Source organism: Thermovenabulum gondwanense (assembly GCF_001601575.1).
Taxonomy (GTDB): domain Bacteria; phylum Bacillota; class Thermosediminibacteria; order Thermosediminibacterales; family Thermosediminibacteraceae; genus Thermovenabulum; species Thermovenabulum gondwanense.
In genome coordinates this window covers 1-57,671 of record NZ_LOHZ01000030.1, presented here as the reverse complement: position 1 = coordinate 57,671, position 57,671 = coordinate 1, and the positions used below count along the sequence as shown (strand labels likewise).

Annotated in this window: 55 protein-coding genes, 6 tRNA genes, 1 other RNA gene, 1 pseudogene and 1 riboswitch (1 of these 64 running past the window's edge); of the genes and pseudogenes, 58 read left to right on the top strand and 5 right to left on the bottom strand. The window is 43.9% G+C overall.

Annotated elements, in window-relative coordinates; genetic code table 11:
* From ATZ99_RS06615 to ATZ99_RS06520, 20 genes are all read left to right on the top strand, one after another.
* Window positions 1-109, top strand: the 3' end of a protein-coding gene (locus ATZ99_RS06615) for a spore germination protein (RefSeq protein WP_068748447.1). Its footprint begins 1,502 nt before the window's first position; 109 of the gene's 1,611 nt are visible here — the last part of the coding sequence; its start codon lies beyond the left edge, outside the window; its stop codon occupies window positions 107-109.
* Window positions 96-1,187: a GerAB/ArcD/ProY family transporter gene (locus ATZ99_RS06610; RefSeq protein ID WP_068748446.1), complete on the top strand. Its 1,092-nt coding sequence runs from the start codon at window positions 96-98 to the stop codon at window positions 1,185-1,187. The genes ATZ99_RS06615 and ATZ99_RS06610 overlap by 14 nt, the downstream gene beginning before the upstream one ends.
* Window positions 1,184-2,305, top strand: coding sequence for a Ger(x)C family spore germination protein (locus ATZ99_RS06605; protein ID WP_068748445.1), 1,122 nt, complete (start codon window positions 1,184-1,186; stop codon window positions 2,303-2,305). The genes ATZ99_RS06610 and ATZ99_RS06605 overlap by 4 nt, the downstream gene beginning before the upstream one ends.
* A 62-nt stretch (window positions 2,306-2,367) precedes the next feature.
* A complete protein-coding gene (gene spoIIR / locus ATZ99_RS06600) occupies window positions 2,368-2,997 on the top strand; it encodes a stage II sporulation protein R (RefSeq protein WP_068748444.1) in 630 nt (209 codons plus the stop codon).
* Between the two features lie 307 nt (window positions 2,998-3,304).
* A complete protein-coding gene (locus ATZ99_RS06595) occupies window positions 3,305-4,819 on the top strand; it encodes an aminotransferase class I/II-fold pyridoxal phosphate-dependent enzyme (RefSeq protein ID WP_068748443.1) in 1,515 nt (504 codons plus the stop codon).
* A 67-nt stretch (window positions 4,820-4,886) separates the two neighbouring features.
* Entirely contained in the window at window positions 4,887-5,087 is a 201-nt protein-coding gene (locus ATZ99_RS06590) for a small, acid-soluble spore protein, alpha/beta type (protein ID WP_068748442.1), read from the top strand.
* A 130-nt stretch (window positions 5,088-5,217) separates the two neighbouring features.
* Entirely contained in the window at window positions 5,218-6,453 is a 1,236-nt protein-coding gene (locus ATZ99_RS06585) for an outer membrane protein assembly factor BamB family protein (protein WP_068748441.1), read from the top strand.
* A 12-nt stretch (window positions 6,454-6,465) separates the two neighbouring features.
* Window positions 6,466-7,269, top strand: a complete 804-nt coding sequence (murI, locus tag ATZ99_RS06580; RefSeq protein WP_068748440.1) for a glutamate racemase — start codon at window positions 6,466-6,468, stop codon at window positions 7,267-7,269.
* Window positions 7,270-7,404: 135 nt separating this feature from the next.
* The gene (locus ATZ99_RS06575; RefSeq protein ID WP_245641328.1) at window positions 7,405-7,797 is read left to right on the top strand and encodes a hypothetical protein; all 393 of its coding nucleotides are present in this window, start codon (window positions 7,405-7,407) and stop codon (window positions 7,795-7,797) included.
* A 38-nt stretch (window positions 7,798-7,835) separates the two neighbouring features.
* Window positions 7,836-9,587: an arginine--tRNA ligase gene (gene argS / locus ATZ99_RS06570; protein WP_068748493.1), complete on the top strand. Its 1,752-nt coding sequence runs from the start codon at window positions 7,836-7,838 to the stop codon at window positions 9,585-9,587.
* Between the two features lie 27 nt (window positions 9,588-9,614).
* Window positions 9,615-11,057, top strand: coding sequence for a sigma-54 interaction domain-containing protein (locus ATZ99_RS06565; protein ID WP_083947392.1), 1,443 nt, complete (start codon window positions 9,615-9,617; stop codon window positions 11,055-11,057).
* Window positions 11,058-11,191: 134 nt separating this feature from the next.
* Window positions 11,192-11,833: an MBL fold metallo-hydrolase gene (locus tag ATZ99_RS06560; protein WP_068748439.1), complete on the top strand. Its 642-nt coding sequence runs from the start codon at window positions 11,192-11,194 to the stop codon at window positions 11,831-11,833.
* A gap of 431 nt (window positions 11,834-12,264) precedes the next feature.
* On the top strand, window positions 12,265-12,501 hold the full coding sequence (locus ATZ99_RS06555; protein WP_068748438.1) for a hypothetical protein: 237 nt from the start codon (window positions 12,265-12,267) through the stop codon (window positions 12,499-12,501).
* On the top strand, window positions 12,488-12,859 hold the full coding sequence (locus tag ATZ99_RS06550; RefSeq protein WP_068748437.1) for a type II toxin-antitoxin system VapC family toxin: 372 nt from the start codon (window positions 12,488-12,490) through the stop codon (window positions 12,857-12,859). Before ATZ99_RS06555 ends, ATZ99_RS06550 begins: the two co-directional genes overlap by 14 nt.
* Window positions 12,860-13,168: 309 nt before the next feature.
* The gene (locus ATZ99_RS06545) at window positions 13,169-14,794 is read left to right on the top strand and encodes a CTP synthase (protein ID WP_068748436.1); all 1,626 of its coding nucleotides are present in this window, start codon (window positions 13,169-13,171) and stop codon (window positions 14,792-14,794) included.
* 108 nt (window positions 14,795-14,902) lie between these two features.
* Window positions 14,903-17,278, top strand: a complete 2,376-nt coding sequence (locus ATZ99_RS06540; RefSeq protein WP_068748435.1) for a Lon protease family protein — start codon at window positions 14,903-14,905, stop codon at window positions 17,276-17,278.
* Window positions 17,279-17,562: 284 nt separating this feature from the next.
* Window positions 17,563-19,899 (top strand): S-layer homology domain-containing protein, encoded by a 2,337-nt coding sequence (locus ATZ99_RS06535; protein WP_068748434.1) that lies wholly within the window; start codon window positions 17,563-17,565, stop codon window positions 19,897-19,899.
* 607 nt (window positions 19,900-20,506) lie between these two features.
* Window positions 20,507-21,187, top strand: coding sequence for an ABC transporter ATP-binding protein (locus ATZ99_RS06530; protein WP_068748433.1), 681 nt, complete (start codon window positions 20,507-20,509; stop codon window positions 21,185-21,187).
* A 67-nt stretch (window positions 21,188-21,254) separates the two neighbouring features.
* Complete coding sequence (locus ATZ99_RS06525; protein ID WP_068748432.1) at window positions 21,255-22,961, top strand: efflux RND transporter periplasmic adaptor subunit; 1,707 nt, start codon at window positions 21,255-21,257, stop codon at window positions 22,959-22,961.
* A 10-nt stretch (window positions 22,962-22,971) separates the two neighbouring features.
* Window positions 22,972-24,315, top strand: coding sequence for an ABC transporter permease (locus ATZ99_RS06520; protein WP_068748491.1), 1,344 nt, complete (start codon window positions 22,972-22,974; stop codon window positions 24,313-24,315).
* A gap of 27 nt (window positions 24,316-24,342) precedes the next feature.
* Here the strand turns inward: ATZ99_RS06520 and hepT are convergent, their stop codons facing one another.
* Both hepT and ATZ99_RS06510 read right to left on the bottom strand, forming a co-directional pair.
* Window positions 24,343-24,771 carry a type VII toxin-antitoxin system HepT family RNase toxin gene (gene hepT / locus ATZ99_RS06515; RefSeq protein WP_083947391.1) on the bottom strand — a complete coding sequence of 143 codons (429 nt, stop codon included), beginning with the start codon at window positions 24,769-24,771 and terminating at the stop codon, window positions 24,343-24,345.
* Window positions 24,771-25,193, bottom strand: coding sequence for a nucleotidyltransferase domain-containing protein (locus tag ATZ99_RS06510; protein WP_068748431.1), 423 nt, complete (start codon window positions 25,191-25,193; stop codon window positions 24,771-24,773). The genes hepT and ATZ99_RS06510 overlap by 1 nt, the downstream gene beginning before the upstream one ends.
* 237 nt (window positions 25,194-25,430) lie before the next feature.
* On the opposite strand from ATZ99_RS06510, the gene ATZ99_RS06505 reads away from it, so the two are divergent.
* A complete protein-coding gene (locus ATZ99_RS06505; RefSeq protein WP_068748430.1) occupies window positions 25,431-26,690 on the top strand; it encodes a glycerol-3-phosphate acyltransferase in 1,260 nt (419 codons plus the stop codon).
* Entirely contained in the window at window positions 26,656-27,267 is a 612-nt protein-coding gene (locus ATZ99_RS06500; protein WP_068748429.1) for a GNAT family N-acetyltransferase, read from the top strand. The genes ATZ99_RS06505 and ATZ99_RS06500 overlap by 35 nt, the downstream gene beginning before the upstream one ends.
* On the opposite strand, the gene ATZ99_RS06495 is transcribed toward ATZ99_RS06500, so the two are convergent.
* Window positions 27,264-27,551 (bottom strand): DUF503 domain-containing protein, encoded by a 288-nt coding sequence (locus tag ATZ99_RS06495; protein WP_068748428.1) that lies wholly within the window; start codon window positions 27,549-27,551, stop codon window positions 27,264-27,266. The genes ATZ99_RS06500 and ATZ99_RS06495 overlap by 4 nt on opposite strands.
* Window positions 27,552-27,605: 54 nt before the next feature.
* Here ATZ99_RS06495 and ATZ99_RS06490 point away from each other — a divergent pair, with 54 nt between their 5' ends.
* On the top strand, window positions 27,606-28,886 hold the full coding sequence (locus ATZ99_RS06490) for a DUF7305 domain-containing protein (protein ID WP_068748427.1): 1,281 nt from the start codon (window positions 27,606-27,608) through the stop codon (window positions 28,884-28,886).
* On the opposite strand, the gene ATZ99_RS06485 is transcribed toward ATZ99_RS06490, so the two are convergent.
* Window positions 28,883-30,073, bottom strand: coding sequence for an MFS transporter (locus tag ATZ99_RS06485; RefSeq protein WP_068748426.1), 1,191 nt, complete (start codon window positions 30,071-30,073; stop codon window positions 28,883-28,885). The two genes, ATZ99_RS06490 and ATZ99_RS06485, sit on opposite strands and share 4 nt — an antisense overlap.
* A gap of 303 nt (window positions 30,074-30,376) precedes the next feature.
* Here ATZ99_RS06485 and ATZ99_RS06480 point away from each other — a divergent pair.
* The 28 genes and pseudogenes from ATZ99_RS06480 to ATZ99_RS06350 all read left to right on the top strand — a co-directional run bounded on the left by ATZ99_RS06480 (window position 30,377) and on the right by ATZ99_RS06350 (window position 46,315).
* Window positions 30,377-30,463 (top strand) — tRNA-Ser (locus ATZ99_RS06480).
* A 10-nt stretch (window positions 30,464-30,473) separates the two neighbouring features.
* Window positions 30,474-30,569 (top strand) — tRNA-Ser (locus ATZ99_RS06475).
* Between the two features lie 7 nt (window positions 30,570-30,576).
* Window positions 30,577-30,653: transfer RNA gene (locus tag ATZ99_RS06470), tRNA-Arg, on the top strand.
* Window positions 30,654-30,669: 16 nt separating this feature from the next.
* Window positions 30,670-30,746 (top strand) — tRNA-Arg (locus ATZ99_RS06465).
* Between the two features lie 21 nt (window positions 30,747-30,767).
* Window positions 30,768-31,223: a tRNA adenosine(34) deaminase TadA gene (gene tadA / locus ATZ99_RS06460; RefSeq protein WP_068748425.1), complete on the top strand. Its 456-nt coding sequence runs from the start codon at window positions 30,768-30,770 to the stop codon at window positions 31,221-31,223.
* 11 nt (window positions 31,224-31,234) lie between these two features.
* A tRNA-Ser gene (locus ATZ99_RS06455) sits at window positions 31,235-31,328 on the top strand.
* 191 nt (window positions 31,329-31,519) lie between these two features.
* Window positions 31,520-31,613, top strand: a tRNA-Ser gene (locus tag ATZ99_RS06450).
* A 137-nt stretch (window positions 31,614-31,750) separates the two neighbouring features.
* Window positions 31,751-31,948 (top strand): hypothetical protein, encoded by a 198-nt coding sequence (locus tag ATZ99_RS06445; RefSeq protein ID WP_068748424.1) that lies wholly within the window; start codon window positions 31,751-31,753, stop codon window positions 31,946-31,948.
* Window positions 31,941-32,018 (top strand): annotated as a pseudogene (locus ATZ99_RS12305) (type II toxin-antitoxin system PemK/MazF family toxin); the annotation flags it as partial. The gene ATZ99_RS06445 and the pseudogene ATZ99_RS12305, both read left to right, overlap by 8 nt.
* A 133-nt stretch (window positions 32,019-32,151) precedes the next feature.
* Window positions 32,152-32,416, top strand: an RNA gene (ffs, locus tag ATZ99_RS06440) — signal recognition particle sRNA large type.
* Between the two features lie 250 nt (window positions 32,417-32,666).
* A riboswitch (M-box (ykoK) riboswitch) is annotated at window positions 32,667-32,824 on the top strand.
* A 213-nt stretch (window positions 32,825-33,037) separates the two neighbouring features.
* Window positions 33,038-34,288 (top strand): magnesium transporter, encoded by a 1,251-nt coding sequence (locus tag ATZ99_RS06435; protein WP_068748423.1) that lies wholly within the window; start codon window positions 33,038-33,040, stop codon window positions 34,286-34,288.
* Between the two features lie 22 nt (window positions 34,289-34,310).
* The gene (locus tag ATZ99_RS06430; protein WP_068748422.1) at window positions 34,311-35,552 is read left to right on the top strand and encodes an Nramp family divalent metal transporter; all 1,242 of its coding nucleotides are present in this window, start codon (window positions 34,311-34,313) and stop codon (window positions 35,550-35,552) included.
* Between the two features lie 25 nt (window positions 35,553-35,577).
* On the top strand, window positions 35,578-37,242 hold the full coding sequence (dnaX, locus tag ATZ99_RS06425; RefSeq protein WP_068748421.1) for a DNA polymerase III subunit gamma/tau: 1,665 nt from the start codon (window positions 35,578-35,580) through the stop codon (window positions 37,240-37,242).
* A gap of 32 nt (window positions 37,243-37,274) precedes the next feature.
* Window positions 37,275-37,586: a YbaB/EbfC family nucleoid-associated protein gene (locus ATZ99_RS06420; protein ID WP_068748489.1), complete on the top strand. Its 312-nt coding sequence runs from the start codon at window positions 37,275-37,277 to the stop codon at window positions 37,584-37,586.
* A 20-nt stretch (window positions 37,587-37,606) separates the two neighbouring features.
* Window positions 37,607-38,206 carry a recombination mediator RecR gene (recR, locus tag ATZ99_RS06415; protein WP_068748420.1) on the top strand — a complete coding sequence of 200 codons (600 nt, stop codon included), beginning with the start codon at window positions 37,607-37,609 and terminating at the stop codon, window positions 38,204-38,206.
* 143 nt (window positions 38,207-38,349) lie between these two features.
* A complete protein-coding gene (locus tag ATZ99_RS06410; RefSeq protein WP_068748419.1) occupies window positions 38,350-38,550 on the top strand; it encodes an ATP-binding protein in 201 nt (66 codons plus the stop codon).
* Between the two features lie 86 nt (window positions 38,551-38,636).
* Window positions 38,637-38,906 carry a YaaL family protein gene (locus ATZ99_RS12010; protein WP_222927091.1) on the top strand — a complete coding sequence of 90 codons (270 nt, stop codon included), beginning with the start codon at window positions 38,637-38,639 and terminating at the stop codon, window positions 38,904-38,906.
* A 30-nt stretch (window positions 38,907-38,936) separates the two neighbouring features.
* Entirely contained in the window at window positions 38,937-39,203 is a 267-nt protein-coding gene (locus ATZ99_RS06400; RefSeq protein WP_068748418.1) for a pro-sigmaK processing inhibitor BofA family protein, read from the top strand.
* A gap of 292 nt (window positions 39,204-39,495) precedes the next feature.
* Window positions 39,496-40,074, top strand: coding sequence for a 2-oxoacid:acceptor oxidoreductase subunit gamma family protein (locus ATZ99_RS06395; RefSeq protein ID WP_068748417.1), 579 nt, complete (start codon window positions 39,496-39,498; stop codon window positions 40,072-40,074).
* Complete coding sequence (locus ATZ99_RS06390) at window positions 40,071-40,436, top strand: 4Fe-4S binding protein (RefSeq protein WP_068748416.1); 366 nt, start codon at window positions 40,071-40,073, stop codon at window positions 40,434-40,436. The genes ATZ99_RS06395 and ATZ99_RS06390 overlap by 4 nt, the downstream gene beginning before the upstream one ends.
* Entirely contained in the window at window positions 40,426-41,604 is a 1,179-nt protein-coding gene (porA, locus tag ATZ99_RS06385) for a pyruvate ferredoxin oxidoreductase (RefSeq protein ID WP_068748415.1), read from the top strand. The genes ATZ99_RS06390 and porA overlap by 11 nt, the downstream gene beginning before the upstream one ends.
* Window positions 41,605-41,617: 13 nt before the next feature.
* A complete protein-coding gene (locus tag ATZ99_RS06380) occupies window positions 41,618-42,565 on the top strand; it encodes a thiamine pyrophosphate-dependent enzyme (protein WP_068748414.1) in 948 nt (315 codons plus the stop codon).
* 107 nt (window positions 42,566-42,672) lie between these two features.
* Window positions 42,673-43,668, top strand: coding sequence for a SpoIID/LytB domain-containing protein (locus ATZ99_RS06375; RefSeq protein WP_068748413.1), 996 nt, complete (start codon window positions 42,673-42,675; stop codon window positions 43,666-43,668).
* A 65-nt stretch (window positions 43,669-43,733) separates the two neighbouring features.
* Window positions 43,734-44,015, top strand: a complete 282-nt coding sequence (gene yabP / locus ATZ99_RS06370; RefSeq protein WP_068748412.1) for a sporulation protein YabP — start codon at window positions 43,734-43,736, stop codon at window positions 44,013-44,015.
* Between the two features lie 14 nt (window positions 44,016-44,029).
* Window positions 44,030-44,458 (top strand): spore cortex biosynthesis protein YabQ, encoded by a 429-nt coding sequence (gene yabQ, locus ATZ99_RS06365; protein ID WP_068748411.1) that lies wholly within the window; start codon window positions 44,030-44,032, stop codon window positions 44,456-44,458.
* A 135-nt stretch (window positions 44,459-44,593) separates the two neighbouring features.
* On the top strand, window positions 44,594-44,881 hold the full coding sequence (locus tag ATZ99_RS06360) for an FtsB family cell division protein (RefSeq protein WP_068748410.1): 288 nt from the start codon (window positions 44,594-44,596) through the stop codon (window positions 44,879-44,881).
* Window positions 44,882-44,954: 73 nt separating this feature from the next.
* Window positions 44,955-45,341: a S1 RNA-binding domain-containing protein gene (locus ATZ99_RS06355; RefSeq protein WP_068748409.1), complete on the top strand. Its 387-nt coding sequence runs from the start codon at window positions 44,955-44,957 to the stop codon at window positions 45,339-45,341.
* A 68-nt stretch (window positions 45,342-45,409) separates the two neighbouring features.
* Window positions 45,410-46,315 (top strand): Ppx/GppA phosphatase family protein, encoded by a 906-nt coding sequence (locus ATZ99_RS06350; protein WP_068748408.1) that lies wholly within the window; start codon window positions 45,410-45,412, stop codon window positions 46,313-46,315.
* Between the two features lie 136 nt (window positions 46,316-46,451).
* On the opposite strand, the gene ATZ99_RS12215 is transcribed toward ATZ99_RS06350, so the two are convergent.
* On the bottom strand, window positions 46,452-46,577 hold the full coding sequence (locus tag ATZ99_RS12215; RefSeq protein ID WP_281178168.1) for a hypothetical protein: 126 nt from the start codon (window positions 46,575-46,577) through the stop codon (window positions 46,452-46,454).
* A gap of 263 nt (window positions 46,578-46,840) precedes the next feature.
* On the opposite strand from ATZ99_RS12215, the gene rpoB reads away from it, so the two are divergent.
* The 7 genes from rpoB to ATZ99_RS06315 all read left to right on the top strand — a co-directional run.
* The gene (gene rpoB / locus ATZ99_RS06345; RefSeq protein ID WP_068748407.1) at window positions 46,841-50,470 is read left to right on the top strand and encodes a DNA-directed RNA polymerase subunit beta; all 3,630 of its coding nucleotides are present in this window, start codon (window positions 46,841-46,843) and stop codon (window positions 50,468-50,470) included.
* A gap of 43 nt (window positions 50,471-50,513) precedes the next feature.
* Window positions 50,514-54,038: a DNA-directed RNA polymerase subunit beta' gene (rpoC, locus tag ATZ99_RS06340; RefSeq protein ID WP_068748406.1), complete on the top strand. Its 3,525-nt coding sequence runs from the start codon at window positions 50,514-50,516 to the stop codon at window positions 54,036-54,038.
* A gap of 102 nt (window positions 54,039-54,140) precedes the next feature.
* The gene (locus ATZ99_RS06335) at window positions 54,141-54,386 is read left to right on the top strand and encodes a L7Ae/L30e/S12e/Gadd45 family ribosomal protein (RefSeq protein WP_068748405.1); all 246 of its coding nucleotides are present in this window, start codon (window positions 54,141-54,143) and stop codon (window positions 54,384-54,386) included.
* Between the two features lie 71 nt (window positions 54,387-54,457).
* Entirely contained in the window at window positions 54,458-54,832 is a 375-nt protein-coding gene (gene rpsL, locus ATZ99_RS06330; protein WP_068748404.1) for a 30S ribosomal protein S12, read from the top strand.
* Window positions 54,833-54,847: 15 nt separating this feature from the next.
* On the top strand, window positions 54,848-55,321 hold the full coding sequence (gene rpsG, locus ATZ99_RS06325) for a 30S ribosomal protein S7 (protein WP_068748403.1): 474 nt from the start codon (window positions 54,848-54,850) through the stop codon (window positions 55,319-55,321).
* Between the two features lie 45 nt (window positions 55,322-55,366).
* Window positions 55,367-57,436 (top strand): elongation factor G, encoded by a 2,070-nt coding sequence (gene fusA / locus ATZ99_RS06320; protein WP_068748488.1) that lies wholly within the window; start codon window positions 55,367-55,369, stop codon window positions 57,434-57,436.
* Between the two features lie 27 nt (window positions 57,437-57,463).
* The coding region (locus ATZ99_RS06315; RefSeq protein WP_245641296.1) for a GTP-binding protein at window positions 57,464-57,671 on the top strand (208 nt) is incomplete at its 3' end.

The following is a 57,671-nucleotide window of genomic DNA, read 5'->3' as shown; positions in this document are numbered from 1 at the left end:
TCGCTTTATGTCAAAAAGGCCCGATTTTACCCATCCTCTGGATGAAACCACCATAAACAAGGAACTTTTATCCAAAATTCAAAGCGGTGATGAAGATGCTGATGGATAACGACAAAATTTCCACCAGGCAGGCAATAGTATTTTTAATCAGCATAGCCATAGGAGCGGGGATTTTAAGCCTGCCGCGACAGGTGGACGAAATGGCGGGACAGGACGGCTGGATATCCATAATCCTGGGCGGGATTATTACCCTGATAGGCGGCCTTATTGTCGCAGCCTTAGTTGCAAGGCAAAAAGAGGATGCGGTGAAGATTTCGGAAAAACTTGCGGGAAGGTTTATTACCGGGGTTATCGGTGTATTTTATATTATCTATTTTTTGATGACCTCCGCTGTTGTAAACCAGACCTCGGCGGAGGTAATAAATCAATTTTTGCTGGAACACACACCTAAAGGGTTTACAATTTTCAGCATTCTGCTCCTTGGATTTTACGCCGTGAGGGTGGGCATCGAGCCAACGGTAAGGGCGGTAATGGTACTTTTTCCCATTGCAATGTTTGCCTTTGCTTTAATCGTTTTTACCTGTCTTTCCAGAGCTAAAATAGATGAAATACTGCCCGTAATGACCACCCCTTTTAAAAATATTTTTTCCGCTTCCCTGCAAACCCTTTTTGCTCTGGAGGGGTTTGAGGTGCTATTATTCCTTGCACCCTATTTGAGAAAGCCCGAGAAGGCTAAAATTATAGTTACTCTGTATAGTGCGGTTACCACCCTTTTTTATCTTTTCATAACGGTCGTAACTTTCATGGTCCTGGGCAAAAACGAAACCAAATTCTTTGTATGGCCCGTTTTTATGATGATAAAGGGGATAACCGCACCCGGGGAAGTGTTTGAAAGGCTGGACGCCTTTGCCATAACCATTTGGGTGGTTCAAATATTTACAACTTTAGTAGGATATTATTTCAGCACGGCCATTATCGTAAAATCTCTTTTTAATTTAAAGGAAGAAAGTTACCTGAGCGCAGTATTTTTGCCCCTTTTTTATTTTGCGGCAAACCTGCCCAATAATTTTGCCGAAAACAAAGATTTAGCGGGGTATGTGAATTACCTTATATATCCTGCCGCATTTTTTATTCCCGCTTTTTTGCTTCTCCTTAGCTTTTTAAAAAAGGCGGGTGGCAAATCGTGAAGAGCTTTTTAAAAATTTCTTCCATCCTGTTAATCCTTTTGGTCTTGCTTACCGGGTGCTGGGATATGGTAGACATAGACAGGAGAATTTTCATAGGCAACGTAGGAGTGGATAAAGCCGATGATAAGTACCTTTTTATCTTCACCTACCCCATAGTGAGAAAGCTGGTAGGGGGTGAAGGAGGCGGGGGCGGTGGTGGAGGAGGAAAGAGCATATATACGATAAAAACCGAAGCCCGTTCCTTCACCGAAGCGGTGTCCCTCATAGCCCACCGGACCAGCAGGCGGATATATTTCGACCACAGTAGAAACATCATCATAGGAGAGGATGCGGCAAGGTCCGGATTGAAAGAACTCGTGGAATCCTTTGAAACTAACACCCAAACCAACAGGAGAAGTTTTCTCATTATAGCGAAGGGCAAAGCAGAGGAAATATTGGGACAGGAAAGCGAGCAGGAAATGCTGCTTGCCTATTACATAGAGAGCCTTTTCAAGGATGCCCAGAATAAAGGAGATATAATTATTAAAGACTTTTCCCAGGTTATGGAGCAGATTCACTCTTTAAAGGGGAATGCTTTGATGCCCGCTATTGTGAAAACCGGAAAGGAACTGGATGTAAATGGCGGTGCGGTGATAAAAAATTACAGGCTGGCAGGATTTTTGGACCCGGAGGAGGCAAGGGGCATAAACATCCTGAGGGGAGAAGCCAATCAAACCATTACCGCCTTTGATCTGGGAGATAAGAAAATGGTGGTCTGCGAGATAAACAGAGTCGACTCCAAGCCGGTTCTTGTAAAATCCGGTGAAGCGCCGGTTCTAAGGTACGACATAGAAATAGCCGCTTCGTTAAAGGAAGCTCCCATCATGAAAATAGATTCGAAGGTATTGAAAGAGCTGGAAGAAACCTTTGCCTCAGAGATAAAAAAGCAGGTGGAAAAAGGAATAGAAAAAGTACAGAAAGATTACAGGGTGGATGTCCTGGGCGTGGGAGAGTACCTATATAAATACAAACCCAGAGTCTGGAAAAAATACGAAAAGGACTGGGAGAATATCTTCCCCGATGCAGAAATCATAATAAACCCAAAAGTAAAATTTATAAACCTGGGTCCCGTAATATGATTATCACCGCTATTTTGTGGGAATAATTTTACTAAAGGAAAACCGTAGGGGAGAGGCAAAAAATGAAAAGGGTAAAAAGGGTGCTTTTCTGCCTTGTTGTAATACTAATTGCCGGTTTTTTCGCTGCCGTATTTTCCGGCTATGCGGTAAAAAGCGATGAAAAATACGTGCACGAAGGGGTAATACGCCTTCATGTGGTGGCAAACAGCGATGCAAAGGAGGACCAGGAACTGAAGCTAAGGGTCAGGGATGCGGTGCTGAAAAATCTGATGCCGGTCCTGGAAAAAGTTAATACTCATGAAGAAGGCAAAGATTATATAATTTCCCACCTCAAAGAAATCGAAGAGGTGGCGCAAAAAGAGGTTCAAAAATACAACAAAGAATACCGGGTAAAGGCCTATTACGGGGTCTTCCCCTTCCCGCCCAAAAAATACGGGCTTTTGTACATGCCGGCGGGAAACTACGAAGCCTTGAGGATAGTCCTGGGAAGGGGCGAAGGGCAAAACTGGTGGTGCGTGCTCTTCCCTCCCCTGTGCTTTGTGGATATAGCAAAAAAAGACCTTACAAAAGAGGAAGAAATTTTGTTAAACGGTGAAAAAATAAAGATTACCTTCAGATTAAAATCCGAAGAGATGCTAAAAATGGCCCTGAACCGCCTGAGAGAAGGTGCCAGGATCGCCTTTAAAAGATAGAAATTTCATGTAAGATTTTACACATATATACAAAGATGAACATAAAATATAAGGCAAATAAATATTTTGCATATCAAAAAATCCCGTTATTTATTGTTATTGGCTTTTAACCATCCCTATAAAGGATTAAAGGGGAATGCGCTTTATTTTCTTTAAAATTAAAGCGTTTTTTTCTTTTTTGCTCCCATATTTCACAAAAAATTAACATTGTGTTCGGAATTTGTTTATTGAAATTTTAGAGAATATGTGCTTTAATATGTTTGTTTATTTATTAGTTTAAAAAATCAGAGGGAGTGTGAAGCATGAGATGAATATTGAAAGACAGCAGGAGACCCCTCTGTTTTCTGCCCTGAAGAAGTACGTGGAGGACAGGACCATATCCTTTCACGTGCCGGGGCATAAGGGCGGCAGGGGAATACCGGAGTTTAGAAGTTTTGTAGGGGATAACATCCTGGCCATTGATGTGACCGCGGGTCTTCTGGACCTGGACAACATCTGCAACCCCCGGGGAGTTATAAAGGAAGCGGAAGAGCTTGCAGCCGACGCCTTTGGAGCCGATTACGCTCATTTTCTGGTAAACGGCACCACATCCGGTATACAGGCAATGATACTTTCGGTAGCCGATCCGGGAGATGAAATAATCATACCGAGAAATGCCCACAGGTCGGTAGCCGGGGGACTTATTTTAAGCGGTGCAAGGCCGGTTTATATACAGCCAGTTATAGATGAGTACATGGGCATAGCCATGGGAATAACGCCGGAAAGCGTGCGAAAAGCTCTGGTGGAGCATCCCAACGCCAAAGCGGTTTTTGTAATCAACCCCACCTATTACGGGGTGGCTTCCAATTTGAAAGAAATCGTGGAAATCGCCCATTCTTTCGGGAAGCCCGTCATAGTTGATGAAGCCCACGGGGCACATTTCGGTTTTCACCCCGAGCTTCCCCTTTCGGCGATGGAAGCCGGGGCGGACATGAGTGCGGCCAGCGTTCACAAATTGGCGGGTTCCATGACCCAGAGCTCGATACTCCTCGTGAAAAGCAAATTTATAGACGACAGGCGGGTAAAGGCTGCCATGAACCTTACCCAGACCACCAGCCCTTCCTATCCGCTGATGGCATCGCTGGATGTGGCGAGAAAGCAGATAGCCCTGCACGGAAGGGAAATGCTTTCAAAAGTTATAAAGCTTTCGGAGGATGCAAGAAACAGGCTAAATAAGATGGAAGGCCTTTACGTAATGGGCAGGGACAGGGAAGGCACCGAAGGGTGCTTCAGGTACGACCCGACCAAGCTTGCGGTGAATGTAAGGGAGCTCGGGCTTTCGGGATTCGAAGTGGAGAAGATATTAAAATACCAGTACCACATACAGGTGGAGCTGTCCGACCTTTACAACGTGCTTGCGGTGAGTGCCATCGGCGATTCCGAGGAGAGCATGGAGGCCTTTGTAAGCGCGATGAAGGAAATAGCCGAAAAATACGCAAGAAAAAACGTAATAAAGATTACAGCATCGTTGCCCGAAAGCGGCGAACAGGTGGTTTCTCCCCGTTTTGCCTTCTACGCCCGGAAAAAGGCCGTAAGGCTGGAGGAAGCGGAAGGTGAAGTTTCAACGGAAATGCTCATGGCATACCCGCCGGGGATTCCGATAATCTGCCCGGGGGAAAGGATAACGAAGGAAATCATAGATTACGCCAAGGCCCTTCAGGCGGAGGGCTGTCACCTGCAGGGCACCGAAGACCCGGAAGGCCTCGAAATAAAGGTAATTGCCGACAAAGAGGCGCTGGAAATGCAGTATTTCCGCTTTCAGCAGGCGGAAAGGGTAGGATGATAATAATATTAAATAAAATGAGGGATAATATAAACGTGCGCGAAAAATTTAAAAAGGAGGGGGCTTTATGTCCCGAAGAAGGCGCGGCGTCATGTCCGAAGCCCTCAAGTACGAACTGGCAAAGGAGCTTGGGGTATACGACATAGTCGCGAAAGAGGGTTGGGGTTCCGTTCCTTCCAGGGACTGCGGCAATCTCGTAAGGCTTGCTATTGAAAAAGCGGAACGCGCAATGCTTGAAGACTATAGAAAGCTCCACCCCGAGGGCTAAAGCTTCCTTGAGCGCACAAAACCAGGGTATCACACCCTGGTTTTTATTTTTTCCTTTTCAGGCTTTAACCTTTTTAAAGGAAAATGAATAATATAAATGTACTCAAAAATTCTATACAGGGGGAAGGCTTATGAAGCTTCCCGCGTTTGCCTTTGGGGAAAGGCCTTTAAAAATCACGAAGCCGTATCTTGCGGGCACCGACGTAAGGCACCTTCAGCAGGCGCTGAAGGAATTGGGGTTTTACGATGAAAGTGTGGACGGAATTTACGGTAAAATTACCGATAAAGCCTTTAAAAGGTTTAAAAAATACCTGGGGGAAGAAAGGGACGAAAGGGCACTGGAAATCCTGAAAATTTATCGGGATTACGGCATAGGAAGCTGGAAAACCTCTCGGGGGGATTTTTCCAATGCCGGGCATATCCCCTTTATCATTCCCGATAAATTGAACTCACTTTTTTACAAAAATTTAAAAGACGTAAAAGCAATCACCGCATATAAAAATCGTATATTCGTAACTTGTGAAAATATTCTTATTTGTGTAGATGCTAAAGACGGCAGGGTTTTGTGGTATAATAACGAAATAAATCCCCGGTACCCGGTAACCGCCACTTCCGACTGTCTTATTGTTCCCGAGGAGGGAATAACCTTAATTGACCCTTTCAGGGGGAAAGTGTTAGAAAAAATCAAGCTCGAACATCCGGTTTGCGGCAGCCCCGTATATTATAAAGGAAAAATCATTTTCGCCGATGAAAAGGGGAAAATTTCCGCTGTTATCCCGAAAAGGGGCACTGTCTGGGAATTTAATCCGGGAGGAATTTTTACCACACCGCCTGTTTATTACGATGATAATCTATTTTTTGCCTCTTATGACAGGAATGTATATTGCCTTGACATGACGGGCGGGGTTTTGTGGGAGACCAAAATTTCCGACTATATCAATGAACCTTTATTTTTACAGGAGACCCACCTCTTTGCCCTGGGAGATGGAAGATTATTTGCTTTTGACAGGTTTTCGGGCGAAACTTTGTGGCTTAAAGCGCTGCCCGAAAAGGATATTTCCTCTTACTGCCTTGCCGGGGGCAAGGTGTATATATTAAGTAAAAAGGGGAATCTTTACATAATAAATACGATGGATGGGGATTTTTCCGGGGTAGCGGCTTTGCCGATGGAACCTGCGGGCTTACTTTTTGGAAATGAGGAAAAACTTTTAATAGGAAGTAAGGGCGGGCTTTTTGTATATAAAATATCGGAGAACGGGGTAACCTTAAAAGAAAAATATCTGGAAGGCCATGAAATTAGGGCCGTAGCCTTTACGGGCAGGTGCCTTTTCGTGGCAACAAAAGAAGGACTATTTGTTTTAAGTTGAGGAGGGGTATTTTTGAGCGGCAAACCCATCGGAGTATTTGATTCCGGGATAGGCGGCCTTACGGTGGCAAAAGAGATAATGGAACTTCTCCCCGGGGAATCAATAGTGTATCTCGGGGATACAGCCCGGGTGCCTTACGGGTCTAAATCCCCGGAAACCATTACCCGCTATGCCTTTGAAGGGCTGAATTTTCTATTATCAAAAGATGTGAAGCTGGTGGTGATTGCCTGCAATACGGTAAGCGCCACATGCCTTAAAGAGCTGCAGGAAAATTCAAATGTGCCGGTAATAGGAGTGATTGACCCGGGAGCAAAAGCGGCGGTGAGGGCGACCAGAGAAAAAAAGGTGGGGGTCATAGGCACGGAAAGGACGGTAAAGAGCGGTGCCTACGAAAGTGCCATAAAAAATATGGACGGAAATATTAAAATACTTTCAAAGGCCTGCCCTCTTTTTGTGCCTCTGGTAGAAGAAGGATGGCTGGACAGGGAGGCTACCTATCTTACCATCGCCGAATACCTGATGCCCTTAAAAAGGGAGGGCATAGATACCTTGGTGCTGGGATGCACCCATTATCCCCTTTTAAAACCCGCCATTTCCCGGGTGCTGGGAGAAGGTATAAAATTGGTAGACTGCGCCAAGGAAACGGCGGTGGTGGTGAAAAACACCCTGGAAGATTCCGGTCTTATTAGCCGGAGGATTCCGGCAGAGGGAATTATTCATAAATATTACGTCACCGACAACACGGAAAAGTTCAGGGAAATCGGGGAGATGTTTTTAAAAAGGAAAATCGAGCATATAGAAAAGGTGAGGTTGTAAACGTGCCGGCGTGAGTCTTTGGGCTTTGATTTCAAAGCCTTTTTTTTAACCAAAATACCGGTGAAAACATAGTATATAAATATGAAAGGTAAAAAGGGGAGAGCAGCGGGAAAATTTTTGCGAGGAGGGTTAGGCGTGAACACCTCTTGGCTAAAGGTAATAGGTGAGGTGCTTACCAGCGAAGCCGTAATGGAACCGATAATTGCAGCTTTACTGGGGTACGGCATTAACGTCTACAACAAAAATAGAAGGTTCAGGATGATAATGGAAATAACCGCCGATGTGGTGGATTATATAGAGGAGCACTACAAGGAATGGGGGATAAAGGGAAATCAAAAGATGGAAAAATTCCTGGAAATCTTTGCGAAAGAGTTCAAAAAGCATTTCGGGAGAAAGCCCACCCGGGAAGAACTGGAAACTGCAAAAATTCGGGCAGAAGCTCTTGTTTTCCGGGCAAGACTTGCTTCCATGAATTATTACAATTACGATAATTACAATATAATTAAAAAAAGTGTGATAAAAAAATAGTTTTGTTGCATAAAATTGGGCAAAAATATATAATATTAATGTATTTTAGGTTTTTTGAATGGAGGAAAATAAGGGTGGACATCAAGCAGAAAATAAGGGAGGATATAAAAAACCTTATAATTTCGGCTCTGAAAGAGGCAAAAAAAGAAAAGGCCTTAGACTTTGATGAAATTGCTCCCTTTGCGGTGGAGGTTCCCCGGGAAAAGGCTCACGGGGATTTTGCCGCCAATGCGGCTATGGTGATGGCAAAAAAAGCCAAGCAAAACCCCGTGAAACTGGCAGGGATCATCAAGGAATATGCGGAAAAGCACCTGTCCATTTTTAAAAGCATCCCCGTGGAAAGGATAGAAGTGGCGGGGCCGGGTTTTTTGAATTTTTATTTAAAAAGGGACTGGGCTCATGAAGCCCTTTGCTACATATTAAAAGAAGGAGAAAACTACGGCAGGCAAAATATAGGGAACGGGAAAAAGGTTCAGGTGGAATTTGTAAGCGCGAATCCCACAGGCCCGATGCATATGGGCAATGCCAGGGGTGCCGCCCTGGGCGATGCTTTAGCGGAGCTTTTGAAAACCGCCGGATACGATGTGACAAGGGAGTTTTACATAAATGATGCGGGGAATCAAATTGAAAACTTTGCTTTATCCCTTGAGGCCAGGTATTTACAGCTTTATGGCATACCGGCCGAAATCCCCGAGGGAGGCTACCACGGTGAGGACGTAATTGAACATATGAAGGAGTTTGCACAAATAGAAGGCGATAAATACCTGCACGTAGACCCCGAGGAGAGGAGAAAGGTTTTTGTCGAATACGCTCTGGAAAAAAATATCCGCCGCATGAGGCAGGACTTAGAAAATTTCGGTGTACACTTCGACATCTGGTTTTCCGAGAGGTCCCTGCACGACAGCAAAAAGGTAATAAAGACAATAGAAAAGCTTCGGGAACGGGGGTATACCTACGAGAAGGACGGGGCGCTGTGGTTTGCCGCCACCAAATTCGGCGTGCCCAAGGACGAGGTGCTGATACGCCAGAACGGCATTCCCACTTACTTTGCCGCCGATATCGCCTATCATAAGGACAAGTTTGACAGGGGATTTGAGTGGGTGATCGATATCTGGGGAGCGGATCACCACGGCCACGTGCACAGGGTAAAGGCGGGGCTTGCGGCTCTCGGCTATGACCCGGAAAGGCTGACCATTATAATAATGCAGCTTGTAAGGCTTTTCAGGAACGGCGAGATAGCCCGCATGTCCAAGAGGACGGGTAAAGCTGTTACCCTTTCGGACCTCATAGAAGAGGTAGGGAAGGATGCGGCCAGATTTTTCTTTAATTTGAGGAGTGCGGACACCCATCTGGACTTTGACCTGGACTTGGCCGTAAAGCAATCGGAAGAAAACCCCGTTTTTTACGTGCAGTACGCTCATGCGAGGATTTCAAGCATACTGAGGGTTGCCAAAGAACAGGGTGCGGATATTGAATTTGAAAACCTCTCCGTTGAAGAGATAAGGAAGCTGGCGGGACTTTTAAAGGAAGACGCGGAAGTGGAGCTTGTCAAAAAACTTGCGGAATTCCCGGAAGAAATACGAATTGCAGCGGAAAACCTTTCTCCCTATCGAATAGCCAATTACGCTATGGACTTGGCGTCGCTTTTTCACTCCTTCTACAACAGCTGCCGGGTGCTTACTGAAAATGAGGATTTGACCCGGGCCAGGTTAATTCTAATTTTCGCAACCAGGAGGGTTTTGAAAAACGCCTTCAGGATACTGGGCATATCGGCACCCGAGCGCATGTAAAATACCCTGAGCTAAGGGGTTGGTAAATTGAAAGAAATCGAAATTATAAAGGCTCAGTTGGAGCTCCTGCTCTCCCATATCGAAGAGGGAATACATATTGTGGACGATTCGGGAGTAACGGTTTACTACAACGATGCGGTGGCAAAAATAGAAGGGCTTACTAAGGAAGAGGTTGTCGGCAGGCATATTTTAGAAATATTTCCATCTCTGGATGAAGAGCAAAGCACCCTCTTAAAGGTTTTGAAAACCGGCGAACCCATTTACGAAAAGGAGCAGACCTTTACCAACTACAAGGGGAAGAGGATAACGAGCATAAATACCACCCTGCCTATTAAGGTGGGCGGTAAAATAATCGGTGCGATGGAAATTTCCAGGGATATCACCTCGGTAAAGGACCTTTCCGAGAGGATAAGCGATCTGCAGGCAATAATCTACGGCAAGAAAAGGCCCGAGGAAAAAAAGACGGGTGCGGTTTTCACCTTTGACGATATTATCGGAGAAAGCAGGGGGATAAAAGAGCTAAAAGCCCTGGCAAAGAGAGCCGCCAAAAGCTTTATTCCCGTCCTCGTATGGGGAGAAACGGGAACGGGCAAGGAGCTCTTCGTTCAGGCCATCCACAATGAAAGCCCGAGGAAGAATAAGCCTTTTATTCCCCAAAACTGTGCCGCTCTTCCGGCCACCCTCCTGGAAGGGATACTTTTCGGCACCATAAAGGGAGGTTTCACGGGGGCGGAAGACAGGCCCGGGCTTTTTGAGCTTGCCGACGGCGGGACGCTGTTTCTCGATGAGATAAACTCCATGCCTTTGGAGCTTCAGGCAAAGCTTTTGAGGGTTCTTCAGGAGGGCACCGTCAGGAGAATAGGGGATACAAGGGTGAGACTCGTTGACACCCGGGTAATTACCGCCTGCAGTGAGGATCCCGTAGAAGCGGTGAGAAAAAAGAGGCTAAGGGAAGACCTGTTTTACCGGATAAACGTGGTTTCACTTAGGATTCCTCCTTTGAGGGAAAGAAAGGAAGACATCCCGATCCTGGTGGATTATTTTATAAAAAAATACGGTCCCGAGAGCGAAGGTTCGATAAAGGTATCCCAGGCGGTTATGGACATTTTTTATGAATACCCGTGGCCCGGCAACGTGAGAGAGCTCGAGCACGCCATCGAAGGTGCCCTGGTAATCATGGAAGGAGACACGATACTTCCGGTCCATCTTCCCCTGCAAATAAAAAGTTATTTTTCACCCGTCAAGGGGAATATAATATATCAGGAGACTATGAACCTGCAGGAAACCCTGGAGAAGGTAGAAAGGGATTTAATAAAAAAGGCTATTGAAAACACGAGGGGTAACATTTCCAGGGCAGCAAGGCTCCTGGGGATTCCCCGGCAGACCCTTCAGTATAAACTCAGGAAAATAAGTGAAATTAAAGGCGAAAATTACCGGAAGGAAGAAAAGGAAATAGAAAACTCCAGCTAAAATGATAAAATCAAGGAGGAATTTTAATTTTTACCAAGAATATATTAAAATATATTATTTTTGAAAATTATTTTTGTGAAAATTCCCCTGTGCGGTTTAACCGGTAAAGAGGAAAGAAAGGGAGGTTTTTAACTGTGAAAATAAGATGGTTCGGTCATGCGTGCTTTATGCTGGAGTCCGTGGCGGGCACCAAGATTGTCACCGACCCATTTGATGGAAGCGTGGGATATAAAGTACCCAAGGTTGAAGCCGATGTGGTCACCGTAAGCCATGACCACTACGACCACAACTATGTGGAAGCGGTTCACGGAGACCCCACGATTATAAAAGCTCCGGGAGAGTACATCACCTGCGGCGTCAGCATTAAAGGGATTTCCGCCTTTCACGACGAAGCAAAGGGTGCAAAAAGAGGTCAGAACATAATCTTCGTATATGAAATAGACGGTGTAAGGATATGCCATGTGGGAGACTTGGGGCACCTTCTTTCAAAGACCCAGGTTGAGGAAATAGGAAGGGTGGATGTGCTTTTAATCCCGGTGGGTGGAACCTTTACCTTGGATGCGGAAGGGGCTATTGCGGTTAAAGAACAGCTTTCCCCGAAAATTACCGTGCCCATGCATTTTAAAACTCCGGCGGTAAGCATGCCCATTGACCCCGTAGACAAATTCCTGGATAAGGTGGGAGGAGGAGAATTTTTGGATTCCAACACCCTGGAGGTCACGGCGGACGACCTCAAGGGCGATGTAAATCGCGTGGTGGTTTTAAAATACGAGTAAAAAGCAGCAAATGTGCTGCTTTTTTTGTTATTAAATTTAATAAACTTCCCTTGAAACTGATGTAAAGCATACTTCAATCCCTGTTATACCCAGGGATTTTTTTATGACATATGCTCCAAAACATATGATTTAAATAAGTGCATACCTGTTCGGGCATAAAATTAAAAAACGATAATAAAAATTTTACTGAGCAAAATAGAAGTTTTTCCAAAAATTAATTATAATAACATTAAAGAATTTCATATATTCGATTTTTTCACGGATGAGGATATTTTAAAATTCATGATTAAATGCAATATAAAGTAAAAATTTAAAATTCTATTACGAAAGAAATCTTAAAACTTATTATCCCAATAAATATATATTAGGAAATGCTTGGTGATGAATTAGAATAACTAAGAAATATAAATTAGTGAAAAAGGAGTGAGAAAATGAATTTTATAAAGACTGTTATAAATAGCAATAAACTTTCAGGGATTATTGATATCCCGAATGAGCTGAAAAACAAGGTTGTGGAAGTAATTATTTTGCCGTTGGCCGATGCACCGGAAAATAAAAATATAAGAAAATTGAAGGGCGCTTTAAAAAAATATAAAAATCCGGAATTGATAAATTTAGAAAAAGAAGCGTGGCAAAAGGCGGTGGAAGAAAAACATGAACATAGTTGATGCTAATATAATCTTAAGATATTTGTTAGAAGATATTCCGGAGCTTGCTGAAAAAGCTGCCGAAATTTTGGAAAATAATGAAATATTTATCCCAAACGAAGTATTTGCGGAGGTAGTATATGTTCTGGAAAAAGTATATAAAATTAATAGGAAAGAAATAAAAAATATCTTGTGCGAGTTTTTAAGTTATAAACAAATAGAAGTGATTGATAAAGAATTATTAATGGAGGCTTTTAAAATATATTATGAAGTTAAAATAGATTTTATAGATGCAATATTGTATTCTTACAAGAAATGTAAAAACTATAATGTTCTTACATTTGATCGTAAATTAATGAAAATCATACAAAAATTATAGCTAAAAATAACCTCTTTATACATTCCGTTATTTTTGTAGATAAACTAACGCACATATACGAAGAAGAATATAAGAACATAAAGAAAATACCTATAAATGACCCTACGTCTTATTTGGATGCGGGAATTAAGGAGCGAAACTTAATAATGCGGCAAAAAGGTTTAAGATTATCTTCCAGAACAAAATAAAATACAGTAAAGGAAAGAGTATAGATAAAAACCGATAATTATTGACAACCCCCTTTTTATTTTTCTAAAATAGAGTGTATGGATTTTTTTATGTACGGAAAACTTTCAAGGGGGACTTATCATGCACACCAAGTTTATTTTCATAACCGGAGGAGTTGTCTCTTCGCTCGGAAAAGGCATCACCGCAGCTTCGCTGGGCAGGCTTTTGAAGGCAAGGGGACTTAATGTTTTCATGCAAAAATTCGACCCGTATATAAACGTTGACCCGGGGACCATGAGCCCCTACCAGCACGGAGAAGTTTTCGTCACCGAGGACGGCGCGGAGACGGATTTGGACCTCGGGCATTACGAAAGATTCATCGACGTCAACCTTACGCGGGACAGCAACGTAACCACGGGGCAGATTTACTGGTCGGTTCTCATGAAGGAAAGAAGAGGGGATTACCTCGGGGGCACGGTTCAGGTTATCCCCCATATTACTAACGAGATAAAGGAAAGGATTTTAAGGATAGCGCGGACGGAAAAACCCGACGTGGTGATTACCGAGATAGGTGGAACGGTAGGCGACATTGAGAGCCTCCCCTTTCTGGAGGCCATAAGGCAGCTTCGGGCCGATATAGGAAGGGATAACGTCCTTTATATCCACGTCACATTGGTGCCCTACCTTTCCAAAGCAGGAGAATTAAAGACAAAGCCCACCCAGCACAGCGTAAAGGAACTCCGGAGCATAGGCATACAGCCCGATATAATAGTCTGCAGGGCTGAAAAACCCCTTTCCGAGGAGCTTAAAGAAAAAATCGCCCTTTTTTGCAGCGTGGAGCCGGAAGCGGTCATACAAAATTACGATGCCGAAACCATCTACGAAGTCCCGCTCATACTTCAAAAGGAAGGCCTCGACGAGGTGGTGGCAAGAAAGCTCGGATTTGACGGCATGAAAGCGGACCTTTCCGAGTGGGAAGAAATAGTGAACAAAATAAAAAATCCGAAAAACAGGGTAAACATAGCCCTTGTGGGGAAATACGTGGAGCTTCACGATGCGTATCTCAGCATAGTTGAGGCATTAAACCACGGAGGGATTGCCAACGACGCCCGGGTATTTATAAAATGGGTGCATTCGGAAGACTTAGAGGAAGAAAATATAGACCTGAAGGAAGTTTTTGATGGCATAAACGGCATCCTCATCCCCGGAGGATTCGGCGACAGGGGCATCGAAGGCAAAATAAAGGCAATTCAATACGCCAGGGAAAACAAAATACCCCTTTTTGGGATATGCCTCGGGATGCAGTGTTCGGTGATAGAGTTTGCAAGAAACGTCTGCGGGCTCAAGAATGCCCACAGCACCGAATTTTTCCCGAACACTCCCCATCCCGTTATAGACCTTATGCCCGAGCAGAGGGGCATAGAGAAAAAGGGCGGCACCATGCGCCTCGGGCACTACCCCTGCGTGGTAAAAGAGGGCACGAAAACCTTTGAGGCTTATAAAGAAGGAAGGATAGAGGAACGCCACAGGCATCGCTACGAATTCAACAACGACTACAAGGAAATCCTGGAAAAGAACGGACTTGTCATCTCGGGCATTTCCCCCGACGGAAGGCTCGTGGAGATAATCGAACTGAAGGACCATCCGTGGTTTATAGGGACCCAGTTTCACCCCGAATTCAAATCGAGGCCGGAGAGGCCCCATCCCCTTTTCAGGGAATTTGTAAAAGCCTCCCTCGAATACAGGAAAAAGCTGATTGAAGCATAAAACCGGAGTCAAGACTCCGGTTTTTTTGCGCCTTTTTCCTCAAACGTCTTGCTTAGCAAGGGGGGTTATAATAGAATAGAAATAAATTACAAAATATGGGGGGGTTTTATGCTGAAAAAACTTACCATAAAAGAGCTCTGCGATACCTGCGACCCGTCCCTTTTTGAATTTGAAACCACCGGAGAACTGGAGCCCATATCGGATATAATAGGCCAGCAAAGGGCCGTAAGGGCGATGGAATTCGGCCTTAAAATAGAAAAAAAGGGCTACAACATCTTCGTAAGCGGCCCCACGGGTACGGGCAAGACCACCTATGCGAGGATTGCCGTTTCAAAGGCTGCAAAGGAAAAAAGCGTCCCCGACGACATAATTTACGTATACAACTTTTCAAAGCCCGAAAAGCCTATTGCCCTATTTCTAAGAGCCGGCATGGGCTATGAATTCACTAAGGACATGGAAAAACTGGTAAACGAGGTCAAAAGGGAGATAAACAGGGCCTTTGATGATGATTCCTTTGAAGTGCAGAAGCAGGAAGTGATAGATAAATACCAGAAAAAGTCTGCGGAAGTTTTTGAAAAGCTCGAAGAACAGGCAAAAGCCGAAGGGTTTATAATTCAGAGGAGCCCGCAGGGCTTCATCACCGTGCCTTTAAAAGAAGGAAAGCCCATGAGCCAGGAAGAATTCGATGCCCTTTCCGATGAAGAAAGAAAGGCCTTAGAGGAAAAAGGAAGGAGCCTTCAGCCAAAAATAGATGAAGCCCTCCGTAGGGTGAGGCTGGTGGACAGGGAGGCAAGGGAGGAATTATTAAAACTTGAAAGAAAAACCGCACTTTCTGCCGTAAATCCTTTATTTGAAGAGATTACCGCCAAGTACGCCGAATTCCCGAGCGTAGTAAACTACTTAAAAGAAGTTAAGGACGACATGATAAAAAATTTAAGCGCTTTAAGGCAGTCTTCCCGGGAAAAAGGAGAGGAAGGCATCGACTTTTCTGCAATTTTATCCCAGGGTGCGCAAAGAGAGGACTTTTTTATAAGATACAAAGTGAACCTCTTTGTGGACAACAAAAGCACCGAAGGCGCGCCGGTGATAATAGAGACCAACCCCACCTACTACAACCTTTTTGGGAAAATCGAGGGCAAAGCCTCCTTCGGCACCGTTGTGACCGACTTTACTATGATAAAAAGCGGGGCAATTCACCGGGCAAGAGGAGGATACCTGATCCTCCAGGCGGAAGACCTTTTTAAAGACCCCTTTGCCTGGGACACCTTAAAGAGGACGTTAAAAAACGGTGAAGCCCGTATAGAAAACATAGGGGAGCAGTACAGGGTAATACCCACCGTTACCCTTAAACCCCAGCCCATACCCGTTGACGTAAAGGTGGTACTGATAGGTTCGCCCCTTTACTATTATCTTTTAAACGAATACGACGAGGACTTCAAAAAGCTTTTCAAAATCCGCGTGGACTTCGACGTGGAGATGGAAAAAACAAAAGAAAACCTGAAAAACTACGCCGCTTTCGTATGCCACATCTGTAAAAACGACGGTCTTTTACACTTTGACAAAGAAGCCGTGGCAAAGGTCATAGACTACAGCTCAAGGCTTGCGGAAGACAGGACAAAGCTTTCCACCAGGTTTAACGACATAGTAGAGCTTTTATACGAAGCCAGCGCATGGGCCAAGATACAGGGAGACGAAGTGGTAAAAAAACACCATGTACAAAAAGCCATTGAAGAAAAAGCCTACCGCTCCAACCGGGTGGAAGAAAAACTCTTAAAAATGATAGAAAAAGGGGAAATTATTGTCGAAACGGCGGGGAAAAAGGTGGGTCAGGTAAACGGGCTTTCTGTGCTGGACGTGGGCGACTACACCTTCGGCCAGCCTTCAAGGATAACCGCAACGGCTTACCTCGGCGATGCAGGTGTTGTAAACATAGAAAGGGAAGTAAAGCTTTCGGGCAAGATCCACGAAAAAGCGGTGCTGATACTTTCCGGTTACCTGGGAGAAAAATATGCAAAAGACATACCCCTTGCCCTATCCGCCAGCATAACCTTCGAGCAAAACTACGGCGGCGTGGAAGGTGACAGCGCCACCTGTGCGGAACTTTTGGCCCTTTTGTCCAGCATTTCCGGAATACCCGTAAGGCAGGACATAGCGGTGACCGGCTCTTTGGACCAGCACGGGAATGTCCAGCCCGTGGGCGGGGTAACCCACAAAATAGAAGGTTTTTACCACACCTGCAAGATTAAAGGCCTTACGGGCACTCAGGGGGTAATCCTTCCTTCCAAAAACACCGATAACCTCATGTTGAAAGATGAAGTTTTAGGTGCGGTAAAGGAAGGCAAATTCCACATCTACAGCGCCGACACCATAGATGATGTCATAGAAATAATGACGGAGATGAAAGCCGAAGAATTTCATCAAAAAGTGAAGGAATCCCTAAAATCCCTTGCCGAAAGGGCAAAGGAGTTTTTAGACGGCGAATAAAAAATTTATATCCAGCGGAAGGAATTTCCTATAAAATGAAGAATATAATTTATACCGATAATTATCAAATGAATTTTTCAGCATTGTTACACTATGTTACATTTCGTTTACAGATGGGCATATATTATTGACGCAAAATAAACCCCAATGCTATAATACCAGTAGAAGTTAAGCTTAGGAAAATATATAATCTTCTCAATCCTTTGAGAGGGGGGATAAGTAAGAAAATAATAAGCCTTTATAAAATAAAATAAAAATTATAAAAAAATAAGGAGGATTTGGGTATGAAATCAATTAAGAAGCTGCTGGCACTTGCGATTATCGCAACATTAGTGCTCGGCTTAATGCCCGTTGCTTTTGCAGCTGCACCCAGCGACGTAGCGGGTACAAAGTATGAGAAAGCTGTAAAACTATTACTCGATCTTGGTGTCACAACGGGTTACCCCGATGGCACTTTTAAGCCAGCAAATGTTGTTACGAGAGCCGAAATGGCTGCTTTCATAGTAAGAGCTCTCGGCCTTGAAGAAGCAGCTAAATTCTCAGCCGGTGCAACTCAATTCACAGATGTGAAAGCTGGAGATTGGTTTGCAGGCTTCGTAAACGTAGCATCAACTGTAGGAGTAATTAAGGGTTATCCCGATGGCACTTTTAAGCCAAATGCAACAGTTACTTACCCCGAAGCTGTTACAATGCTCGTTAGGGCTCTCGGATACACCGATGCTGATGTAGTAGGCGCATGGCCGGTAAACTACATAGTAAAAGCTTCTCAGCTCGGAGTATCCAAGGACGTAACCATTAAAAACGAAGGCGCTGTAAGAGGAGATATAGCTTTATTATTGAATAATACTTTATTTACAGATATGAAGAAAGAAGACAAAGATGCTGCTACAGTTAAACTAATTGAAAAGGGATTAAATGTAGTAAAGAAGACATTTGTAATAGCTAATATTCCTGATTTTGATAGTTCATTAAAAGAAGGCGAATTTAAATCTAATGAAGCAACAAACAATGTATATAAAGCAGGGAATGTTGATGTAAAAGCTTTACTTGGTATGAAAGTTGAAGCTTATGTAAAAGACGGCGAACTTGTTACCGCTATCCCCACTGGCAATACTGTAATTACTCCGAAAGATACTGTAACTGTTACAGCATCAGCATATAAAATAGAATATACAAACGATGCTGATGAAGATAAGACAATTTATGGTACAGCAAATACTTTTATAGTTTTCAATTTTGATCAAAAAACATGGGCAGATATTAATGATACCTACGTAACAATGATTGATAACAATGGTGACAATAAAGTGGATTATATTTTTGCGAAGAAATATGATTTAAGAGAAGTAAAATATGTTGATTTAGCAAACAGCAAGTTATATACTACGATAGATTCTTATCAATTAAAAGATGCTAAATATACAATTATTAAAAATGGAACAATGGCCAAATTATCAGATTTAACAAAAGGTGATATAATTCATGTCGCAAAGAACACAGCATCAGATAAGTTTGAAATAATTGCGGTTAACAAAACAGTAGAAGGGAAGGTAACTGAAATAGAAGGAACAACCTCACTCAAGGTATATGTAAATGGAGTAAAGTATAGCTTCAATACAACACTTGATGCTACAGTTGATGATAATATCACTGTTGATTCAACCTATAAATTTACTTTAGATAAAGATAATAAAATTGTTAAGAAAGAGCAAATTGCAGCGGCAAATGAAACAGTAGCTATGGTAGTCTATAAGGATACCTTCACTGAATTTGGCAAAACAATTTATAAAGTAAAATTGTTGTATGCTGATGGAACTGAAAAAGTCCTTGAAGTAAAAGATTTAGCAACATATAATGCTATAACTATAGCAAATTATATAAAATACACAACAGATTCAAATGGCAAAATAAATAGCATCAACACATGGGGAACAAAAGAAGTTACACCGAGTGGCACAGTTAAATTAAATAAAGATAATATTGAAGTAGGTTCAACAAAATATTTTGTAACTAATAATACGGTTGTTTTCTATGTATATAATAATAATATAGATGTAGTAAAATATAGTGATTTAGCAAAACAAACTTATTCTAATGCAACAATTAATTTATATAATCTAACTACTTTTAACGAAATTGGTACAGCAGTAATTTATAATAACCAACCGTTATCACAAGTGGCAATTTCTTCTGATGAAAATGTAATTTTAGTAACGAAGGTAACAACAGTAAGTGATGGAAAGAAAGTATATGGTTTTGTAAAAGGCTCATCAACATCTTTTGTTACAAAAGATCAAAATTTTGCTGCAGTAGCAGGTACAGTATATAGCTATAAACTTGATAAAGATGGATATGGTGTAAATATTACAATGACAAATAAAAAGGAAACCAATCAAGATGTTCAAGCTATAGATTCAGCAAGAATAAAAGTTAATAACACAATTTATAAACTAGCATCAGATGTAATAGTTTACAAATATGATTCCCAGAATAGCGCTTGGGTTGTAGGTTCGCTTGCAGATATCATAGCAAATGATGATACTAATATAGCAACAAATGTAGACTTATTTGTACTTGATAATGATTATCCTGATGTAGTAAATATTATAGTTATACGATAATAAAAAAAAGCTGCGGGTTTTATATCCCGCAGCTTTTTTATGGTGCGCGCGGCATGCCCGTGACCTTGATGATAAAAGTCCATCTGGGGTTGATAGCACCAACCGTTAGCTGAAGGCAAGGGTGTCTATCGCGAGGTGGAATCTGAAGGAAGCCGGAGGCAAAATCCCGGTCCGATGAACAGGAACTGCATATAAGGCATATGTAAGCCGGATGAGTTTGCAATATAAAACGAAGTCCAATGCTATCCGAGGCTTATGGTGTAAATGCAGTAGGAGCATAGAAGGAAAGGGTGGCGAGATTGAATCCCGCAGAAGCGCTGAGGTACGAGTGATGTCTGGCAGGCGTTAAGCACCTGCCATTTTTTATATGCACGAGGAATTCTCGCGACTTTGAATGGCAAAGCCTTTACGGGGGTGATAGCACATGACATAAAGCAAAGGCAAGAGGGCCTATCAAGAGATAGAAATATATAGAATATGATAAAATAAGGCGGCAAATCCCCGCCTTTTTTCTTTTCATCGAAAAAATTCTATCACCCCCATCTTCAAAATATGATAAAATTAAAAATATAAAAATCCTTAAAAAAAGAAAAAAAGGAGAAAATTTATGCTCATTGAGTTGAAAAACGTGAAAAAATACTACAGAACGGGTAAGTTAAATGTGAAAGCCCTTGATGGGGTGGATTTATCGGTGGAGGGGGGAGAGTTTTTAGCAATAATGGGCCCTTCGGGGTCGGGGAAGTCTACGCTTTTAAACATTATAGGGTGTCTCGATAAGCCCACGGAAGGGGAGTACATATTAAACGGGAAGAATGTGGAAAGGTTAAACGATGATGAGCTTTCCGAGATAAGGAATAACTACATAGGGTTTGTGTTTCAGACCTTTCACCTTTTGCCCGAGTACGATGCCCTTTTCAATGTGGAAATCCCTTTAATTTACAGGGGTATTTCTGCAAGGGAAAGGAAGGAAAGGGCAGAAGCTGCATTGGAAGCTGTCGGCTTAAAGGAAAGGATGAAACATAAACCCCTTGAACTTTCGGGGGGAGAGCAGCAGAGGGTTGCCATAGCGCGGGCGCTTGTGCAGGAGCCGCTTTTGATTTTAGCGGATGAGCCCACGGGAGCCCTTGATTCTAAAACCGGAAATTCCATAATGGAGCTTTTTTGCAGGCTGAATGAGGAAAAAAATCTTACCATAATTTTGGTTACTCACGATGAGAAGATGGCGCGCTACGGGAAAAGGGTTGTGCACATACTTGACGGCAGGATAGAGAGCATTACATTAAATTGAGTACATAAAATTTAAGCAAAAAAATTAGTTTTACGAATATTATCTTAAATATATAAGGGGGCTTAATATGTTTAAAAAGGTTACTGCATTTTTAATTATTGCGGCACTGGTGGTTGCAGGGGGATTTTACGCCTTTAAGAGTTTACTTCCTCCGCCGAAAAAGGAAGCTCAGGGGCCCGTTTACTCCACCGCAAAGGTTATAAGAGGGGATATAAGCGTAGGGGTTGAAACTTCAGGGCCTTTATACCCCAACAGCAGCGGAGGTATTATGGTGCCTTATAATCCCGAGTCTCAGGGAATGTTAAGCTACATAATAGATGAGGTTCTGGTAAAGGCGGGGGATACCGTCCAGGCGGGACAGGTGCTGGTAAGGCTCAGGGCACCCAATATTCAAACGGAGCTTGAAAACCTTCAAAAGCAGCTTGAGACGGCAAAAAAGGCCCTTGCCGATAAGCTGGGGACGACTCCCGATAAGCTCTACGAGGTGGACCCTTCAAAAGGGATAACCTTAACTGCTCCCATTGACGGGAGGGTTTTCGGGTTTTCCGCAAAGGAAGGGAATGAGATAAAGGAAGGGGAAATTGTCGCAAAGATAGTAAACGACTCTAAGTTCAAACTTCTGGCAAAACTCTATCCCGGTGAATTTGCGGTTGCAAAGGATTACAAAAAGGCCTTTTTGAGGTTTAACGTCTACGAAGGGGTGCTCGAAGGGGAAGTGGTGGACGTAAACGACGAACCGGTTACCGAAGCTGCCGGAGGAACGGATTACACGGGAGAAAAGATGTACCAGTATGTATACTACATGACCATTGAAGGAAAAAACCCCGGTTTAATACAGCCCGAACTTACCGCATACGTGGGGCTTGCCAAGGAAGGAGTGAAAAACCCCGAAAGCCCGGATGTCTTATGGCTTAAATACCCATCAAAAGTGGAAGGCTTTGCCGAAGAGGAATCGGTGTTTTCCACCGTTACCGCCCGGGTGACAAAGGTGTTTGTCAAGGAAAGGAGCAAAGTAAAAAAGGGCGATCCCTTAATTCAGCTTGCGGGCTCCGACGTCAGGGACTACATCCTCGAGGAGATGAAGAAGATATCCGAGCTTGAAAGCAAGATGTATAAGCTTCAAAACCAGCTTTCCATGCTTGAAATACGTGCACCGGTGAGCGGTGTCGTTGCGGATTTTAACGCTACGGTGGGAAAGACGGTGAATATGGGCGAATGGCTCGGAAATATATTCAACCCCGATGACATGACCATGTGGTGTCAGGTGGACGATATAGACATACTCCTCGTAAAGCAGGGTTCTCCCGTAAAGGTCACCTTAGATGCACTGCCCGGGAAAACCTTGGAGGGGAGCGTGGTATTTATATCGCCCATGGGCAAGGATCAGAGCGGCATTTCGAGGTTTGAGGTGAATATAAAGGTAAAGGGTACGCCGGAGCTAAAGCCCGGTATGCAGGCGAAGGCTTATATCGAAGCGGGGAGCGCGAAAAACGTCCTTTTGGTGCCGGTGGAAGCGGTATTTGAGGAAGACGGGCAGCCCAAGGTTGAGGTTTTAAATCCCGACGGGACCACAAAGGTGGTAAATGTCGAGCTCGGTTTAATGAACGACAGGTACGCCGAGATAAAAAGCGGACTAAACGAAGGGGATGAAGTGGTAACGGGTTCGAGCTTTGACGTCCTTCCATCCCAGCACATAAAGACGGATAGGCTCCTTCCCGGGCAAAACGGAAATCAGGGAAGCGGTACGGGTAACCAAAATAGCGGCGGCAAATGAGGTGAAAAGGATGAAAAAAAACGGCCTTGAAACCCTTTTAGTAAAGTTTTTTTTCTCGGCGAAAATGGCGTGGCACGGTGTTGCGGCAAAACCCCTTAGAACCTTCCTGACGGTGCTCGGGATTGCCATAGGTGTGGCATCGGTAATAAGTTTGATGGGAATAGGGGAAGGGGCGCGCCTTCAAGTTTTAAGGCAGTTTGAGAGCCTCGGCTCCAATGTTATAGAGATAAAAGCCCAGGACCCGAGTGTGGAATTCAGCCCCGAAGAGGCCTTTGAGCTCAAAGAACGGGTAAGCGGTATAAAATACGCGACGCCCATCATAAAGACCAAGGCGATAATGCGCTGGAGGAGGGCCAGGGGCGAAGTCCAGATACTCGGTGCGGGAAGCGACTACTATAAGGTGAGGGATTATAAGGTAATTACGGGGCACTTTTTTACCGAATGGCATGTAAAGGAGAGGGCAAAAGTTGCGGTTTTGGGATATAACATAGGAAAAAGCCTTCTAAACGGAAGGTCTCCCGTAGGGGCTACCTTCACCTTAAACAACGAGACGTACAGGGTGGTGGGGGTGCTATCTAAAAAAGGCAACAGTCAGGAAGGTCTGGATGACCTCATAATAATCCCCTATACTACGGCCCTGAAAATAGCGGGGAAAAGGACGGTAGACGAAATATGGGTGAAGGCGGACTCGGCAAAAAGCGCGGACCTTGCCATTGCTCAGCTCGGGAGGATTTACAGGAGAAAGCTCGGGCTTGACATGAAGGCCCCAAAGGTAAATCCAGAAGGTCAAAACAAAGAGGGCCAGGGAGAAAAGGAAAAGCTCCCCAATAAAGAAAATCCCGAAAATCCGGCAGTTCCACCCGAAAAGCAGGGGGGAAGCCCAAATACCCCCGAAAACATAATAGGCGGCAAGGAGCTCATAACGATAACCAACATGAATACCCTCATCGAAGAAGCGGATAATGCGAACAGGGTGATGACCCTGCTTCTTGCGGGGATTGCCTCGGTATCCCTTCTCGTTGGGGGGCTCGGAATAATGAATATAATGCTCGTTGCAGTATCGGAAAGGACCTCGGAGATAGGATTAAAGCGGGCTCTCGGTGCAAAAAAATCCGACCTTTTACTGCAGTTTATCCTGGAAAGCGTTATTTTGAGCTTGCTCGGCGCCGTAGCGGGGATACTCGCGGGTGTTTGGGGAGTGAAGATTTTTACCTCTTACGGGCTTTACGCCGTAGTAAGCATAAATGCTTTGAAGGTATCCACCTTCGTGGCCCTCGGATGCGGGCTATTATTTGGGGTATACCCCGCATACCTTGCGTCCTCCGTGCCTCCTGTGGAAGCCCTTAGAAGATAAATAAAATAAATTAGGAGTAGAACAAAATTATTGTAAGAAATTTTCTTTTATTTTTTTAACAAATTTGTCAAAATCATTAAGATTATTTTCTGCAATTTCAATAACTTTTTCCGGGGAGACTTCCTCATAACCATGAACAATTTTATTCCTGAATCCTATCATTTTTGAGTATAGCGTCAATTCTTTTTCATCGATTACTTTGAAATTATATAAAATGTTCAACGCATCTCTTGCGTCCACAGGGGCTTTGTTAAAATGCTTAGCAGTGATGTGATATATTATATCGATCATTGCCTCTACAGCGGTTTGCAGAGAGTATTTTAGGCCTTTAATAAGCCAGGGGTCGCTTAAAATTTCTTCCTTTTTCTTTTCGTAAAGAAGCTTTTTAATATCCTCTTTTTGTTCCTTGATGAATAATATTTTTTTGGTTACTTTATTTTTGTCCAATGGACTCATTACGATCCCTCCAGTATAATATTTACAGCTTCTTTATAACGGGGGTATATTTCCTTAAATTTCAAACTCACTATTTCAATTAAATCCGTTATCGCATCTTCATCCTTTATAAACAACGGTAGTCCATTTCTTAAAATATTAAAGGCAATTATAGTGTTTGAGTGGTTTACCGAGTGGATGTCAAAGGGATGCCCCTCAAAATTTAAAAGCTTTAAGTATAATGTTTCAATAACATCCTCCGCTTTTTTTTCGTCTATGCAATCGTAAAAAATAATTCCAATGTCTATGTCGCTGTCGGGGCGCATTAAATCGAGACTTGAGCCGAAAAGGTAGACGCCTGCTATTTCTTCAAAAGAGGCGACCTTTTCTGTAATATAATTTTTTAATTTTTCCTTATCTATTCTTACCAAATCCCTCGGCATTTTTATCACCGCCCGTAATTTATTTTCATCAACATCTATAAATTACCATAATTTTAACATAATTTAAAGCATTTGTAGCCCTACTTGAAAGTCTTCCAAAAAAAGTTTTTGGCAAAACACCGGATTTTAATTAAAATTATAATTAAAAAAATAATTATCCTTTGAATCACAAAGATATCGCAAAAAATATTATATACTATACAAATTTTTCAATTATCCGAAAAAGAAGGGGTAAAAATGAGCTATTTTGTCGTAACCGGGCTTTTTTCCTACCTTGTCGGGGGATTTTTCGTATTTAAAAAGAGGGAAACCTTTACTCAGATGGTGGAATTTTTAAAGGGCTATCTAACCATGCTTTTTGCGGGGCTTTACCTGCATTCGGGTCTCACCTACATTTTTTCTTCGATGGGCGTCTTAACGGGGCACACGCGGCCCTTTTTTAAGGGTTTTAGAGGAGATACTACGGAGGCCCTTGCCCTCGGCATCATCTTTTATCTATCGTGGAAGATGGGGCTGATACTTCTTTTCTTTTTTCTCATAATAAGTCAGTTCGTTGAAGAATACGAAGATGCAGTATTTTTGACATCCCTTTTGATTCCGGTGATTTCCTTCAGGTTCTTCAGGACGGATTCTTACAATATAATATGCACAATCATTTTCGTCCAGCTTGCCATTCAGTTTTGGCCCGATTATCTGGAAAAAAAGGTAAAGTCCGTTTTTATAAACCGCACGGTACTGGGACTTTTGGTGTTATTTATCCTCATTCTTTTCTTTTTCAATAAATACGTATATAAAGGCTTTGGGATGCAGAAGGACCTCATAAGGCACGGCCCGGGGCATTTTAAATACGTCGCCATTACCTTTGACGATGGGCCCGATCCCCTTTATACGCCGGAAATACTGGATATCCTCCAGGATAAAGGCGTACCGGCCACCTTTTTCCTTGTGGGGAAGAATGTCGAAAGCTACCCCGATATTGCAAAAAGGATCGTAAGGGAAGGGCACTCCGTTGGCAATCACACCTATAGCCACAGGAGCCTCATCCCCCTTTCAGCAAAGGGGCAGGAGGAGGAGATAAAAAAGTGCGAAAGTGCAATAGAAAAGGTTGCCGGTGTAAGGCCGGTGCTTTTCAGGCCACCGAGAGGGGTATATACCGCCTTTGCCAGAAAACTTTTAAAAGATGAAAGATATACCATCGTTTTGTGGGATGTGAGCGCCATGGACTGGGCGGAGCTTCCGCCGGATAAGATCGTGGAAAGGGTGGTAAAAAGCGTAAAGCCCGGTTCCATAATACTTTTTCACGATTCGGGGGACTTAGTGACCTACAGGGGAGGAAACAGGACATCTACGGTGGAGGCACTTCCCCGGGTTATAGATGAACTAAAAAAACAGGGCTACGAATTCGTTACAGTGGACCAGATGATATTCCTTTCGGAACTCATGGAAACGGAGGAAAAGGTAAATGAGAATAAGAACGGCGGCTTTGAAGGACGTTGAGGCGGTGGCAGAGGTATTTTTAAGGGCTTTTGAGGGGAGTATAAGGTTTTTCACCCCCGTCACTTCGGGTATAAAAAAGGCGTTTTTTGACTTCTTTTCTCTTTTGATTTCTACCTTCAGGGAAGGCGTGATGGTGGCAGAGGAGGAAAACAAAATCGTCGGGTACATCGTAATGGCGGATAATGTCAGGAAGCTCTGGAAGGAAGCGGTACTTAGCGGATTTATTTTTAAGGTAATCGTAAAATATTTCAAGGGAGAATACGGGATAAAATTGAAGGACGCTTTAAGGATAGTTTTCAATAAAGTTTTCTTTTTAAAATTCGAGGTGGTAACCTCTCCTTCGGCCCAGCTTTTATCCATAGGTGTTCTGCCGGAACGGCACGGCAGGGGGATTGGAAGTGCCCTTCTTGAAAAGGGGATGGATTATATAAGGAAAAAGGGGATAAAAAGGGTGAAGCTTGAGGTGAGGCCCGAAAACACATCCGCGGTGAACCTTTACAAAAGCTTTGGTTTTAAGGTAAAGGGAAGGAATAGGGACCTTCAGGGTGAATGGCTCGTAATGGTGTGGGAAGGTTAAAAGGAAAACACCTCCCTTTCGATGTTTTGCACGAAAAACCGTCCATCCTCCTCTAAAAAATTCAATGCGCTTTCAAGCTGGCTGTCCGCATGGGTTTTACTGGAGGAAACGCAGCTGATGCCTATAACGGCAAAGCGAAGGTCATCCTGCCTTTCCACCTCCGCTACCGAAAGGTTAAGTTTACCTTTCAGCCTTTCAATGACGCTTTTCACCACGGAGCGCTTATCCTTTAAGGAAAAGGTATCCCCAAGGTAAATTTCCACTTTTAAAATTCCGACGTTCATGGTTACCACCTTTCAAAAAAAATTTATTATCATTAATAAAAGCGGGCGGTAAGTATGGGATTTTATAAGTATTTTAATAAAATTTTAAAGGAAAATAAAGGGGCGGTGCTGGTAACGGTGCTCCTCACCGGGACGGTGCTCATAATGCTTGGCATTGCCCTTTCGGAGTTTTCAAGAAGCGATTTGAAGGCTTCCCTTTACTACGAAAGAAGGGTCCAGGCCCGGTATCTGGCAGAAGGAGGACTGCAAAAGGCGCTTTCGGAGTTAAAAAATGATCCTGAAAGGCTTCAGTATATAATTTCGTCGGCAAGGGGAAAGCCCAATGGTTTTGTCTTTGACAGCATGAGCGTGGAAGAAGGGGATTTAAAGGGGAGTTTTACCTTAAAGGCGGTGCTGGAATCGGAAAACCGGCTGAAAATTATCTCAGAGGGCTCAACGGGCAACTCAAAATTTACGGCTTATGCGTATCTTGACGTCATCAGGAGCTATGAAGCCTTTCAGAAGATGATCTTTTCTTATTCGGGCTTTTCCTTTAACGGCTCCGCGAGCCTGCAGGGGGATATAGCCACCCTTGGAGATGTGGATTTAAAGGGAAGTTTTGATTTAAACGGGAATTTATACGCCAAAGGCAATGTGGAGCTTTCGGGGAGCGCCCGGGTGACAAAAAGCATATATTCCCTCGGAAATGTAAGCCTGAAAGGCAGTGCCGACGTCTACGGCGATATATACGCAAAGGGGTCTATTACATCCAGCGGGGCGGTGCTGGTAAGGGGTAAAAGCTATCCCTACTACAACGGGGATATAAATTTTTCTCAGGAGATGCCTTTTCCTGATGCCAATTTTTATAAAAGCAGGGCTACTTCCGTTTACGAAGGCCCTTACAGAGTTACCAGCCTTGCCATGAGCGGCAATATAATTTTTGTGGATGACGATGTGGTAGAGGTGGTGGATAATAAAGGGAATAAAACTACGGTAGTGCATGAAGGGGATTTTTCCGCGGATAACCTTCAGGGAAACGGCGTGATATATGCAAAGGGGGATGTGGAACTAAAAATTGTCAATGGGAACAGTAACGGAATAATTATTATTTCCGAAAAAAATATTACGGTAAAAAATTCGGGGAATATAAAAAATGCTCTTTTATATGCGCCAAACGGCACGGTGGACCTGGGGACTTCAAATTTTGAGGGGTGCATTGTAGCAAGAAATGTAGAATCCAACGGGAGTGCGATGATAAAATACAGCGGCGCCTTCTTATCCATGAGCCAGTATCTTCCCCAGCAAAACCCACCTAAAATAAACCTGGATTACATAAAAAAGGAAGGGATGTATTAAAAGCTCCCTTCCTCTTTTTCTTCTTTTATTAAGAAGGAAAGGACAAAAGCAATTAAAAACATCAGCCCGCCGCCCAGGAAGGTGAAGGTTATTCCGAAGCTGTCCCCGAGGAAGCCGCCTATCATTGAGCCCATAACAAGTCCGATGGACATTAGGCCGTTGTATACTCCGAAGGAACTTCCCTGATTTTCGGCGGTACCTGCTTTTGCGATGAGGACGTTGCCGGCTATGGTCACGGCGGCGTTGAAAAAGCCGAATAAAAACCTCACGACGAAAAGGTACAAAAAGCTTCCCGCAAATCCCTGCAGTGCGGTTAAAAGCGCAGAGCCCGCAAGGCCTATGCGGTAAAGATAAGAGGCGGAATATTTTGCTTTTCCGAGAAAGGGCGATGCGATAGCGGTGGAAATCCCCGTTATGGAAAATACGAGGCCGGTGTAAAGGGAGGCATTTTCGGGTGAAATTTTATGCATCAAAAGGGTTACGGCGGGAAGGATACCCATAAGGGCTGCCTGGACGAAAATACCTACCGAATACACTATAAGGAGTTTTCTATTTTTTAATGTATCTGCAATGCTTTTTGCCATGGATGATTTTGGCTTTTCTGTCTTTACATCTTTAATGCCCGTGATATAAGGAAGAATTCCCGCTATTAAAAGCAAAATCCCATTAAAGGCTATGCTCTTTCGAATACCCATAACCTTAGCGGTAATCCCGCCTGCTAAGGGCCCCGTAATGGTGCCTACTGCGGCTGCAGCATTAATAATAGCGAGGTTGTAGCTTAAATTATCGGGTGTGCTTACGGAGGCGATAAAGGTGATCGCGGCGGGGATGTAGCCGGAAAAGGTTCCGTTCAGCGCTCTTAAAAATAAAAGCTGGGTTGGGGTTTTTGCACCAGCCATTAAAAAGTATATAATTCCCATAACGAGCCCGGCCCTCGCCATCATGGGCTTTTTCCCGTATCTATCCGAGATTGCTCCCCAGATAGGGGCCATTATCCCAAACATAAGGGAGTTTGCCGAATATATAAGCCCCGACCAGGTGGTAATGTTTTGGGTAACTCCCATATCTAAAAGAAGATCGGGCAAAAACGGCGTCATGGATGAAAAAGCTAACTGGGCTATAAAAACGCCAAAAGAAATGATATATAATTTTTTAATCTGATTTGATAAATTTAAAGGTAAATTCATTTTAAATCCTCCGGTTAAAAATTTGAAAAAAATAATAAAAAGGCAAATAGCCTTTTAAAATATATCTACATCTGCGAATTAAAATACAAAAAATAAAGCTTCATAAAATAAAAATATAAAGGTATGAGAATTTGATAAAAGCAATAATTTAAAACCATTTTACAATAAAATGATTTCCAAGTAATATTATAATACAATTTTTTTACTCTGCGTTACAAATTCCAAAAATTAATAAAAGCAGAGGAAAACCATCGTGTTGACAAAAGGGAATTTTTTATGCTATACTTTGAATAGTCAATTTGCGGAGGGGTGTCCGAGTGGTTTAAGGAGCTGGTCTTGAAAACCAGTGCCCCAAAAGGGCCGGGGGTTCGAATCCCTCCCCCTCTGCCAGGATACTTGCGGAGAGATGGCCGAGAAGGTCGAAGGCGGTCGCCTGCTAAGCGACTATACGGACCTAAAATCCGTATCGAGGGTTCGAATCCCTCTCTCTCCGCCACTTACATGCGCCTGTAGCTCAACTGGATAGAGCGTCTGACTACGGATCAGAAGGCTGTGGGTTCGACTCCTGCCAGGCGCACCATCAAATGCTTTAACATGCGCCCGTAGCTCAGGAGGAAAGAGCAGCGGTTTCCTAAACCGCGTGCCGGGGGTTCGAGTCCTCCCGGGCGCACCATTTTATTTAGGGGCAAGTGCGATGGATGGTATTCACCAGGTCTTCATGCGGGAGGCTTTAAAGGAAGCCGAAAAAGCCTTCGAAGAGGATGAGGTGCCCGTCGGCGCGGTGATCGTAAAAGACGGAAAGGTCATCGCTAAGGGAAGAAACGGGCGGGAAAAGCTTCAGGATGCCACTGCCCACGCAGAATTAATAGCCATAAGGGAAGCCTGCAGGGAGCTTGGCAGCTGGAGGTTAACAGGGTGCAGTTTATACGTTACCTTAGAGCCCTGCGCCATGTGTTCCGGAGCGGCGGTGCTTTCCAGAATTGACTCTGTAATTTTCGGCGCATATGATCCGAAGGGCGGATGCGCGGGGAGCGTGTTAAACGTTTTATCCTGCAGGGATTTTAACCATCGGCCCCGGGTCCTGGGCGGAATACTGGAAGAGGAATGCTCCTTCTTATTAAAGGAGTATTTCAAGAAAAAAAGGGAATAAAAATTTTGGGTGGAGAGATGGCCGAGAGGTCGAAGGCGCTCGACTCGAAATCGAGTAGGCGGCCTAAAAGCCGTCTCGTGAGTTCGAATCTCACTCTCTCCGCCATTAAAAATGTTAAAATGTATATTAGTAATAACTCGGGATAAAATCTTTTATATATAAATTTTTTAATTTTTAGGGCTAATATAGCGGTTATATTAAATTGCAGAATAAACTTATAGTAAGTCCTATACGTTAAATTAATTAATAATTTAATTAACAAAATTGAAATTCATAATTTAAGTAAAAATTTTTGCGGAGAGATGGCTGAGAGGTCGAAGGCGCTCGACTGGAAATCGAGTGTACGCCCCAAAAGGCGTACCGAGGGTTCGAATCCCTCTCTCTCCGCCATTATTATTGTACAAATGACCGCATTCCATTCTAACTTTTAAAGGAGAAGGAGTGTGGTCTTTTTCATTACTTTTAGCAAAAGTCGAGTTGTAAACTTTAGAGAATAATTGTGGTATAATAATTTTGAGGTGAGATTAATGAATGCAGGTAAGAGCATATTATTAAAATTAATTGATGAAATTTCGGAAAGCCAAATGCGAGAGGTTATAGATTTTATTTTATTTTTAAAAAGCAAAAAAGATAATCAGGTATTTAAAGAACTATTGTCTGCCAGCGAGAGCAGTATAGATTTTTGGGATAATGATATTGATGATGAGGTATGGAACAATGTATAGACAGGGCGATATATTATTAATCCCTATCCCTTTCAGTGATTTAACATCCAATAAAAAGCGCCCTGTTCTTGATTTCTAAAAAATAGGCAACAAAATGCCTAACAATATATGGAAAATTATTTACCTTGCTATTTGTAGATAAAGATAGTATAATTAATTGTGCGAATCGTGTGGGCAAAAGTTATTATTGAATAAAATCTTGGCCGTGCTAGACGGGGAGGTAGCGGTGCCCTGCACCCACAATCCGCTGCAGTGGGGTTGAATCCCTTCCCGAGGTTTTATCCCTGTGGGGTCCGGCCGGGACAAGTGGCAAAGAAGGTTGGGTCCCGCGCAATGGGAACTTCCGAACCCCGCCAGGTCCGGGAGGAAGCAACGGTAAGGAAGCACTTCCATGTGCCGCGGGGCAGCCTGACCGGAGTTAACTATCCCGGTATCGCCCGGAGGGAAAAATCGACGGAAGGTGCACGGCCATTAATTATATAAAATTATATAAATAAGCAATTAAAGGGGTAGCATGAAATGCTTCCCCTTTTTTAATTCAAATTCTAAAAAAGATAAGCTCCAAATTTTAAAAAAGATCATATTATAAAATAGATTGAAATCTAAAGAAATATGTAGGAATAATAGGTTAATGTAAAAGAATCACCAATAATTTAAAAATTCAAGGGAATTTACTTGAAAAATAAATTTTTTTTGCTAAAATAGTATTTGAAAAAAATTTTCTGCTCGGTAGGCGAGGCTCCTACAAGGATACAGGCTGCTGCCGCGAAAGATTGGAGACAATCTTAGCTGGTAAACAGGTTTGGCCGAATCAAGGCTTAACCTAATGCAGCTTTTAAGCCCTGTAGTGCCAAAGCTTGTACGAGGTTTAATAAGATTTTCCTTTTCAGCCTTGACCTCGTATTAAGCTTCGTATTAAGCCGCCGGGGAAGAGGCTTTTTTATTTTCCAATTTTGAGCAAAATATAAGAAAAAGGAGATGGTTTTTTAAATGGACGGTAACCCTGCCGGTAGAATTTTTAAAATTCGGTGGGGGGATGTATAAGGCGTAAACATCCCCCCGCAGAAAAAATTTTGAGGGGGGATGTTTATGAAAAATATAACAAGTTTTTACTTAAGCAGGGTAATTGGGAACAGGGTATTTTGCGGTGAAATGGCGTTTGGTAAACTTATTGACCTGGTGGTAGATTTAAGTTACGAAAAGCCTAAGGTGATAGCGGCCCTTGTGGAAGAAAACGGAAAAAAGGTTTTCTACGATTTTTCTTATTTTGAAGTGAACAAGGAGAAGGGGCAGTACCATCTTAATTGTACAGAAAAGAAGCCGGTGGAAATTGATGCCGAAAAAACAATGATGCTGGTAAAGCATATCCTCGACAAGCAGATAGTGGATATAAACGGGAGGAAGGTTGTAAGGGTAAATGATGTAAGGCTTGCCGTGCTTTCAACGGGGACCTATGCGGTAGCCGTGGATATTGGGCTGGAAGGACTTTTGAGGAGGCTCGGGCTTGCAAAACCCATAAAGAAAATATTAAAAAATTTTGGCGGGAATATCTCTTCAAAATTTATTCTCTGGGATTACGTGCAGCCCATCTCTTCGGCTAAATCGGACCTTAAGATTTCCATGAGCTACAATAAGCTTTACACCCTGCACCCATCAGACCTTGCGGATATTATAGAAGACCTGGACAAAAAGACCCAGGCGATGGTTTTTGCTTCTCTCGATGATGAAAGGGCTGCAGATGTTCTGGAGGAACTTGAAACCCGGGCGCAAAGGAACGTGCTCGAAAGTTTACCCGTGGAAAAAGCCGCAGATGTATTGGAGAAAATGCCCTTTGATGAGGCTGCGGATATTTTGGACGATATTAACAGGGAAAGAGCAAATGAAATACTGAGCGAAATGGACACCCATGCCTCCAGGGAAATAAAGGAGCTAATGCAGTACCCCGAGCATACGGTTGGAAGCATTATGGTGAGGGATTTTATATCCTTTAAGACCACCTTCACGGTGGAGGATACAATTAAAGAACTGAGGCGATTAAAACCCGATGCGGATGTTATATATTACCTTTACGTAATAGATGAAGAGGGGAAACTCGTTGGGGTAGTATCCTTAAGGGACCTGGTTATTGCCGAACCCGATACCGTACTGGAACAAATCATGAAGAAAGATGTGATATATGTCAGGGATACCGATGATGTCAATTCTTTAATAGGGATAATATCAAAATACAGCCTGCTGGCAGTCCCTGTAATAGATTTAACGAGAAAACTTATAGGGGTTGTAATAATAAACGATATAGTGTATGAGCTTTTGAAACGGAATAAGAGAATGGCTGGATAAGGCGGGAAAGGAGGAAGCAAATATGAACCAAAAAAACGGCGGATTTTTTAAAAGAATGCTACTGCTTTTCAGCATAATAGGTCCCGGACTTATAACAGGCATTGCCGATGACGATGCTACGGGGATAGCCACCTATGCCAGCGTTGGAGCATCCTACGGTTACAGGATGCTGTGGGGGCTTTTTTTAATTACTATAAGCCTTATTATAGTCCAGGAAATGGCGGCTCGAATGGGAGCGGTAACGGGTAAAGGGCTTTCCGCACTTATTAGGGAAAACTTTGGTGTAAAAATGACCCTTTTTGCCATGCTCACCCTTTTAATTACGAACTTGGCCATAACCGTTGCTGATTTTGCGGGAGCAGCGGCGAGCCTTGAGATATTGAACGTTCCGAAATATATTTCCGTGCCGTTAATTGCCCTTTTGGTGTGGATGGTAATATTAAGGGGATCTTACAGAAAAGCCGAACGATTTTTTTTGATATTATCGCTGGTGATGGTTTCTTATATAATTACGGCTTTTCTCGTAAAGCCCGACTGGGGCGAGGTCATTAGAAGCACCTTTGTGCCTTCCTTCAGCTTTGACAGGGACTTTGTCATGATGTTTATTGCAATGGTGGGGACTACCATAACTCCCTGGATGCAGTTTTACCATCAAGCTTCGGTGGTGGATAAGGGGATAGATGTGAAACATTACGAATACGAAAAGATGGATGTGGTTATAGGGTCGCTTGTGAGCAATGTTTTGGCGTTTTTTATAATAGTAACTACTGCAGCCACGTTAAATAAAGCGGGCATTACTATAGATATGGCGGAGGATGCCGCTGCCGCTTTAAGGCCCTTAGCGGGAAATTACGCTTCTACCCTTTTTGCAATAGGACTTTTTGGAGCATCTCTAATTGCAGCCCATATTGTTCCCCTCTCCACCGCGTATGCCATAACCGAAGCCTTCGGCTTTGAAAACGGGCTTGATAAAACCTTCAAAGAAGCGCCGGTTTTTTACGGCATTATTTTGTTTTTCATAATTCTCGGTTCTCTGGTTATCTTTCTCCCCAGCAGTGTGTTTATTCAGTTGATTATTATTTCCCAGGTAGTTACGGGTATATTGACTCCCATTATACTTATTTATATGATTGTACTTACAAATAAAAAAGAAGTTATGGGAGAATATGTAAACGGGAGAATTTTTAATGCTGTTGCCTGGGTTACCGTGGGATTTATTATTTTACTTACTGTAATTCTTACCCTTTCGCCTTTAATCGGGTGAGACATTTTGGATTGGAGGGGCTCTTTTGACCTATTTAGCACTTTACAGAAAGTACAGACCTTCAAATTTTGACGAAATAGTGGGGCAAAGGCCCATAGTGAGGGTTTTAAAAAATCAGCTTAAATCCGGGAAAATAGGACATGCCTATCTTTTTTGCGGTATGAGGGGGACCGGGAAAACCAGCACCGCCAGGGTATTTGCTAAGGCTTTGAACTGCGAAAAGGGGCCTACCGACAACCCCTGCGGAGTTTGCAGAAACTGTTTGGCCTTTCAAAACGGCTCCTTTATGGATATAGTGGAAATGGACGCCGCTTCCCACCGGGGGATAGATGACATAAGGGATTTGAGAGAAAAGGTAAATTTCCCTCCATCCCAGGGAAGATACCGTGTATATATTATCGATGAGGTGCATATGCTGACCCAGGAGGCTTTCAATGCCCTTTTAAAGACCCTGGAAGAACCGCCCAAACATACGGTTTTTATCCTGTGCACCACAGAGCCGAATAAGCTTCCCGCTACCATCCTATCCCGATGTATGAGATTTGATTTCAAAAGAGTATCTCTCGGGGATATCGCGGAGCATTTAAAAAGGATTTCTCAAAAGCAGGGCTTAAGGGTGGACGACAGGGCAGTAAAATTAATTGCGCGGCATTCGCAGGGGTCTATAAGGGATTCCCTGAGCCTTCTTGATAAAGCTTCGGGCACAGGCAGCGAAGTGATTACCTATGAAGATGTGCTGGAAATATTAGGAGCGGTGGAAGATGAAGTTTTTATAAGGATTGCTCTGGCGGTAAAGGAAGGGAACCCCGGGGAAGTTTTGACGGTAATTGAAGGTGTTTTTGAAAAAGGGAAGGATATTAACAGGTTTGTGGAAGATCTAATGTACTTTTTCAGGAACCTTCTTTTACTTTTGATAAAATGCCCCCCGGAGCTTATAGACCTGCCGCTGGAGGAAATACTTAAACTGAAAGAAATTGCGTCAAAATATAAAAAAGAAGAGATTTTGCAGATTCTCGATATATTAAAAGCCGCTGCCAATGAGGTTAAATGGACGGCAGTTCCCAGGATAGTACTTGAATCAGCCCTTGTAAAGCTTACCATGCTTTCTCCTCCAGTTTCGGTGCAAAAGGAATATATTAAGTCAGAAGGAGAAAATAAAGCAGGCTGTGATAAAGAAAGGGATGCCCAGCATGAAAAAAATCAGGATGTAGCGGAACGCGAAAAGGAAAAGGAGAAAAAGGAGGACCCAAAAGAGGATAAAAAATCCGGGAGAAGTGCGTCGAAAACTGAAGAAAAGGAAGGGGAAGAGGAGAAAACCAAGAAAAAAGAGGATGAAGCCTTAGAATTGATTAAAGCTAAGTGGCAGGATGTGGTGGACTTTCTCTCGAAAAACGGTAAAATGCTGCTCACCAGCATGATAACATCCTTTAAAGTATTACCGGAAAAGATGCAAAAAAATCACCTGACACTTTCGGCACAGGAGGCATCCCAGGGACAGCTGGATTTTATTAAGAGTCAGAAAAAATTGATTGAAGAAGCTATAAAAATCATTACCGGGTTGGAAGTAAACGTACAGGACGTAAAAATTAAGGGGACAGAGGGGAAGAAAGAAAGGGAAATGGATGACGATTTAGTAGAAAATGTGATAAAATTGTTCGGGAAAGACATAGTGGAAATAAAAGAGGATTAAAGGAGGCGGGTGTTTTGAAGAATTTTGGTCCCATGGGGAACATGGGTAAGTTGATGAAACAGGTTCAGAAAATGCAGGAAGAAATGCTCAAACTTCAGGAAGAGCTGAAACAAAGAACGGTGGAAGCTACGGCTGGGGGAGGAGCGGTTAAAGCCGTTGCCAACGGTAAAAAGGAACTGGTGGAAATTAAGATAGAAAAAGATGTGGTCGATCCTGAGGACGTGGAAATGCTTCAGGATCTGATCCTTGCCGCGGTAAACGAGGCTTTAAATAAAGCGGAGGAAATGGTATCCACGGAGATGGGTAAATTGACGGGAGGTTTAAACATCCCAGGGCTATTTTAAAGACAAAGGAAGGGTAAAGGATGTCTTATTATGCTAAACCGATTGCAAGACTCATAGACGAGCTTTCAAAACTTCCCGGGATTGGACCCAAGACCGCCCAGAGGCTTACCTATCACATATTGAAGCTTTCCAGGGAGAGGGTTAAAAAACTTGCCGAAGCCCTTTTGGATGTTAAGGATTCAATAATTTACTGTTCGGTTTGCGGAAATTTTACCGAGAAAGACCCCTGCGATATTTGCGAAAATCCTTACAGGGAAAAGGGCGTAATAATGGTGGTGGAGGAGCCCAAGGATGTGGTGGCAATTGAGAAAACCCGGGAGTACCGGGGACTTTACCACGTGCTTCACGGAGCCCTTTCCCCTTTGGAGGGCATAGGCCCGGACGATATACGCATTAAAGAGCTTTTGGGAAGGGTAGGGCAGGGAGTAAAAGAGGTAATCCTTGCTACTAATTCGGATGTAGAAGGGGAAGCCACTGCACTTTATATTGCAAAGCTTTTAAAACCGATGGGGGTAAAGGTGACAAGGATTGCTCACGGAATACCCATGGGCGGCGATTTGGACTACGCCGATGAGGTAACCCTTTCAAAGGCGCTGGAAGGCAGAAGGGAAATAGGATGAAATAAAGTTTAAAAGATTTATGATAAAAAGCTGACGGAACGTCGGCTTATTTTTTTAAAAATATATCTATATATTGCAATAATACGATATATGGTGTATAATATACCCTCGTAGGGTATATTATAAGCAAAAGGAGGATTATTATGACGATAAAGATAAACAAGCAAAGATGTCCGCAAAATCATCCGTGCCCGTCGGTGAGAATATGTCCCACGGGAGCGCTTACTCAAAAAGGATTTAATGCACCCGAAATTAATAAAGAAAAATGCATAGAATGTATGAGATGCGTTTCTTACTGCCCTACGGGCGCGATTGCCCTTGAAAGAAAAATTCAGTCAAAGTAGTGTTTTTATGCATCCCCTCTGCATAAAATATTAATATGAATATTTCCCCTTTAAAATGGAAATAATTTCATCAGAGGGGATGAATTGTGAAAGGGGAAAACAAAAATAACGTTTTATCCTGGCTTTCCGCATTATTTTTTGAAGAAGTCCAGGATAATAATCCAAATAGCGATCTTTTAGAAGAACTGCGGAAGGCCAAAAATGAGTGGATGGCAGCGGAAAGTTATTTTGAGAGCGTGAGCGATCCGGATCTGGTGGAATATGCCGTGTACAATATCGAGACGGCAAAAAGAAAATACTTTTATTTATTAAAAAAAGCCAAGGAAGAAGGAATAACCTCCGGTGATGTAAAATAAATTTAGTACAAAAAACCGGAGGTGAAAATCATGCATGTGGATATATGGGCAATAGCAGCTTATGCCTTCGGGCTTTTAATGCTTTACGCTATTGCCAGGATTCTTATTGCTCCCGTTAGATTGATATTAAAATTGATTTACAACGGAATTATCGGAGGAATATTGCTTGTAATTTTAAATATGCTGGGAGCTTTTTTTGGGATTCATATAGCCGTAAATCCATTAACTGCACTGATTGCGGGTTTTCTCGGCGTGCCGGGAATTATTCTCCTTTTATTTATAAAATACTTCTTCTAACGAAAAACTCAAAGGGAAAAAAATACAAAAACCCCTGAAACAGGGGTTTATATTTTTTTCGGCTTGACCGAAAAAAAATTGTCTGTTATACTTTAATAGAAAAAGCTGTTATAATAGATAAAGCCTCAGTTTAAGCTGAAACTAAACGGGCTGTTATATAAAATAAAAAAAGCTGTATTATAACAGAACAATTATACAAATATTTTTTGATATTTTATTTTTTTATGTTAAATTACTCTACATAAAGTTTAAATTCCCCGGGTATTTTAAAATTTGAAAGGAGGAAAAAAAGATGGCAAAAGTGCTGGAAATCCGCTGGCATGCAAGAGGCGGACAGGGCGCTAAAACGGCCGCTTTAATGCTTGCCGAATCAGTAGCGGAAATGGGAAAGTATGTACAGGGCTTCCCCGAATACGGGCCTGAAAGGATGGGTGCTCCCATTCTTGCTTTTAACAGAATTAGCGATGAACCTATTTTTGTCCACTCCAATGTTACAAACCCCAATATAGTAATTGTTCTTGACCCTACGCTTCTCGGAAAAGCCAAGATAACCGATGGGGTACCGGAGGATGGTATTTATATCATCAACACTTCCAAAACTCCGCAAGAGATAAGAAAAATACTGGGAATAACCACCGGCAAAATTTTTACCATCGATGCCACCCAGATTTCCATTGAGACCATTGGACGTCCCATACCCAACACACCGATGATGGGCGCATTTATAAGGGCAACGGGTATAATTCCCTTCGAGACCTTTATGGAGCATATGAAGGAACAGCTGGGGAAAAAATTCAAGTCCAAATCAGAAGTTATTGAAGGCAACCTGAAGGCCATAGAGAGGGCCTATATGGAGGTGAAGAGCGAATGACCTTTAATAGAAATTTCGGCTCGGGAACCAGAACAGGCTCGGTAAAACCGGGAATGAGATGGTGGGAGATTACCCGGGCGGGTAATATTTACTCTCCCGGAAACTCCAAGGAATACGAAACGGGAGACTGGAGGTCCATACGCCCTGTATGGAATAAGGAAAGATGCATTCACTGCCTCATATGCTGGCGTTACTGCCCCGACTCTTCGATAATTGCGGAAAACGGAAAGTTCGGCGAGATCGATTACATGCACTGCAAGGGCTGCGGAATTTGCGCCAAGGTTTGCCCGGTAAATGCCATTGATATGAAACCGGAAGATGAAACGGAAAAGGTAAAGGAGGTCGGCTCTGATGAAAACTAGGGTTGCTCTTACCGGTAATGAAGCGGTAGCCCATGCCATGAAGCAGGTAAATCCTGATGTGGTAGCCGCCTACCCTATCACGCCTCAGACGGAAATAGTTCAGATATTCTCCAGCTTTGTGTCCAACGGGCAGGTGGATACCGAGTTTGTTGCGGTGGAAAGCGAGCACAGCGCCATGAGCGCAGCGATAGGCGCCGCTGCAGCGGGAGCCAGGGCAATGACCGCCACATCCAGCCAGGGCCTTGCACTCATGTTCGAAATGGTTTACATAGCCTCGTCCATGAGGCTTCCCATAGTATTTCCTGTTGTAAACAGGGCATTGAGCGGGCCTATTAACATCCACTGCGATCACAGCGATGCTATGGGCCTCAGGGATTCGGGCGTAATTCAGCTTTTTTCCGAAAATGCCCAGGAAGCTTACGACAACATTATACAGGCCTTTAGGATTGCGGAACATCCGGACGTAAGGCTTCCAGTAATGGTAAACCTGGATGGATTTATCACCAGCCATGCTATGGACGTTCTGGAAGTTCTGGATGATGAAACGGTAAAGAATTTTGTAGGAGAGTACAAGCCCGAAGATTTTCTATTGAATGCTAAAAACCCCATTTCTATGGGTAACTTGGACCTTTATGATTTTTACTTTGAACACAGGCGCCAGCAAACGGCGTCCATGGAAGCAGCCAAGGATGTTATTAAAGAAGTAGGAAAGGAATTTGCAAAAATCTCCGGAAGGGAGTACGGTCTTTTAGAGAAATACCATTTGGACGATGCCCAGGTAGCTGTGGTAGTGCTCAACTCCGCGGCGGGAACCGCAAAAGGCACATGTGATGAACTAAGAAAAAAGGGTTTGAAGGTTGGAGTCTTAAAGCCCAGGGTGTACAGGCCCTTCCCGCATGAAGAGATAAAAGAAGCGCTTAAAAACGTAAAAGTTATAGCGGTCCTGGACAGGGCGGAAACCTTCTCCACCAACGGTGGTCCCATGTTCCAGGAAATAAGAAATACGCTCTATGACCTTAAAGGCGATATAAAGGTAGTAAACTACATATACGGTCTTGGCGGAAGGGATCTTCTGGTAGAGCATGTGGAAAAGGTTTATAACGACCTTTTCGACCTAAAGGATGGAAAATCCCTGAACACGGTAAATTACCTCGGGCTAAGAGAGTAGGAGGTGTGAATATATGGCAACGTTAAAAGAACTCTCAAAGGTCCCCGAGAGGCTTGTGGGAGGTCACAGGCTCTGTGCGGGATGCGGACACGGAGTTGCTACCAGGATGGTTTTAAACGCGGTGGAAGAAAACGAGCATGTGGTGGTGGGCTGCGCTACCGGATGCCTTGAAGTAGCTACTACCATATATCCTTTTACCGCGTGGAACTGCTCCTTTATCCACAGCGCTTTTGAAAACGCCGGTGCAACCATCAGCGGCGTTGAAGCTGCATACAGGGCTTTGAAGAAAAAGGGGAAATTGACGGAAAACTTTAAATTCATAGCTTTCGGCGGAGACGGCGGTACTTACGATATCGGACTTCAATCTCTTTCGGGCGCTATGGAAAGAGGGCACAACATAGTTTACGTATGCTTGGACAATGAGGCTTACATGAATACGGGTATTCAGCGCTCTTCAGCTACTCCCATAGGTGCCGATACCACTACGAGCCCTGCCGGCAAAGTGATACCAGGAAAACAGCAGCCCAGAAAGGACCTCACCGCTATTATGGCAGCCCACAACATACCCTATGTGGGTCAAGCGGCACTCAGCAACTGGCAGGACCTGTACAAAAAAGCAAAAAAGGCTGTAGAGGTTGAAGGTCCGGCATTTTTGAACATTTTGTCTCCCTGTCCCAGGGGTTGGCGCTACAACACCCCGGAAATTATGGAAATCTCGAAACTTGCGGTAGAAACCCGTTTCTGGCCTTTATACGAAGTTGAGGACGGAAAATGGAAGCTCAATTATAAACCCAAGAAATACGTCCCCATTGAGGAATTTCTGAAGCCTCAGGGAAGGTTCAAACACCTCTTCAAGCCGGGCAATGAGCACGTTATAAAAGCAATCCAGGAAGATGTGGACAGAAGGTGGCTTGCCCTTCTTGAAAGGTGCGGTGAAACTCCTGAACTTCCTCCCAGATAATAAGGGCTCCCGGGAAAAACACTTTTCCCGGGAGTTTAATTTTTTCTAATAAGGCAGGTGTGTTTATCAAATAATAAAAATGAAAAAAAGTTTTGGGAGGAAGAACGATGAAGAAAAACAGTCAGTATTTTCGATTAATAATATGGCTTTTGATATTATCGATTGTATCCGCTCTATTTTTTACCGGATGCGCTGCAAGGCAAAAACCCAAGGCAACTCCACCTCCGTCGTCGCTGAAGATTCCGGAAAAGATAAGCAGAGGAGAAAACCAGGAGCCGGAGCTTAAAGTATATGTAGTAAAGGACAAAAAGGTAGAACAGATGAAATTGGAGGATTACGTAACGGGAGTCGTGGCAGGCGAAGTGGAAAACACCTGGGAATTGGAAACCCTTGCCGCCCAGGCAATTCTCGCAAGAACTTACGTATTAGAATTTGTAAAGGATAAAGGGGGATCAAAGTACCAGGGGGCGGACATTTCCACGGATTTTGAAGAAGCCCAGGCCTGGAATCCCGACAATATAAACGACAATATCAAAAAGGCAGTTCAAGAGACAAGAGGAATGGTAGTTACCTATAACGGAGATTTTATAAAAGCCTGGTTTCATTCACACAGCGGAGGTATGACCGCAACGGCAAAGGAAGGCTTAAACTTTAAAGAAGAGGAACCGCCCTATATACAGGTGGTGAAATCCGGCGATGAAAACGTGGGTCCTGAGGGGAAAAAAACCTGGAGGTACGAGTTCGGTAAGGAAGAGGTAAGAAGGCTTATTAAAGAAAAATTGGGCCAGGATACCGGTGATATAAAGGAAGTGGCGGTGCTGGAGAAAGGGCCTTCGGGAAGGGCGGTAAAAATAAAAATTGGGAATGCAAAAGTTCACGGTGCGGACCTCAGGATGGCTTTAGACCCAATGAAAATGAGGTCTAACCTTATTACCAGCTTGAAGATTGAGAAAGATAAGATAGTGATGGAAGGCAAGGGTTTTGGGCATGGAGTAGGAATGTCCCAGTGGGGAGCCAATGAAATGGCAAAACAGGGCAAAAAGGCGGAGGAAATTATAAAATACTATTTTAAAGGGGTTGAGATAGTTAAACTCTGGAATTAAATCATATTTTTAAGCCCTCCTTCATAAAATTTTCTAAAAGGAAATGAAGAAAGGAGGGCTTTTTTGTGGAAGAAAAGGTTCCCGGGAAGCACAGGTTAATCCTGCAGGACAGGGAGCTCCTTGAAATTTCGGGTGTAACAAATGTAGATAAATTTACCGAAAGCGAAATCCTTATTGATACGGTAAGGGGGACGTTAAGCATAAAAGGGGAAAAAATGCATATGAAGCAGTTGAACTTAGAAGTGGGCAATATAACAATTGAAGGGATGATAAAACAATTAACTTATGCGGAGGATGTGAAGGAAAGGGAAAGAGCCCGTGGCATCCTTCAAAAGCTCCTAAGGTAAAAGGGTGGTAAAAGGTGCTGGAAAAAGAAATGGATTTGATGGTTTTAATTTTTTCTTTTTTTTCCGGGTTTATTCAGGGGATGATATTTGATATTTACAGAAGGATCAGGAGGGCACTAAATCCCGGGAAAATAGAAACTGCACTGGGGGACATAATTTTCTGGATATTTGCCACCCTTTTGATTTTTGCCCTTATTAATACGTATTTAATGGGATGGGTCAGGGGATATTTTTTTGCAGGATTTTTTACCGGGTTTATTATTTACTTAAAAACTCTGAGCAGGTTCTTTATAAGGTTATTAATAAAGCTGGAAAAGGGGCTGGGCTTAATTGCAAGGCTGCCAAAACGTTTAATTAGAAAGATAAGGGGCGTCAAAGCGTTCAAATTGACCCTGAAAGGGATAAAAAATATTAGAAGAATTTTAAAAAAAATAAAAAAATAAGAAAAGAGCGATGCAGGAATTTATTTTTTTTTATAGAATAAATAAAAATACCTGAAAAAGTACTTACAAGAGCACTTTGCAAAAATACCTTAATAATACTTAGAAAATATAAAAGATATGAAGAAGGTGAAGCCTATGAAAAGGCCCAGGTTCAGGATAAGGCATTTTTTACTTTTGCTGTTTGTTTTTTATTTCGTAACCACATTGATATTTCAACAGCTCAAATTTATGGAGCTGAAAAGAGAAGAACAAAAATTAAAAGAGAGTATAAACGAAGCACTTCAGGAGAGAGAACAGCTTGAGAAGGAACTTTCCCGTTTGAACGATAAGAGCTACATAGAGAAAATTGCCCGGGAGCAGTTAAGGCTGGTAAAGCCCGGCGAATATATTTACATTATCTCCGATGAGGACAAAAAACAATGATATTGACTCTGCGTAAAAGTTGGTATATAATAACTTCATTAATTGAAATTCTTAAGGGAGGAATTTTAGTATAATGGCTTTAGAAGTAGGCCAGATTGTGGAAGGAAAGGTTACAGGAATTACTAAATTTGGGGCTTTTGTAGAGCTATCCGAAGGGGTCACGGGTTTGGTGCATATTTCCGAGGTGGCAGATAACTACGTAAAGGATGTAAGGGAATATCTGAATTACAACGATGTGGTAAAGGTCAAAATCATCGCTATTTCCGAGGATGGGAAGATAAGTCTGTCAATCAGGAAATTAAAGGAAAACAACAGGAATGCCAGCAGGAAAATGTCAGCCCAGAGTTTTGAAGAAAAATTGGCAAAGTTTTTAAAGGAAAGCGAAGAACGTCAGCAGGACTTAAAAAAATACGAAGCAAAAAGGGGTGCTGGCAGCGGGTCGCGAAGAAGGGCATACTAACATATTTAAAAAGAATAAATTCCAGGGTTTTTACCCTGGTTTTTTAATTCTATAAAGAGGGGTTTATTATGAGGGCATGCATTGACATCGGTTCTAATTCGGTTAGGCTGCTTGTGGCAGAGGTTAACGAAAAAAAGGTAATACCCGTTTTTAAGAAGCTTACCACTACAAGATTGGGAAGCGGTGTGGCAAAGGACGGCTTTTTGAGGGAGGAAGCGGTCAATTCCACCATCGATGCCGTAAAAGAATATATGGGTATTGCAAAAAATTACGGGGTAAAAAAGGTAATAGCTTTTGCCACCAGTGCGGTGAGGGAAGCAAAAAACCGGGACGAATTCTTGAAAAGAGTAAAGGAAGCTCTTGGAATGGATGTTCTGGTAATACCCGGTGAAAAAGAGGCTGTGCTTTCTTACAAAGGGGCAAGGTACGGATTGGGTTTGAAGGGAAAGACTGCCGTTATAGATATAGGAGGAGGCAGTACGGAGATAACTTATGGAGAACAAATTCCTGAAGAGAGCAGAAGTTTTCAAATGGGTGCGGTAAGGTGGACCCAGAGGTTTTTAATAAATGACCCGCCTCTGAAGGCGGAGATGGAGGAGCTTTGCCGAGCAGAAAAAGAGATGTTAATGGAGTTTGCGCAAAAAATTCACGCATTTTCAAAAGGGGATTTACGGGCGGTGGCAGTAGGGGGCACCGCTACCACTGCCTGTGCTATAAAGCTTGGTCTTTCAGTATACGACTGGAAAAAGGTGCACGGTCAAATTCTATCAATGGAGGATGTGGAAAACTCCCTCAAATTGCTTTGCAGTGTTCCGTTAGCGGAAAGACAAAAAATCCCGGGCTTAATGCCCGAGAGAGCGGATATAATAATTGCGGGAATATTAATTCTAAAAAATATTATGGAAATGATCGATATAGATAAAGTTATTGTATCCGAAGCAGACCTGATGGATGCAATTCTGGTAGAAGGTTAAAAATTACTTAGTTACCTTCATTCTGTTTCTTTGACTTAAAAGCATTCCGATATAGACCGTTAAGGGTATTGCGATAAGGTGCAGGATTATCCAGTAAGTCCATCCCATTCTCGGCGTATACATAAATTACCTCCTTTTATTCCGTTGTCTTTTCTTTTTTCATCGAAAGTCCCCAGTAAATTAAAAGAGGTATGGCGATTATGTGAATCAAAAGCCACCATCCCCACCCTATTGTAGGCGTTAGATTGTTCATATTGTTCATAATCCACCTCCATATTTTTATTCATTCTTATTTTTATCCAAAAAAAAATATATATTCCTTGCCCCTTTTATTGACAAACTTGTAATATTATGATAATATTATAGACTGCATGATTATAGGCATTTTGAACCGAAGAATAAAAAGATGGCAGAAAGGGAAAAATAAAAAAGGGTTTATTTTGCTCGGGGAAAACCAAAAGCAGGTATAAAAAGCAAAACCTTGCTTTTGGCTATTTTTACTTTTATAAAGGGGTGAAAATATAAATGGTACGTCCGGTAAAAGTGGGAGGACGCACCCGTTGGAGCTTTTCAAAGATTGAAGAAGTTAAGGAACTTCCCTACCTTATAGAAATTCAGAAGAGGTCTTACGAGTGGTTTTTAAGAGAAGGGCTTAGAGAGGTTCTTTTGGAGTTTTCGCCTATAGAGGATTTTACAGGAAACCTGGTACTGGAATTTGTAGATTACTATTTAGAAAATAATCCTAAATATTCCGTCGATGAGTGTAAAGAAAGGGACGTTACATATGCGGTTCCCATGAAGGTAAAGGTCCGCCTCGTTAACAAAGAAACCGGAGAGGTTAAAGAGCAGGACGTATTCATGGGAGATTTTCCTTTGATGACGGAAAACGGCACTTTTATAATTAACGGTGCCGAAAGGGTAATAGTAAGCCAGCTGGTCCGTTCGCCTGGAGTTTATTTTGACAGACAAATAGATAAGAACGGAAAGGCTCTTCACTCCGCCACATTAATACCCAACAGGGGCGCTTGGTTGGAGATGGAGACCGATTCCAATGAGGTAATTTACGTAAGGGTAGACAGGACAAGGAAAATACCGGTTACCGTTCTTCTGAGAGCTATCGGATATGGAACAAATGCCCAGATTTTAGAACTTCTGGGAGAGGACGAAAAAATACTGAGGACCCTGGAAAAGGATAATACCGAAAACCAGGATGAGGCTTTGCTGGAGATATACAAGAGGCTGAGGCCGGGAGAACCGCCCACAATAGAAAATGCAAGGGTTTTACTGGAATCCCTGTTTTTTGATCCAAAACGGTACGACCTGGCCAGCGTAGGAAGGTATAAGTTCAACAAGAAGTTGAGATTAAGGGGAAGAATCACCGGAAAGCTGGCAGGAGAGGATATTATCAATCCCCGGACGGGCGAAATCATAGCTAAAAGAGGGGAAAAGATTTCGAGAAAGACCGCGGAGCTTATAGAAAAGCTGAAGATAAACGAAGTCAAACTGCTGGTAGAGGAAGAGAAGGTAGTAAAGGTAATAGGAAACGGTTACGCCGAAGACGATGAAGACGTATTCAGGAAGGAACGCTATATCACCCCTTTGGATATCCTATCTTCCGTCAATTACCTTCTGAATTTGTCCTACGGCATAGGCGATATAGATGATATCGACCATCTCGGAAACAGAAGGGTTCGCTCGGTGGGCGAGCTTTTGCAGAACCAGTTCCGCATTGGGCTTGCCAGAATGGAAAGGGTCATAAAGGAAAGGATGACCATCCAGGATGTAGATGCCATCACTCCCCAGGGTCTTATTAACATAAGGCCTCTGGTGGCGGCAATAAAGGAATTTTTTGGAAGCAGCCAGCTTTCGCAGTTTATGGATCAGACAAACCCCCTGGCTGAGCTTACCCATAAGAGAAGGCTCAGCGCCCTGGGTCCGGGTGGTTTGAGCAGGGAGCGCGCGGGCTTTGAGGTGCGCGATGTGCACTACTCCCATTACGGGCGCATGTGCCCGATAGAGACTCCCGAAGGTCCGAACATCGGTCTTATAAGCTCTCTTTCTACTTATGCAAGGGTGAACGAGTACGGTTTTATTGAAACTCCCTACCGAAAGGTGGACAAGGAAAGGGGAGTAGTAACAAACGAGATCGAATACCTTACCGCGGACGAAGAAGAGGAATTCATTATAGCCCAGGCCAACGTGCCCTTGGATGAAGAAGGGCGGTTCAAACAAAAAAGAGTAGCCGCCAGGTACAGGGACGATATTATGGTGGTACCGGCGGAGGAAGTAGATTACATGGACCTTTCGCCGAAACAGCTGGTCAGTGTCGCCACCGCATTGATACCCTTTTTGGAACACGACGACGCCAACAGGGCTTTGATGGGTTCCAACATGCAGCGCCAGGCGGTTCCCCTTATTACTACCGAGGCACCCCTGGTGGGCACGGGCATAGAGTGGAAGGCAGCTGTGGATTCAGGAGTAATGATTATTGCTAAAAATGCCGGCGTGGTTGAAAGGGTTTCGGCAAGGGAAATAGTTATAAGAAGGGATAGCGATAAGGGGCTCGATGTTTACAAGGTTCATAAGTTTATCCGTTCCAACCAGGGCACCTGCATTAACCAGAGACCGATAGTGAAAAAAGGGGAATGGGTGAATGCAGGACAACCCATTGCCGACGGGCCTTCTACGGACAGGGGCGAACTGGCGCTGGGTAAAAACGTGCTTGTAGCCTTTATGCCCTGGGAAGGATACAACTACGAAGACGCTATTTTGATTTCCGAGAGGCTGGTCAAAGAAGACGTTTTTACATCAGTTCACATAGAACAGTATGAAGCGGAGGCCCGGGATACAAAGCTCGGACCCGAGGAAATTACCAGGGATATTCCCAATGTAGGGGAAGAAGCTCTGAAGGATTTAGACGAGAGAGGAATAATAAGGATTGGTGCGGAGGTCAGGGCGGGAGATATCCTTGTTGGAAAGGTAACCCCCAAAGGAGAAACGGAGCTCACCGCTGAAGAAAGGCTTTTAAGAGCTATTTTCGGTGAAAAAGCAAGGGAAGTGCGGGATACATCCCTTCGCGTGCCGCACGGAGAATACGGCATTGTGGTGGATGTCAAGGTCTTCAGCAGGGAAAACGGCGATGAGCTGCCGCCGGGAGTAAATCAGCTCGTCAGGGTATATATTGCCCAGAAAAGAAAGATATCCGAGGGAGACAAAATGGCCGGCAGACACGGGAACAAGGGTGTTATTTCAAGAATAATGCCGGTGGAGGATATGCCCTACCTGCCCGATGGCACTCCCATAGATATCGTGTTAAACCCCCTCGGCGTACCTTCCAGAATGAACATCGGTCAGGTACTGGAGACGCACTTAGGATGGGCTGCAAAGGCGCTGGGATGGCATGTGGCTACTCCCGTATTCGACGGTGCCAGCGAAGAAGAGATTTTTCAGCTGTTAAGACAGGCGGGTCTTCCTGAAGATGGGAAGATCCAGCTCAGGGACGGAAGAACGGGTGAGTTTTTTGACAGAAAGGTAACCGTGGGCTACATGTACATGCTGAAACTCGCTCACTTGGTCGATGACAAAATTCACGCAAGGTCTACAGGGCCTTACTCCCTTGTTACCCAGCAGCCCCTCGGTGGAAAGGCCCAGTTCGGCGGGCAGAGGTTCGGAGAAATGGAAGTATGGGCTCTCGAAGCCTACGGAGCAAGTTATACCCTGCAGGAGCTTCTTACTGTTAAGTCCGACGATGTTATGGGCCGCGTGAAGACTTACGAAGCCATTGTAAAAGGGGAAAATGTACCGGAACCCGGAATACCGGAATCTTTCAAGGTATTGATAAAGGAATTGCAGTCTCTTTGCCTTGATGTAAAGATCCTTTCCGAAGACGAAAAGGAAATCATACTTAAAGATATAGATGAGGAAGATGAAGAAGTGGAAGAAACCCTGGATATAAATATGGAAGGGATGGAGGACCAGGGTAACATTGTTCCTCAGGAAGAACTGGTGGAGAACGGCTATGAAGAAGTGGAAGAGGAAGAACCCGACGAGGAAGAACTCTTTGACGAATCCTTTATAGAAGACCAGGATATAAGTTTCCCCGACGATGACGCCTTTAACGAGGATTTCTTCGATGATGGGGAAGAGAATTTCTAACCCTCTTCCCTCAATTTAAATATTAAGAAGGGAGAGAAACCCTTTGCTGGAGCTAAACTTTTTTGACAAGATAGAGATAGGCCTTGCTTCACCGGAAAAAATAAGGGAATGGTCCAAAGGCGAGGTTAAAAAACCCGAAACCATAAACTACAGGACGCTGAAACCCGAAAAGGGAGGGCTTTTCTGCGAGAGGATTTTTGGACCCGTAAAGGACTGGGAATGCCACTGCGGAAAATATAAAAGGGTTAGGTACAAGGGAATTATTTGCGACAGATGCGGCGTAGAGGTTACCAAATCCAAGGTACGAAGGGAAAGAATGGGGCATATTGAGCTGGCAGCCCCCGTTTCCCATATCTGGTTTTTAAAGGGGATTCCGAGCAGAATCGGTCTGATGCTCGATATGTCCCCGCGTGCTTTGGAAAAAGTGATATATTTTGCTTCATATATTGTAATCGAACCGGGCAATACTCCTCTCACCAAAAAGCAGCTTTTGACGGAAAAGGAATACAGAGAATACAGGGAAAAATACGGGAATGCCTTTAAAGCGGGCATGGGAGCCGAAGCCATAAAGGAGCTTTTAAAGGAAATAGATTTAGAAAAATTATCTAAAGAGTTAAGGGCGGAATTGAAAGAAGCCAACGGGCAGAAAAAAATAAGGATTTTAAGAAGGCTCGAGGTGGTAGAAGCCTTCAGAAAGTCGGGCAACAGGCCCGAATGGATGATCCTTGAGGTAATCCCGGTGATTCCTCCGGACCTGAGGCCAATGGTGCAGCTGGATGGTGGGCGCTTTGCCACATCGGACCTAAACGACCTTTACAGGAGGGTAATAAACAGGAACAACAGATTAAAGAGACTCCTGGACCTCGGGGCACCGGACATCATAGTAAGGAACGAAAAGAGGATGCTCCAGGAAGCGGTGGATGCCCTGATCGATAACGGAAGAAGGGGAAAGCCGGTAACCGGGCCGGGCAACAGGCCGTTAAAATCCCTGAGCGATATGCTCAAGGGTAAGCAGGGAAGATTCAGGCAAAACCTCCTGGGTAAACGTGTGGATTATTCCGGTCGTTCCGTTATAGTTGTCGGTCCGGAGCTGAAGTTATATCAGTGCGGTCTTCCCAAAGAAATGGCGCTTGAACTTTTCAAACCCTTTGTCATGAAAAAACTGGTAGAGAAAAACTACGCTCACAACATAAAAAGCGCCAAGCGCATGGTAGAAAGGGTAAAACCCGAGGTATGGGATGTGCTGGAAGAGGTAATTAAAGAGCATCCCGTGCTGTTAAACAGGGCTCCAACGCTGCACAGGCTTGGAATTCAGGCTTTCGAACCCGTTCTCGTGGAAGGCAGGGCGATTCAAATACATCCTTTGGTTTGTACCGCCTACAATGCTGACTTTGACGGTGACCAGATGGCGGTACATGTTCCGCTGTCGGCAGAGGCTCAAGCGGAAGCCAGGCTCTTGATGCTTTCTACCAACAACATACTGAAGCCCGCGGATGGGAAACCGGTAGTTACTCCTACACAGGATATGGTTCTGGGTTCGTACTACCTCACCATCGAAGTAAAAGGGGAAAAGGGTGAGGGGAAGGTATTCTCATCGGAAAACGAGGCGCTTTTAGCTTACGACAGCGGTGAAGTAGGACTCCATGCTCCGATTAAGGTGAGGATTACAAAGGAGATAAACGGTAAAAAGCGTTCGGGAATTATCACCACAACCGTCGGCAGGATAATCTTCAACCAGTGCGTCCCACAGGATCTGGGCTTTGTGGATCGCTCGAAGGAGGAAAATTTTTTCGAGTTAGAGCTTAACACATTGGTGGATAAAAGCAAGCTGGGGGAAATAGTAGACCGCTGCTACAAAAAGCACGGCACTACCCTGACGGCGGAAATGCTGGATAGGATAAAGTCTGTTAGCTTTCACTACGCCACAAAGGCAGGTATTACAATTGGTATAACGGATATTGAGGTGCCAAAGGACAAGTGGAAGATCCTATCGGAAGCCGATGAAAAGGTAGACCAGGTCGAATTAATGTACAGAAGAGGTTTGATATCCGAGGACGAAAGGTATGAAAAGGTAATAGAGATATGGGAAAATGCCACCAATAAAGTAACGGAAAGTTTAATGGACAGCCTTGACAGATTAAATCCCGTATACATGATGGCAAACTCCGGTGCTCGAGGCAACAAACAGCAGATAAGGCAGTTAGCGGGTATGAGAGGTCTTATGGCCGATACGGCAGGCCGAATCATTGACTTACCCATAAAGGCCAACTTCCGGGAAGGTCTGACGGTGCTGGAATACTTCATATCCACCCATGGTGCCCGTAAAGGACTTGCGGATACTGCTCTCAGGACGGCGGACTCGGGATACCTGACAAGAAGGCTTGTGGATGTAAGCCAGGACGTGATTGTCAGAGAATTGGATTGCGGCACTACCGAAGGAATTACCGTCAGGGCAATAATGGATGGCAAGGATGTTATAGAGTCTTTGAAGGAGAGAATAGACGGCAGATACGCCCGGGAGGACATAGTAAATCCGGTTACGGGCGAAGTGATTGTAAGGGAAAATGAGATAATTACCGATGAAATAGCTGACAGGATAATAAAAGCGGGGATACATGAGGTTAAGATAAGGTCGGTACTCACCTGCAGGACCAGGCATGGCGTATGTGCCAAGTGTTACGGCAAAAACCTGGCGACGGGAAAACCGGTGGAGGTGGGGGAAGCGGTGGGCATCATCGCTGCCCAGTCCATAGGTGAACCGGGTACCCAGCTGACGATGAGAACCTTCCACACCGGTGGTATTGCCGGGCACGATATTACACAGGGTTTACCCAGGGTGGAGGAATTGTTCGAAGCGAGAAGACCCAAAGGCCAGGCGGTTATCACTGAAATCGGCGGTACAGTCAGGATTATTGAAAATAAGAAGAAAAGAGAAGTGGAAATTACCGCTGATACCGGCGAAGTAAAGGTTTATCAAATACCTTACGGTGCAAGGTTGACGGTGGAAAACGGCGCAAGGGTGGAGCCGGGCGACGAGCTCTGCGAAGGACCTATCAATCCCCACGATATACTAAGAATAAAGGGTGTACGGGGAGTCCAGGCCTACCTGCTGCAGGAAGTGTTGAAGGTTTACAGGATGCAGGGCGTGGATATAAACGATAAGCACATTGAGATAATAATAAGACAAATGCTTAGAAAGGTTAAGATAGAAGATCCCGGAGATACGGATTTACTGCCCGGCGAGCTCATCGACATTTTTGAGCTGGAAGAAATAAACGAAAAGGCGAAGCTGGAAGGTAAAAAACCCGCGGAGGCAAGACGGGTGCTCCTGGGAATCACGAAAGCGTCCCTTGCGACGGATTCTTTCCTGTCCGCCGCATCCTTCCAGGAAACCACCAGAGTGCTTACCGAAGCATCCATAAAAGGAAAGGTGGACCCGCTCATTGGTCTAAAAGAAAATGTTATAATAGGAAAGTTGATACCTGCAGGAACCGGCATGAAGAGGTACAGGAATATAAAAATTATATGCGAAGGGCAGGAGGAAACCGCTACCACATCGGAAAATTAAAGCAGACACGCCTTAATTGTATTGACATAGAAAAAGTCGGATGCTAAAATATATTAGTGCGTGTTCAGGCTTTGAAAAGCAATGGATAAGGAGGGCATGAGCATGTTAAACAGATTAAAAAATGCCCCCAGAAAAACCGTAGGTACCAAGCAAACCCTTAAAGCGGTGGAAAAGAATCAAGCTTCAGTAGTGTTTATTGCAGAGGATGCTGAGGAGCACGTGGTTTCAGGCCTGAAGGAACTGTGTCGCACGAAGGGAATAGAGATGGTCTTTGTCCCTACTATGAAGGAACTGGGCCAGGCTTGCGGTATTGATGTAGGGGCAGCATCAGCTGCAATTTTGAGCTAATCCGATAGATGGTGCGAATGCCCCTCTCGGGGCATTCCTTTTTTTAATTCTTTGGAAGGAGGTGTTAAGGTATGCCGACAATGAATCAGCTGGTGAGAAAGGGCAGGGAGAAGGTTACCAAAAAATCCAAGTCACCTGCACTCAAAGGGAACCCGCAGAAACGCGGTGTTTGCACCGTTGTAAAGACAACTACTCCAAAGAAGCCAAACTCTGCTTTGAGAAAGATTGCCAGGGTGAGGCTGACAAACGGTATTGAAGTTACCGCATATATCCCGGGCATTGGTCATAACCTTCAGGAGCACTCGGTAGTTTTAGTAAGAGGCGGCAGGGTTAAAGACTTGCCGGGTGTAAGATACCACATTATCCGCGGGGCTCTCGATGCTGCTGGAGTAGCCAACAGGAGACAGGGTAGATCTCTATACGGTGCGAAAAGACCAAAGTCATAATAAGGAGGGAAGAGGATGCCAAGGAAAGGCCACGTTAGAAGGCGCGAAGTTGCTGAAGATCCCATTTATAAAAGCAAACTGGTTACGAAGCTCATTAACAAACTGATGTACGATGGCAAAAAGAGCATCGCGCAGAGGGCTTGCTATGAGGCCTTCGAAATTATAAGGCAAAAGACGGGTAAGGACCCCATGGAAGTTTTTCAGGAAGCTTTGAAGAATGTCATGCCCGTGCTTGAGGTTAGGCCGCGCAGGGTAGGAGGTGCTACCTACCAGGTTCCAATGGAAGTTCCGGAAAACCGCAGGTTATCCCTCGGGATTCGCTGGCTGGTAGATTACGCCCGCCAGAGGACCGATAAAAAGACCATCAGGGAAAAGCTCGCAGCTGAAATAATGGATGCGGCCAATGGTGCGGGTGGAGCCGTTAAGAAGAAGGAAGAAACCCACAGAATGGCAGAAGCCAACAGGGCGTTTGCACATTACCGGTGGTAATTTTTTGGTACCCAGGCTATTTTGCAGGAGAAAGGGGTGGAAAGGATGCCTAGACAGGTACCACTTAATAGATTAAGAAACATAGGTATAATGGCACATATAGATGCCGGTAAAACCACTACAACGGAAAGAATACTTTTCTATACCGGTAAGGTACACAAGTTGGGAGAGGTTCATGAAGGGACTGCTGTAATGGACTGGATGGAGCAGGAGCAGGAGAGGGGCATTACCATTACCGCTGCTTCCACCACTTGCTACTGGAAGGATCATCAAATTAATATCATAGATACGCCCGGGCACGTTGATTTCACCGTGGAGGTAGAGCGTTCACTTCGCGTCCTTGACGGAGCGGTAGCGGTCTTTTGTGCAAAAGGCGGTGTAGAGCCTCAGTCGGAAACGGTGTGGCGCCAGGCGGATAAATACGGCGTCCCCAGAATAGCGTATGTGAATAAAATGGATATAGTTGGGGCAGATTTTTACAATGTGGTTAAACAGATAAGAGAGAGGCTCGGCGCCAATCCGGTACCCATTCAAATCCCCATCGGAGCGGAGGATACCTTCCACGGCATAGTGGACCTGGTGATGATGAAAGCTTACATTTACACCAACGACCTGGGCACCGAGATACAGGAAACCGCTATCCCCGATGAAATAAGGGATAAGGCAGAAGAATACAGGGAAAAGATGATAGAAGCACTGGCGGATGTGGATGAAGAAATAATGACAAAATACCTGGAAGGGGAAGAGCTAACGCCGGAAGAAATTAAAGGAGCTCTAAGAAGGGCCTGCATCGCGGTTAAGGCCGTTCCTGTAATCTGCGGTTCATCGTATAAGAACAAGGGAGTGCAGCTTCTACTGGATGCCATAGTGGATTACCTGCCATCACCCCTTGACATTCCGGCAGTAAAGGGAATAGATCCCGAAACGGGAGAGGAAATAGAAAGACTTGCAAGCGATGATGAATCTTTTTCTGCTCTGGCGTTTAAGATAATGAGCGATCCCTATGTAGGCAAATTAACTTATTTCAGGATTTACTCGGGTGTTTTGAAAGCTGGATCCTATGTATATAACTCCACCAAGAATAAAAAGGAAAGAATAGGCAGGATTTTGAGGATGCATGCAAATCACCGCCAGGAAATGGAAGAGGCCATGACGGGAGAAATCGTAGCGGCGGTGGGATTAAAAGACACGACAACCGGTGATACCCTCTGCTCCGAAGACAAGCCTATTATACTGGAATCCATGCAGTTCCCCGAACCTGTAATCCATGTGGCGATTGAGCCAAAGACAAAAGCGGATCAGGAAAAAATGGGAATCGCATTGCAGAGGCTTGCGGAGGAAGATCCAACCTTCCGGACTTATACCGATGCTGAGACCGGACAGACCATCATTGCGGGAATGGGCGAGCTGCACTTAGAAATCATCGTTGACAGGATGTTCAGGGAATTCAAGGTTGAAGCCAATGTAGGAAAACCGCAGGTAGCCTATAAAGAAACCATCAAGAAATCCGTTAAAGCTGAAGGTAAATACATCAGGCAGACCGGTGGTCGCGGTCAGTACGGCCACGTATGGCTGGAAATTGAACCCCTTGAACCGGGTAAGGGCTATGAATTCGTAAACAAGATCGTGGGCGGCGTTATACCGAAGGAATACATTCCTGCTGTGGATGCGGGAGTTCGGGAAGCCCTCGAAAACGGCGTGCTGGCCGGATACCCGGTAGTGGATGTAAGGGTAACCCTTTTTGATGGTTCTTACCATGAAGTGGACTCTTCGGAAATGGCCTTCAAGATAGCCGCATCCTTAGCCTTCAAAGAGGCCATGAGGAAGGCGGATCCGGTGCTCTTAGAGCCCATTATGAAGGTAGAAGTGGTGGTTCCGGAAGAGTTCATGGGAGACGTAATTGGAGACATCAATTCCCGTCGCGGACATTTGGAGGGAATGGAACCCAGAGGTGGGGCTCAGGTTATAAGAGGTTATGTTCCTTTAGCAGAGATGTTCGGTTACGCAACAGATTTACGTTCCAAGACCCAGGGCCGCGGCACTTACACCATGCAGTTCTCCCATTATGCAGAAGTTCCAAAAAATATCGCGGATGCGATAATCAATAAAAAATAAAAATTAAAATTTGAGGAGGGCAAAGAAATGGCAAAACAGAAATTTGAGAGGAAGAAGCCGCACGTAAACGTAGGCACCATAGGGCACGTAGACCACGGCAAGACGACGCTGACGGCGGCGATAACGAAGGTATTGTCAAATGCGGGATTATCCCAGTTTGTAGCTTACGATCAGATTGACAAAGCGCCGGAAGAGAGGGAAAGAGGGATAACCATAGCCACGGCGCACGTAGAAT

Excerpts from the sequence above, each read along its gene's own strand:
- rpsG (WP_068748403.1), top strand. The coding sequence starts at position 54,848 with ATGCCAAGGAAAGGCCACGTTAGAAGGCGCGAAGTTGCTGAAGATCCC.
- ATZ99_RS06410 (WP_068748419.1), top strand. The coding sequence starts at position 38,350 with ATGACGATAAAGATAAACAAGCAAAGATGTCCGCAAAATCATCCGTGC.
- ATZ99_RS06490 (WP_068748427.1), top strand. The coding sequence starts at position 27,606 with ATGGGATTTTATAAGTATTTTAATAAAATTTTAAAGGAAAATAAAGGG.
- ATZ99_RS06525 (WP_068748432.1), top strand. The coding sequence starts at position 21,255 with ATGTTTAAAAAGGTTACTGCATTTTTAATTATTGCGGCACTGGTGGTT.
- ATZ99_RS06545 (WP_068748436.1), top strand. The coding sequence starts at position 13,169 with ATGCACACCAAGTTTATTTTCATAACCGGAGGAGTTGTCTCTTCGCTC.
- ATZ99_RS06430 (WP_068748422.1), top strand. The coding sequence starts at position 34,311 with ATGAACCAAAAAAACGGCGGATTTTTTAAAAGAATGCTACTGCTTTTC.
- ATZ99_RS06420 (WP_068748489.1), top strand. The coding sequence starts at position 37,275 with ATGGGGAACATGGGTAAGTTGATGAAACAGGTTCAGAAAATGCAGGAA.
- ATZ99_RS06555 (WP_068748438.1), top strand. The coding sequence starts at position 12,265 with ATGAATTTTATAAAGACTGTTATAAATAGCAATAAACTTTCAGGGATT.
- argS (WP_068748493.1), top strand. The coding sequence starts at position 7,836 with ATGTATTTTAGGTTTTTTGAATGGAGGAAAATAAGGGTGGACATCAAG.
- ATZ99_RS06360 (WP_068748410.1), top strand. The coding sequence starts at position 44,594 with ATGAAAAGGCCCAGGTTCAGGATAAGGCATTTTTTACTTTTGCTGTTT.
- ATZ99_RS12215 (WP_281178168.1), bottom strand. The coding sequence starts at position 46,577 with ATGAACAATATGAACAATCTAACGCCTACAATAGGGTGGGGATGGTGG.
- rpsL (WP_068748404.1), top strand. The coding sequence starts at position 54,458 with ATGCCGACAATGAATCAGCTGGTGAGAAAGGGCAGGGAGAAGGTTACC.
- ATZ99_RS06335 (WP_068748405.1), top strand. The coding sequence starts at position 54,141 with ATGTTAAACAGATTAAAAAATGCCCCCAGAAAAACCGTAGGTACCAAG.
- ATZ99_RS06590 (WP_068748442.1), top strand. The coding sequence starts at position 4,887 with ATGTCCCGAAGAAGGCGCGGCGTCATGTCCGAAGCCCTCAAGTACGAA.
- ATZ99_RS06485 (WP_068748426.1), bottom strand. The coding sequence starts at position 30,073 with ATGAATTTACCTTTAAATTTATCAAATCAGATTAAAAAATTATATATC.
- ATZ99_RS06550 (WP_068748437.1), top strand. The coding sequence starts at position 12,488 with ATGAACATAGTTGATGCTAATATAATCTTAAGATATTTGTTAGAAGAT.
- ATZ99_RS06510 (WP_068748431.1), bottom strand. The coding sequence starts at position 25,193 with ATGCCGAGGGATTTGGTAAGAATAGATAAGGAAAAATTAAAAAATTAT.
- ATZ99_RS06355 (WP_068748409.1), top strand. The coding sequence starts at position 44,955 with ATGGCTTTAGAAGTAGGCCAGATTGTGGAAGGAAAGGTTACAGGAATT.
- ATZ99_RS06380 (WP_068748414.1), top strand. The coding sequence starts at position 41,618 with ATGGCAACGTTAAAAGAACTCTCAAAGGTCCCCGAGAGGCTTGTGGGA.
- ATZ99_RS06530 (WP_068748433.1), top strand. The coding sequence starts at position 20,507 with ATGCTCATTGAGTTGAAAAACGTGAAAAAATACTACAGAACGGGTAAG.
- spoIIR (WP_068748444.1), top strand. The coding sequence starts at position 2,368 with ATGAAAAGGGTAAAAAGGGTGCTTTTCTGCCTTGTTGTAATACTAATT.
- ATZ99_RS06520 (WP_068748491.1), top strand. The coding sequence starts at position 22,972 with ATGAAAAAAAACGGCCTTGAAACCCTTTTAGTAAAGTTTTTTTTCTCG.
- ATZ99_RS06610 (WP_068748446.1), top strand. The coding sequence starts at position 96 with ATGCTGATGGATAACGACAAAATTTCCACCAGGCAGGCAATAGTATTT.
- ATZ99_RS06535 (WP_068748434.1), top strand. The coding sequence starts at position 17,563 with ATGAAATCAATTAAGAAGCTGCTGGCACTTGCGATTATCGCAACATTA.
- ATZ99_RS06495 (WP_068748428.1), bottom strand. The coding sequence starts at position 27,551 with ATGAACGTCGGAATTTTAAAAGTGGAAATTTACCTTGGGGATACCTTT.
- ATZ99_RS06395 (WP_068748417.1), top strand. The coding sequence starts at position 39,496 with ATGGCAAAAGTGCTGGAAATCCGCTGGCATGCAAGAGGCGGACAGGGC.
- fusA (WP_068748488.1), top strand. The coding sequence starts at position 55,367 with ATGCCTAGACAGGTACCACTTAATAGATTAAGAAACATAGGTATAATG.
- ATZ99_RS06595 (WP_068748443.1), top strand. The coding sequence starts at position 3,305 with ATGAATATTGAAAGACAGCAGGAGACCCCTCTGTTTTCTGCCCTGAAG.
- ATZ99_RS06400 (WP_068748418.1), top strand. The coding sequence starts at position 38,937 with ATGCATGTGGATATATGGGCAATAGCAGCTTATGCCTTCGGGCTTTTA.
- porA (WP_068748415.1), top strand. The coding sequence starts at position 40,426 with ATGAAAACTAGGGTTGCTCTTACCGGTAATGAAGCGGTAGCCCATGCC.
- recR (WP_068748420.1), top strand. The coding sequence starts at position 37,607 with ATGTCTTATTATGCTAAACCGATTGCAAGACTCATAGACGAGCTTTCA.
- ATZ99_RS06390 (WP_068748416.1), top strand. The coding sequence starts at position 40,071 with ATGACCTTTAATAGAAATTTCGGCTCGGGAACCAGAACAGGCTCGGTA.
- ATZ99_RS06500 (WP_068748429.1), top strand. The coding sequence starts at position 26,656 with ATGAGAATAAGAACGGCGGCTTTGAAGGACGTTGAGGCGGTGGCAGAG.
- ATZ99_RS06350 (WP_068748408.1), top strand. The coding sequence starts at position 45,410 with ATGAGGGCATGCATTGACATCGGTTCTAATTCGGTTAGGCTGCTTGTG.
- tadA (WP_068748425.1), top strand. The coding sequence starts at position 30,768 with ATGGATGGTATTCACCAGGTCTTCATGCGGGAGGCTTTAAAGGAAGCC.
- ATZ99_RS06540 (WP_068748435.1), top strand. The coding sequence starts at position 14,903 with ATGCTGAAAAAACTTACCATAAAAGAGCTCTGCGATACCTGCGACCCG.
- ATZ99_RS06445 (WP_068748424.1), top strand. The coding sequence starts at position 31,751 with ATGAATGCAGGTAAGAGCATATTATTAAAATTAATTGATGAAATTTCG.
- ATZ99_RS06585 (WP_068748441.1), top strand. The coding sequence starts at position 5,218 with ATGAAGCTTCCCGCGTTTGCCTTTGGGGAAAGGCCTTTAAAAATCACG.
- ATZ99_RS06505 (WP_068748430.1), top strand. The coding sequence starts at position 25,431 with ATGAGCTATTTTGTCGTAACCGGGCTTTTTTCCTACCTTGTCGGGGGA.
- hepT (WP_083947391.1), bottom strand. The coding sequence starts at position 24,771 with ATGAGTCCATTGGACAAAAATAAAGTAACCAAAAAAATATTATTCATC.
- rpoB (WP_068748407.1), top strand. The coding sequence starts at position 46,841 with ATGGTACGTCCGGTAAAAGTGGGAGGACGCACCCGTTGGAGCTTTTCA.
- ATZ99_RS06375 (WP_068748413.1), top strand. The coding sequence starts at position 42,673 with ATGAAGAAAAACAGTCAGTATTTTCGATTAATAATATGGCTTTTGATA.
- ATZ99_RS06435 (WP_068748423.1), top strand. The coding sequence starts at position 33,038 with ATGAAAAATATAACAAGTTTTTACTTAAGCAGGGTAATTGGGAACAGG.